The sequence below is a fragment of the Streptomyces sp. NPDC088197 genome, assembly GCF_044741185.1.
Classification (GTDB): domain Bacteria; phylum Actinomycetota; class Actinomycetes; order Streptomycetales; family Streptomycetaceae; genus Actinacidiphila.
In genome coordinates this window covers 230687-287108 of record NZ_JBIUSD010000010.1, presented here as the reverse complement: position 1 = coordinate 287108, position 56422 = coordinate 230687, and the positions used below count along the sequence as shown (strand labels likewise).

Genomic DNA, 56422 nt, shown 5'->3' with positions numbered 1-56422 from the left:
CAACCCCGAGCTGGAGCTCGACGGCATCCTCGCCACCATGTACGACTCGCGCACCGTGCACAGCCGCGAGGTGCTGGCCCGGGTCGTCGAGGCGTTCGACGAGCACGTCTTCCACACCGTCATCGGCCGCACCGTGCGGTTCCCCGAGACGACCGTGGCGGGCGAGCCGATCACCACCTACGCGTCCAACTCCGTCGGCGCGGCCGCCTATCGCCAGCTCGCCAGGGAGGTGCTCGCCCGGTGCCACGCCGAGTGAGTCTGCCGGGCGCCGACGAGCTGTTCCGGACGACCGGAGGAGCGGCGCTCCAGGCCCCGCAGCCACGGCAGCACCCCGGCGGCCCCGGCCCCGGCGGCTCCGGTGGTTCCGGGAGCTCCGGCGGCTCCGGTGGTCCGGGCGAAGGACAGAACGGTACGCAGGCGGACGGCCGGCTGCGGTCCGTACCGGTGGCCGACCCGGCCGCCGGGAACGACGCGGCCGATCCCGCGGACGGCGACGAAGGGACACGACCCTCCGGCACTGCGGGACAGGGCGAGGACAGCGCGGAACACGGCGGCCGGGACATCCCGACCTCACGCCGCCCGCTGACCGCCGAACGGGCCGGTATGCCGTCGCCCGCCGCCTCCTCCGGCACCATGACCGCGCCCGCGCCGCAGCCGCAGGCCGCACCGGTCCAGCCCCCGATCACCGCCCAGCCGCAGCCCCAGCAGGCGCGGCGCAAGGCCGCCCGGCAGAACCGCCGTCCCAGCGGGCGCGAGCGGCACGACGAGAAGATCACCGTCTATGTCTCCGCCGAGGAGCTGATGGATCTGGAACACGCCCGGCTGGTGCTGCGCGGTGAGCACGGGCTCGCCATCGACCGCGGCCGGATCGTCCGCGAGGCCGTCGCCGTGGTGCTGGCCGATCTGGAGTCGCGCGGCGACGCGAGCATCCTCGTACGCCGTCTGCGGGGCCGCTGACGCCCCGACGGCGCGCGGTCGGGGAACGGGGCATGGCCTGCTGCGGCGAGTAGCCTGCACAGACCACTTCGTACCCTGGACCCCGATGCCGACCTCACCCGCCACTCCCCGCCGCAGCCTCGGGCTCGGCGCCGCCGCCGAGGCGGAACCGACGCCTGCCGTGACAGCGGAGCCGCCTGCCGCGGTGGCGGAACAGGCCGTGGAAGAGGCGGTGGAAGAGACCGGGCCCGCGGCGGCGGTCGAAGCCGTGGAGGCCGTTGAGGCCGAGCCGGCTCCGGCTCCGGCCGGAGGGGACCGTTTCACCGTACGGCTGGCGAATTTCGAGGGGCCGTTCGACCTGCTGCTCGGGCTGATCTCCAAGCACAAGATGGACGTCACGGAGGTGGCGCTGTCGAAGGTCACCAACGAGTTCATGACGTACATCCACGCCATGGGCCCGGACTGGGACCTCGACCAGACCACCGAGTTCCTGGTGGTCGCGGCCACCCTGCTGGACCTGAAGGCGGCCCGGCTGCTGCCGTCCGCCGAGGTCGAGGACGAGGCGGACCTCGCGCTGCTGGAAGCACGGGACCTGCTCTTCGCCCGGCTGCTCCAGTACCGGGCGTACAAGCGGATCGCGGCGATCTTCGCCGAGCGGCTGGACCACGAGGCGCTCCGCTACCCCCGTACCGTCGGCCTCGAACCGCAGCACGCGGAGTTGCTGCCCGAGGTCGTCCTCAGCATCGGCCCCGAGCGCTTCGCGCAGCTCGCGGTGAAGGCGATGCTGCCCAAGCCCAAGCCGCAGGTGTACGTCGACCACATCCACGCCCCGCTGGTGAGCGTCCGGGAACAGGGCGAGCGGGTGATCGCGCTGCTGCGGGAGCTCGGCGTGGCCAGTTTCGGGCAGTTGACCGAGGACGCGCCGGACACGCTGACGGTCGTGGCGCGCTTCCTCGCGCTCCTTGAGCTGTACCGGGAGAAGGCGGTCGCGTTGGACCAGGAGGAGGCCCTGGGGCTGCTCCAGGTCCGCTGGACGGGCGGGGAACAGGACACGGCGGCGCCGCTGGTGACCGACGAGTTCGACCAGGAGGCGGCGGCTCCGGCGCGCAGGCCGGAACCGCGGCGGGAGCCGGAACCGGTGCCGGCGGCGGAGTCAGTGCCGGTGCGTGAGCCGCAGCACGAGCAGGGAGAGGCCGAGGAATGACGGACGTGTCGGATATCACCGGGGCCCTTGCCGCGGCCGGCGCGGCAGGCGATACGGCGGCGCCCGCGGGCCTGCTCGCCGCCGCGACCGCCGAGCTGGAGCTGAAGCCCGCCCTGGAGGCGGTGCTTATGGTCGTCGACGAACCGGCCACCGAGGAGCACCTGGCCAAGGTCCTGGAACGGCCGCGGCGGGCCGTCGGCAGGGCGCTGCGCGAGCTGTCCGACGACTACACCCGCGAGGGACGCGGCTTCGACCTGCGGCTGGTCGCCGGTGGCTGGCGCTTCTACACCCGGCCCGCCTTCGCGCCCGCCGTGGAGAAGTTCGTCCTCGACGGGCAGCACGCCCGGCTCACGCAGGCCGCGCTGGAGACGCTGGCGGTGGTCGCGTACCGGCAGCCGGTCAGCCGTTCGCGCGTCTCGGCGGTCCGCGGAGTCAACTGCGACGGCGTCATGCGCACCCTCCTCCAGCGGGGGCTGGTCGAGGAAGGTGGGACGGAACCCGAGACAGGTGCGATCCTGTACAGGACGACGAACTACTTCCTGGAACGTATGGGCCTGCGCAGCCTCGACGAGCTGCCCGAGCTAGCACCGTTCCTGCCGGAGGCGGAAGCGATCGAGGCGGAGTCCCAGGAGGGGCTTCCGTCGTTCGATCCGGACGCGCCGGACGACACCTCGACAACGGACACTTGATGCGAAGCAGCGACAGGAACAGCGGCGGCAACCGGAACCCGCGGGGCGGCGGAGGCGACAGGCCCCGTGACGCCGACCGGCGTGGCGGTGCCGACCGGCGCGGCGACGGCCGCTCGGGCGACGGGCGCTCGGGGGACGCGCGCCGCGGTGAGGGCCAGAGCCAGCGGCCCAAGGGCACGCCGCGTCCCGAGGAGCGCCGCTACGACGTGGGCAGCACCGGCCAGTCGGGTGCGAACAAGCCCGGCGGCATGCCGCGTACCAAGCCCGGCAGCAACAAGCCGACCGGCAACCGCGGCCGCAAGCCGGTGCCGGCCCGGCCGCGCGAGCTGGACGCGCAGATCGAGGAGCGCAACCGGGAGCGGCACAGCAAGCCGCAGATCAAGACGCCCAAGACCTTCCCCGGCGCCGAGCAGGAGGGCGAGCGCCTGCAGAAGGTGCTCGCGCGGGCCGGAATGGGTTCGCGCCGGGCGTGCGAGGAGCTGATCGAACAGCACCGCGTCGAGGTCAACGGGCGGATCGTCACCGAGCAGGGCCTGCGGGTCGACGTGGACCACGACGAGGTGAAGGTCGACGGGCTGACCGTCGCCACCCAGTCGTATCTCTTCTTCGCGCTCAACAAGCCGGCCGGTGTCGTCTCCACCATGGAGGACCCCGACGGCCGCCAGTGCCTCGGCGACTACGTCACCAACCGCGAGACCCGGCTCTTCCACGTCGGTCGGCTCGACACCGAGACCGAGGGCCTGATCCTGCTCACCAACCACGGCGAGCTGGCCCACCGGCTGACCCACCCGCGCTACGGCGTGCAGAAGACCTATCTCGCCGCGATCCAGGGGCCGCTCCCGCGCGACCTCGGCAAGCAGCTCAAGAGCGGTATCGAGCTGGAGGACGGCTGGGCTCGCGCGGACCATTTCCGCGTGGTCCAGAACACCGGCAAGAACTACCTCGTCGAGGTCACCCTCCACGAGGGCCGCAAGCACATCGTCCGCCGCATGCTCTCCGAAGCCGGCTTCCCCGTCGACAAACTGGTCCGCACCAGCTTCGGCCCCATCCCCCTCGGCGACCAGAAGTCCGGCTGGCTCCGCCGCCTGACCAACACCGAGGTCGGCATGCTGATGCACGAGGTCGAGCTCTAACCCCCACCGCCCCGCCCCCCGGCCCCGCCGGACCGCCGGGCCTGGAGGTGCGGACCCGCGCGGGCGTCCGTCCAGACGGACGGGCGCCTTCGCGCGGGTGAGCTACGCGGGCTTGGGGGGGAGTGGGAATGTGGCTGAGGTGCGGCGGACGCGGGTGAGGAAGGCTTCTATGCGGGGGCGGTCGGGGTCGGGGGGGAGGGGGGAGCGGGCGGCGGCGGTGTCGGTCTCTTCGTGGAGCGTGCGCATCCAGGCGCGGACCTCGTCCCAGCTCAGTTCGCCGCGCTTGACGGACAGCAGGCGCTCGCGCTGGTCGCCGACGTCGATGGTGAGGCGGCCGGTGCGCAGCAGGTCGCGGCAGGACATCAGGAGCCGCAGCAGGTGCATGGCGTGCTTCCAGCGCGGCTGGCCGTGGGTGCGGATGTCCGCTTCGAGGCGGCCGAGCTGCTGGGCGGCGTAGCCGCGGAAGGTGGCGTCGGCGCGGCGGGAGAGGAACGCCTCGCGCAGGTCGAGGAGTTCGAGCCCGGTCGGGTCGGCGTACTCCACCAGCGGTGAGTGCAGGCATTCGAGCAGATTGGGGTTGGCGCGCAGCGCGAGCGAGCAGAATCGCTCCAGCTCCCAGGAGAACTGTTCGTGCCGCGGTCCGGTGACATGCGTCGGCGGCTTGTCGAAACGCCAGAACAATTCGGTGGGCGCCACGTACACACCGCGCCGGTCGGTGTCACTGCCGTCGGTGGCCAGACCGAAGGCGCGCGAGCCCATGACGCAGGCATAGACCGTGTGGTCCCGGACAAGGTCGTGCCCCAGCGGATCGCGCATGAGGGCGATTATCGCCATGAAGTCCGACCAAGCGCCGGAGTTTCCACTGCTTCGTGCGGTGATCACGTTGCGGACGGTGAGGGCGGGGCCCACGGTACCGCTGCGGCGGGGGAGATCCCGAGGGGCGTAGCGGGACTACGACCAGGCCGTCAGCCCGAGCGGACGGCCGTACGAATCCCGTACGACCTCCAGCATGCCGGTCACCGCGGGCCGGTCGATGGGGCCGTAGACGTGCGGGAAGGCCGTGCCCTCCGGAACGCCGGGCGGCGGCGCCGGATCGGCCGCCTCCCAGCGGACCTCGGCGCGCAGCGCGGCCTCCTCGATCAGCAGCACCATCAGCGGCCCCGCCACCTCCCGGTAGAAGGCGTCGGCCACCGCGAGGGTCACGGCCTCGTCGGGCGAGCAGTGCACAAAACCCTCCTCGTCCAGGGAGGCGGGGGCGTACGGGCGCTCGGGCGCGTGCAGCCAGTCGTCCAGCGGCACCAAGTGGAAGAGCATGGGGAAGTTCTACCTGGTCCGGGCGGGTGAGGCGGTGGCAAGTGGCGGCGGAGACGGGTTTGCGGGACATTGTCCGTGTTCGGTGCCGGGCGACGTGACGCGCGCCGATGGCCCGACTCCTGAAAGGGACGAGACCATGGCGGGAAACGACCTCGGAAGCCTTCTCGGCACTCTGCTCAGCGGCGCGAAGGGCGGCTCCTCCTCCGGCGGCGCGGGCGGCCTCCTCGGTTCGCTGCTGGGCCAGCTCGGCGGCAAGGGCGCGGCCGGTGGCACCGGCGCCGCCGCGGCCAACGGCGCCTCGGGCAACCCCTTCGAAGGGCTGCTGGGCATGCTCAACAAGTCCGGCCTCGGCGAGCAGGCCAGGTCGTGGGTGGGCCAGGGCGACAACAAGCCCGTCACCGGCGACCAGATCGCCCAGGCGCTTCCCGACGACGCCCTCCGGAAGGCGGCGCAGGACGCGGGCGTCTCCCCGCGGGAGGCCGCCGACCACCTCGCGGGCAGCCTCCCCGAGGCGGTCGACAAGCTGACGCCCGAGGGCGAGGTCCCGCAGGGGGAGTCCCTCCAGGACGTCATCAGCAGGCAGCTCGGCAAGCTCGGCGGCCTCGGCAAGTAATGTCCCCGCCCCCGTGGCGGTCCGGCTCGCGTACCCGGCCGTCACGGGGGCCTCGCCTGTACGCCTGCGCCGCCTGTACGCCTGCGCCGCCTGTACGCCTGCGCCGCCTGTACGCCTGCGCCGCCTGTACGCCTGCGCCGCCTGTACGTCCTCGCCGCGCGTCTCGCAGTGCGGGCGTCCGTCTCGCGCCCCGCCCCCGGTGACTACCCTGGTCGGCAGGTACGTGAGCAGCCGAGGGAGCAGTGACGTGGCGGTACGAACGGTCCGCGGGAGCGGCCGACCCGAGCGGGACGCCTCCGGGAGCGTCGCCCAGTGAGGACCGCCCTGGTCGTCGGCAGCGGCCTGATGGGCACCTCCGCCGCCCTCGCGCTCACCGCGCGCGGTGTGGACGTCCACCTCACCGACCACGACCCGGGCACCGCGCGCACCGCGGCCTCGCTCGGCGCGGGCACCACGGGGGAGCCCGAGGGCCCGGTCGACCTCGTGATCGTCGCCGTGCCGCCCGCCCACGTCGCGGCCACCCTCGCCGACGCGCTGACCCGCGGCCTCGGCCGCGGCTACCTCGACATCGCCAGCGTCAAGGGCGGCCCGCGCCGCGACCTGGAGGCGCTGGGCTGCGACCTCACCCACTACATCGGCACCCACCCCATGGCGGGCCGCGAGCGCTCCGGGCCGCTGGCCGCGACCGCCGACCTCTTCGAGGGCCGCCCCTGGGTGCTCACCCCGACCCCGGCCACCGACACCGAGGTGCTCAACCTCGCCCTCGAACTGGTCGCGCTGTGCCGCGCCGTCCCCGTCGTCATGGACGCCGACGCCCACGACCGGGCCGTCGCCCTGGTCTCGCACACCCCGCAGCTCGTCTCCAGCATGGTCGCGGCCCGCCTGGAGCACGCCGAGGACACCGCCGTACGCCTGTGCGGCCAGGGCATCCTCGACGTCACGCGGATCGCGGGCTCCGAGCCCGGCATGTGGATGGACATCCTGGCCGCCAACCCCGGACCGGTCGCCGACGTCCTCGCCGACGTCGCCGTCGACCTGACCGAGACGGTCGCGGCGCTGCGCGCCCTCCAGTCCGCCGACGAGGACAAGCGGCGCGGCGGCGCGGCGGGCATCGAGGACATCCTGCGGCGCGGCAACGCGGGCCGCGCCAAGGTCCCCGGCAAGCACGGCACGGCGCCCAAGGCGTACGAGATCGTGGCCGTCCTCATCGGCGACCAGCCGGGCGAGCTGGCCCGCCTCTTCGCCGACGCGGGCGCGGCGGGCGTCAACATCGAGGACGTCCGCATCGAACACTCCACCGGACAGCAGGCCGGTCTGGTGCACCTCATGGTCGAGCCGCGCACCGCGCCCGCCCTGACCGTGGCACTGCGCGAACGCGGCTGGTCGATCCGGCAGTAGACGTACGGCGCGGGCCGGGCGGTGGCACGGTCGGGGCGCGGCCGGGCTCCGGCGGTACGGATCGGACGCGTGCCGGACGGGCCAGCCGCAGGACCGTACGCGGGCACAGGGCGCACATGGCGCACCCGGCACACCCGGGCGCGAGCGTGACGGGCACCCGGCCCGGCACCCCGGCCCCGTGCCCCGTCCCGGCAGGGAAAACCCGTGGCGTTCCGGCGCGCGGGCGGCCGGTAACCTTGGGGGAATGGCATCCGGCCCCTCGGCCGGCCCGCCCGCCCCCCGCTCCGCGCACGAGGAAGGCCACCCGCTGTGGAAAATCCGGTGATCGTCGCCATCGACGGCCCTTCCGGCACCGGCAAGTCCAGCACGTCCAGGGCGGTCGCGGCGAAGCTGGGGCTGAGCTACCTCGACACCGGGGCGCAGTACCGCGCGATCACCTGGTGGATGCTGAGCAACGGCATCGACGTCAACGACCCGGTGGCCGTCGCCGACTGCGCGGGCAAGCCCGCCATCGTCGCGGGCCACGACCCGGCGGCCCCCGGCATCACCGTGGACGGCGTGGACGCCTCGGGCCCGATCCGCACCCAGGAGGTCACCGCCGCGGTCAGCGCCGTCAGCGCGGTCCCCGAGGTACGGGCCAGGATGGTCGAGTTGCAGCGCGCCGCCGCCACCGCGTCCCCCGGCGGCATCGTGGTCGAGGGCCGGGACATCGGCACGACCGTCTTCCCGGACGCCACCGTCAAGATCTTCCTCACCGCGTCCGCCGAGGCCCGCGCCGCCCGCCGCAGCGGCGAGCTGAACGGCGCGCTGAGCGTCGCGGACACCCGGGCCGCGCTCATCAAGCGGGACGCGGCCGACTCGGGCCGCAAGACCTCCCCGCTGGCCAAGGCCGCCGACGCGGTCGAGGTCGATACCACCGACCTCACCCTCGACCAGGTCATCGAGTGCATCGTCACTCTGGTCGAGGAGAAGCGGGCGCCCAGGTGACCGCAGAGCAGGGCACGGCGCCGGGACCGCGCGGAGCGGCCGTCGGACGCCGGATCGGCATCGTCTTGATGAACGGCCTGTGGCGGCCCCGGGTGCTCGGCGCCTGGCGGGTACCGGCGCACGGCCCGGTCATCCTGGCGGGCAACCACTCGCACAACATCGACGGCCCGATGCTGATCGGCATCTCGCCGCGCCCGCTCCACTTCCTGGTGAAGAAGGAAGCCTTCGTCGGGCCGCTCGACCCGTTCCTGCGCTCCATCGGGCAGCTCAAGGTCGACCGCGAGACCGCCGACCGTACGGCGATAACCGCCGCGCTCGGCGTCCTGGAGCGCGGCGGGATGCTCGGCATCTTCCCCGAGGGCACCCGGGGCGACGGCGACTTCGCCGAGCTGCGCTCGGGTCTGGCGTACTTCGCGGTGCGCTCCGGCGCGCCCGTCGTGCCGGTCGCCGTCCTCGGCAGCACCGCCAAGGGCCGGGCGGTCCCGGCGCTGCCGCCGCTGCGCTCGCGGATCGACGTCGTCTTCGGGGAGCCCTTCGAGGCGGGCGACGGCAGCGGGCGCCGCACCCGCAGCGCGATGGACGCCGCCACGCTGCGCATCCAGGAGCGGCTCACCGCCCACCTGGCGCACGCCAAGCAAGCCACCGGCCGCTGACCGCGCAGACGGAAAACGCGCAGGCCGAACCGCACCGGCTGCACCACACTGGTTACCGCAGCCGCCACAGTTGATCGACGGAGATACCTCATGGACCACGCAGACGAGCAGACCGAGCACGGCGGGACCGGCGCGCTCGGCGACGCCGAATACGCCGAGTTCATGGAGCTTGCCGCCGAGGAGGGCTTCGACCTCGAAGAGGTGGCCGACGACCTGGCCGAGGCCGGGCACGGCCCGCTGCCGGTGCTCGCCGTGGTCGGCCGTCCCAACGTCGGCAAGTCGACACTGGTCAACCGGATCATCGGCCGCCGCGAGGCGGTCGTGGAGGACAAGCCGGGCGTCACCCGCGACCGCGTCACGTACGAGGCGAACTGGAACGGCCGCCGCTTCAAGATCGTGGACACCGGCGGCTGGGAGCAGGACGTCCTCGGCATCGACGCCTCCGTGGCGGCGCAGGCCGAGTTCGCCATCGAGGCGTCCGACGCGGTGGTCTTCGTCGTGGACTCCACCGTCGGCGCCACCGACACCGACGCGGCGGTCGTACGGCTGCTGCGCCGCGCGGGCAAGCCGGTCGTGCTGGCCGCCAACAAGGTCGACGGTCCGTCCGGCGAGGCCGACGCGGCCGCGCTGTGGAACCTCGGCCTCGGCGAGCCCTACCCGGTCTCCTCGTTGCACGGCCGGGGCACCGGCGATCTGCTCGACGCCATCATCGAGGTGCTGCCCGAGGCGCCCGCGCTGACCTTCGGCGACGTCGTCGGCGGCCCGCGCCGGATCGCGCTCATCGGCCGCCCGAACGTCGGCAAGTCGTCCCTGCTGAACAAGGTGGCCAACGAGGACCGGGTGGTCGTCAACGAGGTCGCGGGCACCACCCGCGACCCGGTGGACGAGCTGATCCAGCTCGGCGGTGTCACCTGGAAGTTCATCGACACCGCGGGCATCCGCCGCCGCGTCCACCTCACCGAGGGCGCGGACTACTACGCCTCGCTGCGTACGGCGGCGGCGCTGGAGAAGGCCGAGGTCGCGGTCATCCTGGTGGACGCCAGTGAGACGCTGGCCGAGCAGGACACCCGGATCATCACCATGGCCGTCGAGGCGGGCCGCGCGGTCGTGATCGCGTACAACAAGTGGGACCTGCTGGACGAGGAGCGGCGCTACTACCTGGAGCGCGAGATCGAGAAGGACCTCGTGCAGGTGCAGTGGGCGCCGCGGGTCAACGTCTCGGCGCGCACCGGGCGGCACATGGAGCGGCTGGTCCCGGCGATCGAGACGGCCATCGCGGGCTGGGAGACCCGGGTGCCGACCGGCCGCCTCAACGCGTTCCTGGGCGAGCTGGTCGCCGCGCACCCGCACCCGATCCGCGGCGGAAAGCAGCCCCGCATCCTGTTCGGGACGCAGGCGGGCATCAAGCCGCCGCGGTTCGTGCTGTTCGCCTCGGGCTTCCTGGAGGCGGGCTACCGGCGCTTCATCGAGCGTCGGTTGCGCGAGGAGTTCGGCTTCGCCGGTACGCCGATCCAGGTGTCGGTGCGGGTCCGCGAGAAGCGCGGGCGCAAGAAGTAGCGGCGCGCACGGGCCCCCGCGAGCCGGGGGCTCCCGGGGTCAGAGCCCGGGCATCCGATTGTCGGGACGGCCCGGCGGCAGCGCCGCCGGGCCGTTGCCGCGGTGCCTGCCGGGGGCGTACGCCGGCTGCTCCGCGTGCCAGGTGGTGAAGCCGTTGAACTGCAACGCCTCCTCGCCGGTCCGGTCGCCGGGCAGCGTGCGGAAGAGCCGCTGGTACTCCGAGTAGAGCGCGTCGTAGATGGGTGTTTCTGTGGCACCGCCCCCGGTCGCGTCCAGCGCGCTGCGCATGGACGGGATGTAGCGCTGGAAAGGGGCCCGGGAGGAGGTGTCAAAGGTGTGCACGTATGTGCCAACGAGCCGGTGTTGTCCGGGATGCGGGCCAGTCGGTTGAATTGCAGATCTTTGACCCGGGCGGCAGTGGGCGCGCGGAAGGGGCGCGCACGGTGTCCTGTACACGCCCCTCGTTTCCGGTGAGACGGGTGGCTCAGGTCCCCGACAGCGGCATCGTCGCGGCCACCAGCAGGCCCCGCGAGCACGCCCTGGCCAGGGCGTCCCGCATCAGGTCCTCGCGCGGCTGACGGCCGATGGAACCGGCCGGGGCGGCGTAGACGTACACCTCGTTGGTCCGGTTGACGGCGTTCCGCCAGCCGTCGCTGACCTGGAGCGGCTGGTGCGCCTGCCACCACGCGGTGCCGGGGGTGCCGCCCGCGCCGGGCTGGAGCACGGCGTGCAGCCGCCCGGTGGCCAGCAGCACCGACCAGCCCGACAGCGGCGACGGCGGCACCTCCAGGTCGAGCTGCGGCATGAAGCCCTGCTCGATCAGGAGCGGCAGGAAGTCGTCGCCCGCGCCGGTGGCGCCGACTCGTGCGACCGGCCCGGTGGGCTCGATCACGAGCGCCGGGCGCAGCGTCTCCTCGACGATGATCAGACCGCAGGTGATGCCGAGCACCGCCTGCCGGGGCGCGGTCTCCACGGGCGGCGCGTCGGCCTGGCCGCCGATCGAGGGCCCCGCCGCCGTCTCGGGGCCGCCGATGCTGCGGACGGCGCCCTGCAACTGCTCCTCGGTGACCGGGACGACCTGCGAGGGGATGCAGGCGGCGTGCGCGAAGGCGAGGACCGCCGTCTCGTCGCCCACGAAGAGCACGGTGCTGGTCCGCTCCTGCCCGGTGTCCCCGGGGGTGCGACAGGAGGTGCAGTCGTACGTGCCAGGAGCGTTGGCGCCGTTGAGGAGCCGCTGGGTCTCCTCGTCGCCGATCTCGGCTCGTACCTCGTCACTCACGTCGAGCATGGGCGGCACGGGAGTCTCCTTGAAGTGCGGTGGTGCGGTCACGAATCCGGCCGGAACGCCGGACCTGTCCCGGCGCATAGTGACAACGGATGATCTGTGGTGGGAGTCACGCTTTGCGGGGGGATGTATTCCGTTACCGGTCGCCGAGGGTGAGATTCCCGGCGAATCGCTCACGCAGCGTCGAACGGCCGTGTGGGTGACGAAAGTTGGGCCTGTGAGGCTACTCACGGAGCGCGCCGTTTAGATCCTCATTTACGACGATACGTACGCGCCAATCACCCGTAAACCTCGTCTTCTTACCGCCGGTAACCCTCAACTGGCCTGCGGCGGACGGCAATTGTTTGGTGCGAGGGGGTGCGGCTGCCTAGATTCGCCCGCCGTGTGCAAATCGCACCGCCCGGGTTCGGACGGGCGCCGCATCCGTGGGGGAGCGGCGCCCGTCGTGACGCAGCAGGGGGGACACCCGGGTCCGTGGAGAGGGAATCCATGGTCTTGAACTGCAAGTACCGGCACACCGCGCTCCTGACCGGCGTCGCCGCACTGGCGCCGCTGGGCGTGCTGGCCGCCGCGGGAGAGGCGTCGGCGGCCGACAACGGGGTGTGGGACCGTATCGCGCAGTGCGAGAGCGGCGGGAACTGGCACATCAACACCCACAACGGCTACTACGGCGGACTCCAGTTCGCCCCCGGCACCTGGCGGTCCTACGGCGGCACCGCGTACGCGCCGACCGCGGACCTCGCCAGCCGCGAGCAGCAGATCGCCATAGCGACAAAGCTCCAGCGCGCCAGCGGCTGGGGCGCCTGGCCCGTCTGCTCGCGCCGCGCGGGAGCCTACGGGGACGCGCCGTCCGCGGGCACGCCGTCCTCGAAGTCGACGGGCAAGTCCCTCGACAAGCCCGTCAGGAAGACCGTCAAGCCCGCCGCCGAGCCGAAGAAGCGGGAACCGGCGAAGGTCGTACGGCGGACCATGCCGCGCTACGAGTCGGCCGCCGAGGGCCGGGCCGACCGCAACGCGACACGCACCGCCCTGATCGCCGTCGTGCGCGGCCCGGCGGAGCGGGGTCAGGGCCCGGTCGTTCCGGCGTGGTGGCCGCACTGGTGACGGACCGTCCGCCGGAGGGGCGGTTCGGGCGCCCGCCCGGCCGGGGCGCCCCGGGACCGCGCTCGTTCGGTGCCGGAGCGTCGTAAGGCCGCCGTAAACCGGACCCGCCGCGTTCCCCCGTGTGCCCCATCCCGTTGTGGTCCGACCGGGTGGGGTACGCGCGACGTACGGACGCGATGCCCCCGATCCGGGGTGCGGCCGTGCTTAGCGTGGCCCGATGAGCGATCAGTCGTCTTATCGTCATATCGTCTCCCCGCGTGCCTCGGTGCGCGTCGCCGTGGCCGTCGCACGCGCCGCCGCCACGCTGGCCGCGCTCGGTGCGGCCGTGCTGCTGCCGGTGGCCGCCGCGCCACCCGCGACGGCCGCCCAGGGCGCGCCGGCCGTCCCACCGCCCGTGGAGCGGCCGGGACAGCCGCAGCAGCCCGAGCGGTCCGGCGGGTCCCCGCAGTCGGTGCCGTCGGTACAGGCGGCCATCGCCTTCCAGGCCGCGCGGGCCGCCGCCGGGTCACCGACCGTCTGGGACCGGATCGCCATGTGCGAGAGCAGCGGGAACTGGCACATCAACACCGGCAACAGCTACTACGGCGGACTCCAGTTCTGGCAGCCCACCTGGGAGCTGTTCGGCGGTCGCGCCTATGCCCGGCGCGCCGACCTCGCCACCCCCGCCGAGCAGATCTCGGTCGCGGAGGAAGTGCTGAAGGTGCAGGGCTGGAACGCCTGGCCGGTCTGCGCGCGGCGCAACGGCTTCACCGGCCACCGCCACATCGTGCACACCGTCAAGAGCGGCGAGACCTTGTCGGCCATTGCCCGTTCCTATGGAACCCAAGGGGGCTGGCAGTACCTCTACCAGCTCAACAAGGACCTCATCGGCCCCGACCCCGACCGGCTGATCGCGGGAACCGTCCTCACCGTCAACTGACGCGGCGGCCCACCCGAGTCAACCCCGTTCACCCGTTCGTGGCGCGTCCGGCAAAGGGACGCGCCACGGCCGCTACGGTCGGTCGCGCGGGCCGACCGACCCGCGTCCAGCGGGGGAACAGGAACACGGGCACGCCCATGCGCATCACCTTCCTGATACACACCACGTACGGCATCGGCGGCACCATTCGCACGGTGCGCAATCTGGCGGCGCGGCTGGCCGACGAGCACGAGGTCGAGATCGTCTCGGTCTTCCGCGACCGCGACCGGCCCGAGTTCACGTACGACCCCCGGATCCGGCTGAGATATCTGGTCGACATCCGCAAAGGCGCCCAGGACGGCGTCCTCGACGACCCGCGCCACCAGCGGCCGTCGGCGATCTTCCCGTCCACCGACCGGCGGCACGCCCTCTACAGCCCGATCACCGACGAACGCATCGGCGCGTGCCTGGCGGAGCTCGACACCGACGTGGTGGTCGGCACCCGGCCGGGCCTCAACGTGCACCTCGCCCGCCAGGCGCCGCGCGGCCTCGTCCGGGTCGCCCAGGAACACCTGACGCTCGACACGCACTCCACGCGGCTCGTGCTGACCCTGCGCCGCCACTACCCGGGCCTGGACGCCGTCACCACCACCACGGAGGCCGACGCGGCCGTCTACCGCCGCCGTATGCCGGGCGTCCGGGTCGCCGCCGTCCCCAACAGCGTGCCGCCCACCGGCGCCGCCCCCTCCGACTGCACCGCGCCCGTCGTGGTCGCCGCCGGACGGCTCGCCCCCGCCAAGCGCTACGACGACCTGATCCGCGCCTTCGCCCTCGTCCGCGACCGCCGCCCCGACTGGACGCTGCGGCTGTACGGCTCGGGCCGCGAGCGCGCGAAGCTCGACGCGCTCGTCACCGAACTGGGCGTGCGCGACAACGTGAAGCTGATGGGCGCGGTCTCGCCGATCGAACCGGAGCTGGCCAAGGCGTCGGTGCTCGCCGTCACCTCGACCCTGGAGTCCTTCGGCATGACGCTGGTGGAGGGCATGTGCGCGGGCCTTCCCGTGGTCTCCACCGACTGCCCGCTCGGGCCGCGGGAGATCGTCGACGACGGCGTGAACGGTCTGCTGGTGCCGCCGCGCGACATCGACGCGATCGCCGCCGCGCTGCTGTCGCTCATCGAGGACGACGAGCGCCGCCGGGAGATGGGCCGCGCGGCGCTGGCCTCCTCGGCGCACTACGACCCCTCGGTCATCGCCCGGCGCCATGTGGACCTCTTCCAGCGGCTGCTGGACGACCGGGCGCGCGGCGGCGCCCGTCCGCGCGCCGCGGTCCGCGCGTCGGTCGGGCGGACGATGGGCGCCCTGCTGTCCGCGGGGGACATGACGGGGGCCGCGGTCAGGAAGGCCGGACGCCGAAGGCAACACATCGTCAGTTAAAGGCGGCCGTCTACCCAATTCCCATCTCTTCATGCTCATGGACCCGCGAGTAACCGGAGGCATTGCGAAGATGCTGTGCGGGAGTTGTGTGGACAGGTAATTCAGTGACCTGCGGGTATTCACGGGGACGGAGCGAACCGTAGGGCACGATCTGTGACAGAAACGTGATGATCAAGGTCGTTCCGGCCCGGGGACGCCTACCGTGAAGGTATGCCTCACAACCCTCAGACCCCACAGGATCCGCGGCCCCCACGGAGCCCGGCCGACGACCCCGACGCCTACACCGGCCTCGACGCGCGGGAGGCCGAGCGCCTGGCCGAGCAGCGGGGCTGGCAGACGGTGCGCAGCCTGCCGCCCGGCGCGATCGTGACCATGGAGTACGTCGTCGGGCGGCTGAACTTCACCGTGGAAGGGGGCCGTGTCCAGCGCTGCTGGGTCGGCTGACGGGCCGAGCCGCCCGGCTCAGCCCGCGATGCCCCGGCCGCGCACCTGCTGGTGCGCGAGCGGGGTCGTGGGCCTGGCCGGACGCTCGACGGGCGGACGGCGGCTGCCGACCGGGGTGAGCGGTGTGCGTTCGTTGCGTCCGGTGGGCGGCCTGCCGGGCGCGTGCGGGGTGGCGGCGACCGGAGTGGTCGTGGTGGCCGTGACCGCCGCGGTGGCGCCCCGGGCGACCGCGCCGACCGTCGCGCGGCTCGGCGCGTGCTCCTCCTGCTCCGCGTCCGGGTCCTGGTCCTGGTCCTGGTCCTGCGCGGAGGCCGGGGAGCGCTGGGCGACCAGCACCGGGCTCACGGCCTCCGGGCGGAGGACCGCTTCGGCGGAACCGGTGCGCATCCGGGCCCAGGCGTAGGCCAGGAAGTCCTCGGCCCGTGCCATCGCGGGCTCGAACCACGGCAGCGCCAGCAGGATCAGCAGACCGGCCGCCCAGCCGAGCAGCACGTCGCTCACCCAGTGTGTACCGAGGTAGACCGTCGTGGCGCCCACGCCGAGCGCGAGCAGCGCGCTCACCACGGACCCCAGCCTGCGGGCGCGCGGAGTCGTGGCCAGATACGCCAGAACGCCCCAGGTCACGACCGCGTTGGCGGTGTGACCTGAGGGAAATATATCGCCGCCGGCGAACATCTCGGCGGAGCCGACGGTCGTCGCGTAGTGCGGACCGAGCCGCCCGAGACCGTATTTCACGGCTCCCACGGTGATGTTCAGCAACAGCAGTGAGGTGCCGAGGACCAGCAGCGGGTGCAGCGTGCGGTGGCGCCACGCGCGCCACCCCAGCCACGCGAGCACCATCACCGCGGTGGGACCTCGTTGGCCGAGGACGACGAAATAATCCAGGAACGCGTGGATTTGCGGCCATTGTTTGTAAGGACGCCAGAGCATGACCTGCCAGTCCAGCGTCACCAGTTTGGAAGTGGTGAGGACGCCCACGACGATCGCCACGTAGACCGCCAGCGTCGAACCGAACAGCCACACGCGTGTTCGGCTCATCCGCGGCAGGTCGCGGGTGGTCGGGCGCTCCGCCGTACGGAGGCGCTTCTCATCGGTTCGCACTCAATCGACGTTACAGCGTGTGACGGCATAGTTCGGCCGTACGAGCTGCTTTGTAATGACGATGTGATGTGGAGTGCGTCTCAGGGAGCCCTTTGGCGGCCGGTGATTCGGGCGGAATGCGGGAGTGGCTGGAGTTTATGTTCGGGTGTTGATACTCACAGGGTCGGCAAGGTGCGGCCTTCTTATTTATTGCTTATTTCCCTCACCTTTCTCCGCAGTTTCCCCGTCCATACCCGGGCCGACGTGATCGAACGGGGCCGCGCACGGGCGGCGCCGGGGCGCGCGACGGGTGTCCGAGGGGGTCCCGCGGGGGCGGTGACCGGGTGTTGTGAGCCCGTGACCAGCGAGTGGTCTCGCGTACGCTGACGACTCACTCGTTCGTGGAGGTATGCGTATGACGAGGCCGGTCAGCAGGTGGACCATTCTGTTCGTCCTCTGCGTCAGCCTGCTGATCGTCGCTCTCGACGCGACGGTGCTGCACGTGGCCGTCCCCGCCCTCACCGAGGATCTGCGGCCCGGCGCCCAGGACCTGCTGTGGATCGTGGACGCCTATCCGCTGATCGCCGCCTCTCTGCTGATCCTTTTCGGGACACTCGGCGACCGCATCGGCCGCCGCAAGGTCCTGCTGATCGGCTACGCCCTCTTCGGCGTGGCCTCCGCGCTCGCCGCCTTCGCGCCGACACCCCACGTACTGATCGCCGCCCGCGCGCTGCTCGGCGCCGGCGGCGCGATGATCATGCCTGCCACTTTGTCGATACTTCGACAGGTCTTCCCCGACCGCCGCGAGCGCGCGACGGCGATCGGCGTGTGGAGCGCGGTCGCCGCGGTGGGCGCCGCCGTCGGCCCGGTGCTCGGCGGCTTCCTCGTCGAGCACTTCTGGTGGGGCTCGGTCTTCCTGATCAACATCCCGCTGATGGCCGTGATGCTGCCGCTCGGCCGGATACTCCTGCCGGAGTCCCGGGGCAGCACCGACGGCCCGTGGGACGTGCTCGGCGCGGTCACCGCCGCCCTCGGCGTCCTCGGCGTGGTCCTCGGCATGAAGCGGCTCGGCGGCGGCGCGAGCCCGCTGGACGCCGCCGCCTTCGTCCCGCTGCTGGCCGGAGTGGGCCTGCTGGTCTGGTTCATACGCCGCCAGCGCCGCCGCGAGCACCCGCTGATCGACGTCCGGATGTTCTCCCAGCCCGCCTTCTCCACCTCGGTCGGCTGCATCGTGCTCGCCATGCTCGCCCTGGTCGGCCTGGAACTGATCGCGGTGCAGTACCTGCAACTGGTTCTCGGCCTCAGCCCGCTCCAGACCGGACTGCGCCTGCTGCCGCTCACCTTCGCCGCCATGGCCGCGGGACTCACCGGCTCCCGCATGCTGCGCGGCTTCGGTCCACGCCGCATGGTCTGCGGCGGCTTCGTGCTCACCGCCGTCGCCGTACTCGCGCTGACCGCCATGGGCCAGAGCGACCGGCCGGTCCTGCTCACCACCGCCTTCGTCCTGCTCGGCTTCGGCCTGGAGGCCACCCTCTTCGGGGCCTACGAGTCCATGCTCAGCGAATCCCCCGCGCACCAGGCGGGCGGCGCGGCGGCGATCGGCGAGACCTCGTACCAACTGGGCGCCGGGATGGGCATCGCGCTGCTCGGCAGTGTGATGAACGCCGCCTATGCGCCGGGCGTCGCCCGCACCCCGGGAGTGAGCGCCGCCGACAGCACCGCCGCGGGCCACTCGCTCGGTGAGGCGTACGACGTCGCCGACCGGCTCGGCGGCGGCTCGGGCGCGGCGCTGCGGCACGCGGCCCGGCACTCCTTCGTCACCGGGCTGCACATGACCCTGCTGGTGAGTGCGGGGCTGCTGCTCACCGGGGCGCTGGCCGCGCTGCGGCTGCCGCGCGTCATGGAATGCGGCGCGGACAAGGGGCAGGCCACCTGCGATCTGGTGCTCCCGGCCCGCCAGGAGCCCGCGGCGGCCGTACGGTCCGGCGCGCCGGGGGAGTGAGCCGCGTCCGGCCCCCGGCGGCCGGGCCACGGGGTGCGCGAAGGTCCCGGCGCGCGGCGGGCCGAGCGGTCTGGACGCGCGGCAGACTGAAACGTAACGTCGGCGCCGAGCCGTAGGTTACCGCCGCTAGTTTCCGTGTCCTTCTGTGCCGGAGGTCCCCCGTCATGCCCGGAGCCGCAACCCCGCCCTTCGACCCGTACGACCCGCTGGGCCTCGACGACCTGCTGACGCCCGAGGACCGCGCGGTCCGCGACACCGTACGGAAATGGGCCGCCGACCGCGTGCTGCCGCATGTCGCCGACTGGTACGAGCGCGGCGAACTGCCCGTCATCAGGGAACTCGCCCGTGAGCTGGGCGCGATCGGCGCCCTCGGCATGCCGCTGACCGGCTACGGCTGCGCGGGCGCGAGCGCCGTCCAGTACGGCCTGGCCTGTCTGGAACTGGAGGCCGCCGACTCCGGCATCCGGTCGCTGGTCTCGGTCCAGGGCTCGCTCGCGATGTACGCCGTCCACCGCTACGGCTCCGAGGAACAGAAGCGGCGCTGGCTCCCGTCGATGGCCGCGGGCGAGGTGATCGGCTGCTTCGGCCTCACCGAACCCGACCACGGCTCCGACCCGGCCGCCATGACCACCCACGCCAGGCGGGACGGCTCCGACTGGGTGCTCAGCGGCCGCAAGATGTGGATCACCAACGGCTCGGTGGCCGGTGTCGCCGTCGTCTGGGCCCAGACGACGGACGCGCCCGGCGGCATCCGCGGCTTCGTCGTCCCCACCGACACCCCCGGCTTCTCCGCGCCGGAGATCCACCACAAGTGGAGCCTGCGCGCCTCGGTCACCAGCGAACTCGTCATGGACGACGTCCGGTTGCCCGCCGACGCCGTACTCCCCGAGGTCACCGGCCTGCGCGGACCGCTGAGCTGCCTCAGCCACGCGCGCTACGGAATCGTCTGGGGCGCGATGGGTGCCGCGCGCAGCAGCTTCGAGGCCGCGCTGTCGTACGCGACGACGCGCGAGCAGTTCGGCAGGCCGATCGGCGGCTTCCAGCTCACCCAGGCCAAACTCGCCGACATGGCGGTCGAACTGCACAAGGGCATCCTGCTCGCCCACCACCTGGGACAGCGGATGGACGCCGGACGGCTGCGGCCGGAACAGGTGAGCTTCGGCAAGCTCAACAACGTCCGCGAGGCGATCGAGATCTGCCGCACCGCCCGGACGATCCTGGGCGCCAACGGGATCTCACTGGAGTACCCGGTGATGCGGCACGCCACCAACCTGGAGTCCGTGCTCACCTATGAGGGCACGGTCGAGATGCACCAGCTCGTCCTGGGCAAGGCGCTCACCGGACTCGACGCCTTCCGCGGATGACGCGGTGCGGCCGTACCCGCCCGGTGAGCGCCCTGCCCGGTCCTGATCGGGGGCTGTCCCCGGGGAGACAACCCCCGGCCCCCGGCAGGGGCGGGACCGGCGGGCGGGTGAGGGAGCGGCGGCCAGAGTGTCGGTTCTGGTCGAACCAGAGTGTCAGTTCTGGTTGAAGAAGCCGTCGCCGCCGCGCTTGGCGTCGGCGTTCATGACCATGTAGTCGGCGGGAGTCAGCAGGAAGACCCTGGTGGCGACGCGCTCGATGGAGCCGCGCAGCCCGAACGTGAGACCGGCGGCGAAGTCGACGACGCGCTTGGCGTCGCTCGGCTCCATGCCGGTGAGGTTGACGATGACCGGGACGCCCTCGCGGAACAGCTCCCCGATGCCGCGCGCGTCCCGGAAACCGTCCGGGGTCACGGTGGCGATCCTGCGGCCCTGCTCTTCGGCGGTCTCGGTGGCCACCCGCACCCGCGGGTCGGTCACCCACGTGTCAGCCCGCTCGGAGCCCTCGCCGTAGTCGGCGTACTCCTCGTCGTAGTAACCCTCGCCGCCGTTGTCGTCAACGAGGCCCAGCCAAGCACTCGCCCGTCGAACCGATCCCATGGACGCCTCCTCTCTCACACGGTCAGTACCGTCCGCAGTCCTATGGTCGTCCATGATGTGGATGATGTGCCAAGCGGATTGCCGCCAGTCAGGCGTCTTGTGACGGTACTGGTGCACACGATAGTGGCGGATCGTCAGGCAGGCCCAGGGATATGGCCCCTGACACTTCGTTGGGAGCGCTCCCCACTTCCGGGTGACACGCGGGGCCGTCCGGCCGTACGCGCGCTCGTAGGCACGGCCGTACGTGTCGTCGTAAGTCCGCTCGTATCCGGCGCCGACCGGCCGGCCCCGAACCGTCGTACGCGATCCGCGCGTCGTGTGAGCGGCCGACCGTGGGCCCGGACGGGCCCGTACGGCTGCCGCCGGCGACTGACCCCTGCCCCCGGCTGCGGATAATATGTCCGCCGGTCGCAGGGGTCGGCCCTGCGGGCGGGCGAGTTCAACGGGGGAGCACGCGATGTTCGGGATCATCAGGCCGTGTCGGCACCGCATGTCCGAGGGGCTCGCGGCCTCCTGGACGGCCCACTTGTGCGGCCTGTGTCTCGCGTTGCGGGACGGGCACGGCCAGTTCGCGAGAATCGCCACCAACTACGACGGACTCGTCGTGTCGGTGCTCGTCGAGGCGCAGACGGCCGTGTCCGGTGACGCCGACAGCCTGCGCCGCAAGGCCGGGCCGTGCCCGCTGCGCGGGATGCGGACGGCGCCGGTCGCCATGGGGGAGGGCGCGCGGCTGGCCGCGGCCGTCTCGCTGGTGCTCGCCTCGGCGAAGATGCGTGACCATGTGGAGGACGCCGACGGGGCGTTCGCCCGGCGGCCGGTCGCCGCGGCGGCCCGTACGGTCGCCCGCCGCTGGGACCGGGCCGGGGCGCGTACCGGTGACAGCCTGGGCTTCGACACCGCGGTGCTGCTCGACGCGGTCGGGCGGCAGGGCGGGATCGAGGCGGCGGCCGGACTCGGCACCTCGCTGCTGACCGTCACCGAGCCCACCGAGACGGCGACCGCCGCGGCCTTCGCGCACACCGCCGTACTCGCCGGGCGGCCCGCCAACCGGGAACCGCTGGCGGAGGCCGGACGGCTCTTCGGACGGCTCGCCCACCTCCTGGACGCGGTCGAGGACCTGGCCGAGGACACCTGCTCCGGCGCCTGGAACCCGCTCACCGCGACCGGCACCGACCTCGCCGAGGCGCGGCGGCTGTGCGACGACGCGCTGCACGGCATACGGCTCGCGCTCCGCGACACCGACTTCGCCGGGTCCGCCTCGGGCAAGCTCACCCATGTCCTGCTCGTCCACGAATTGGGACGGTCGGTGGACAGGGCCTTCGGCACCGGCGGTTGCGCGCACCAGGGCGCGGCGCCGTCCGCCGCCTCGCCCCCGCCGGGCAACCCCTACGCGCCGGGCGCGCCCGGCGGCACTCCGCACGGTCCGGGCCAGCGGCCGAACGCGCCCGGCGGCCCCGGTTTTCCCGGCGGCTTCCCGCCGCCCGAGCCGCCGCGCAGGCGCGGACTGATCATGGGCTGCCTGGTCTACGCCGGGATGTGCTGCACCTGTGAGCTGTGCTGCCGCGAGCACGACGACCCGTGGAGCGGGCAGCGCCGCGACTCCTGGTGCAGCAACTGCGACTGCGACTGCGACGGCTGCTCGGACTGCGGTGATTGTTGCGATTGCTGTGACTGCTGCGACTGCGGGTGCGACTGCTGAGGCTGTACGGCGGGGCGTGCGGATGAGCTGTACGGGTGAACTGTTCGGGTGAGGTGTTCGGGTGAGCTGTACGAATGAGCTCTACGAATGAGGTCGGGCCCGTAGCGGGAGCCCGGTGGGCGGGACGGCCTGCGGGGGTGACCTGCGAGGGGAGCGCCCGAGGGAGGGCGGCCAAACGGCGGGGCTGCGTGCGCGCGTGTGTGAGGACGGGACGATCCGTCGGAGAAAGGTCAGCTACAACAACACGACGCCGACCACACCCGACCGAAGTCGATGTGGCCGCGAGTGACGAGCCGACAGCTACGCATGCCCACAGTGCAGCAGCCCATCAGGGCATCCGTCAACCACGCTGAGACGCGTGGTCCAGCACCTGGACATGCTTGACAGCGGGTGACGGCGTCGGCATAGCCTCGTGTCAAGGCCCTTGACGGGCCCAGCCGCGTTGAGGGACGCGGCGGCCTGTGTGAAGACGACTCCCGTGCCCCTTCCGCGTGTCCACGGAGCCTTCGCATGCCTGCTGCCTTCTCCCCTTCTTCTCCCTCGCCTTCTTCCTCTTCTTCCCCGGCCTCCGCGTCCCGGGGTGCCTCCGTGACCGCCGCCGCTGCCGCCGCGCCGCCCGCACCCGCCGTCCGGCGCCGTACGCGCTCGCTGCATCTCGCCGCCGCGATCGACGTCCCCGACCGCTACGAGGTGGCCTCGTACGGGGAATTGGCCCGGCTCGCGGAGGGCGGCGCGCTGGACTTCGTCACCCTGGACGGCGCGGCCGACGCCGATCCGCTCGCCGTACTCACCGCGGTGGCCGCCGAGACCGGCCGGATCGGGCTCGTCCCCGCGGTGCCCGTCACCCGCGCCGGGCCGCGTGGTGTCGCGGCGGCGGTCGGCGCCCTGGATTCGGCCAGCCGGGGCCGGGCCGGCTGGACACCCCGGGCGGTGCCAGAGCCGGTGCCTGAGTCGGCGTCCGGTCCGGCGTCCGGTCGGAGGTCCGAGTCGAGGGCCGGGGGGACGGCCGGGGGGAAGGCCGGGGGGACGGCCGACCTGAGATCCGGTCCGAGATCCGCGCTCACGCCGAAAGCGAGAGCCGAGGCGATGTGGCGGGAGACGGCGGCCGTCGCCGAGGCGGTCGCGCGGGAGTGGGACGGCGGCGCGCCCGGCCCGCGGGTGCGGCAGGGGCGGCCGGTCACGGCGGTGGACGCGACCGAACCCGCCGCCCGCGCCGTCGCGGCCCGGTACGCCGACCTCGCCTTCGTCCGCGCCGCGGGTCCCGAGACCGCCGGGCTGGTACGGGACGAACTGCGGCGGCTGGCGGTCGGAGCGGGGCGGGACCCGGACCGGCTGCTGGTACTCGCCGAACTCTCCGTCGACCTCGGCGGCGGCGAGATCGGCCCGGAGCCGGGCGCCGAGATCACCCTGGTGCCGGACGGCGCGGGCGGCGTGCTGTTCTGCGGCGGCCCCGTCGACCTGGCCGAGCTGATCGCCGCGTGGCAGCAGGCGGGCGCGGTCGACGGCTTCCGCGTCCGGCCGGTGGAGCCCCGACGCGATCTGGAGCGCTTCGTGAACGGGACCACCGCGCTGCTCCAGCACCGGGGTCTGTTCCGCTCCTTCCACCCGGGCGCGACACTGCGCGAACACCTGGGCCTGCACCGCCCGTTACCGGACCTCCGGTGAACCGCCCGTCTCACCGGTCGGACGGCGGTGCGTCGCCGCGCGCCGCCTCCCGAGGCTCCGCGCGCCTCCTTCCGAGGCTTCGCACGTCCTGTCCCGAGACTCCGCGCGCCCTCTCCCGCGACACTCCCCGTACCCCCTCACGGCACACTCCCCGCAGGTCACCGCCGTGCGAGCGCATCCGCCTCGCGCGGCCCGTATGGAAGGCTTGGTCGGCATGAGCGCAGAAACGGTTCTTGCTTGGAAGCGGTGGCACGAGCGGCGGGCCGAGACCGTCGCGGCGCCGTACGGTCCGCTGGCCCTGATCGGTACGTACTGGCTCGACGACGTGGCCGGGGACGGGACGATCCCCGGACTGCCGGGCCGGTGGCGGCAGGACGGCGGGGCGGTGGTGCACGAGGCGGACGGCGTGTCGACCGTGCTGGAGGCCGAGGGCGAGCCGGTGTTCCTGCCGGACGGCAGGAAACTGCTGGCGATCGTCCGCGAGGGCCTGCTCGCCGTACGGGTCTGGGACCCGCGGTCGCCCGCCCGTCTGGCCTTCGCCGGGATCGCGGCCTTCGACCCCGACGAGCGCTGGGTGCTGCCCGCGGTCTTCCGCCCGTTCGAGGCCGACCGCACCGTCCGGGTACCGAACGCGGACGGCCGTGAGCGCGGTCTCGGCCTCGGCGGCGAGCTGGCGTTCACGGTGGACGGGACCGAGCACACGCTCGCCGTGACGGTCGAGGACGACGGCAGGCTGTGGGGCGTCATCGCGGACGCGACCAGCGGAACCAGCACCTTCCGGTTCCGTTTCCTGCACGCGCCCGCGCCGGACGCCGACGGTTCGCTGACGCTGGACCTGAACCGTACGACGCTGCCGCCGTGTGCTTTCGCGGACGCCTTCATCTGCCCGTTCCCGCCGCCGGGCAACACCCTGGCCTTCGCGCTGGAAGCGGGGGAGCGGGCAGTTCTCACCAACTGAGACGGCGTCACATCCGGTTGCCCCGGCGGTTTTTGGACCGCCGGGGCAGCGCTGTGTCAGGCGCCGTACGGACATTCGGCCGAACTACCCGGCCGAAAGGCCCCCTTGTGTGTTGCCTGTGGGATCTGAATACTCCTGTGAGTGCTTGTCAGGCGTATGAGGCGTTCGAATATCGGATCGAGTCTGACGGTACACCGACAAATCCCCCCGCAACCTCCCACCCCCACAGGAGGAAACGAGTGAAGACCACCCGGCGCATACAGCTTCTGGCCGTCACCTCCGGCCTGATCGCCGCCACCGCCATCGCACTCCCGTCGGCGAGCGCCACCCCCACCCCCAAGGCCACGCCCGACGCGGCCGCCACCCTCGCGACCCACCTCGGCGCGAACAGCACCGCGGGCACCTACTACGACGCGGCGAGCAAGACCACCGTCGTCAACGTCACCACCCAGGCCGCGGCCGACAGCGTCCGCGCCGCGGGCGCCACCCCGCGCCTGGTCAGCCACAGCGCCGCGCAGCTCGCCAAGGCGGGCGACGCGACCAAGGCGGCCGACGTCGCGGGCACCGCCTGGTCCGTCGACCCGCGCAGCAACACCCTGGAAGTCAGCATCGACAGCCGGGTCACCGCCTCCCAGCTCGACCAGCTCAAGAAGTCCACGGCCGGCTTCGGCGACGCCGTGCGCATCAACCGGGTCGAGGGCACCTTCAACACGCTGCTCTCCGGCGGCGACGCGGTGCAGACCACCCAGTGGCGCTGCTCGGTGGGCTTCAACGTCCGCAGCGGCAGCACGTACTACTTCCTGACCGCGGGTCACTGCACCGAGGGCAAGCCCGCGTACTACACCACCTCCGGCACCTACATCGGCCCGACGACGGGCACCAGCTTCCCGACCAACGACTACGGCATCGTCCGCTACGACTCGACGGTCGCCCATGACGGCACCGTCGGCAGCCAGGACATCACCAGCGCCGCCAACGCCTACGTCGGCGAGTCCGTCACGCGTCGCGGCTCGACCACCGGCATCCACAGCGGCACCGTCCAGGCCCTCAACGCCACCGTCAACTACGGCAACGGCGAGATCGTCTACGGTCTGATCAAGACCAACGTCTGCGCCGAGCCCGGCGACAGCGGCGGCTCCCTCTACGACGGCACCAAGGCCATCGGCCTGACCTCCGGCGGCAGCGGCAACTGCTCCTCCGGCGGGACCACGTACTTCCAGCCCGTCACGGAGGCGCTGAGCGCGTACGGGGTCAGCGTCTACTGAGCCGTCCGCCGAAACCCGCGCGAGTAAGCGAGGCCCGCGCGAGTCGGCGTGAATCGGCCGAGCGGGCGGAAGCCTTGCGGGCAAAGGCACTTCACCCGCTCAACAGCTCCACCGTCCGACGCCCCCACCGCACCCCGCGCGGTGGGGGCGCCGGTTCGTACAGACTGGACGGCATGCTGGAAACCTCGGCGCGGCTGTTGCGCCTGCTCTCGCTGCTCCAGTCACGCCGCGACTGGACAGGGCCCGACCTCGCCGAACGGCTGGACGTCACCGCGCGCACGGTCCGCCGTGACGTCGAGCGGCTGCGGGCGCTCGGCTATCCCGTGCACGCGGCGCCCGGCACCGCGGGCGGCTACCGGCTGGGCGCGGGCGCCGCGCTGCCGCCGCTGCTGCTCGACGACGAGGAGGCGGTGGCGGTCGCGCTCTGCCTGCGCACCGGGGCGGGCAGCAGCGTCGAGGGGATCCAGGAGACGTCGGTACGCGCGCTGACCAAGCTGGAGCAGGTGCTGCCGTCCCGGCTGCGGCACCGCGTCCAGGCGATGCAGGCGGTCACCGTACGGCCGCGCGCCGCCGGTCCGACGGTCGGCCAGGAGGTGCTGACCGTGATCGGCACCGCGTGCCGGGACCGGGAGCTGCTGCGCTTCGACTACCGCGACTACGCGGGCAAGGCCAGCCGCCGGGCCGTGGAACCGTACCGGCTCGTCCACCACGGATGGCGCTGGTACCTGCTCGCCTACGACGTCGACCGCGCGGACTGGCGGACCTTCCGCGTCGACCGGATGGAGCCCAAGCCGCCCACCGGCCCGCGCTTCACGCCCCGCGAACTGCCCGAGGAAGCGGCGGAGTACGTGGCCAAGGGCGTCACCTCGCACGCGTACCGCTTCCAGGCGCGCGTGGTGCTGCACGCGCCCGCCTCGACCGTCCGGCAGATCTGGGCGGGTTTCGGAGCGGTCGACCCGATCGACGCCGACACCTGCGAACTGACCACCGGCTTCGAGTCGTTGGACGCGCTGGCGATGTTCGTCGGCATGCTCGGGGTGGACTTCGAAGTGCGGGAGCCGCCCGAACTCGCCGAGTATCTGCGGGTGGTGGCGGGACGGCTGACGCGGGCGGCGGACCGCGGCGTGGCCGACGGGACGGAGGCGTCCTCGGGGCCGGGGTGAGCAAGGCTCAGTCGAAAGCGACCGCTTGACGGAGCGTCACAGTCCGTTCGCCCAGGTAGGTGGTGTGCGAGCTGACCACCGGCGGCACCCGCAGCGCCTCGTGCTCGCGCGGGAGACGGCGGATTCCGGTGAAGGGGCCGCCCGCGGCGCTGAGTTCGGCGACCGCGTCGAGCAGCGCCACGTCGTCGGCGCCGAGCGCGTCGAACGGCTGGTCCATCGGCGGGTCGGCCAGCCCCCAGCCGTCCCACACCAGCAGTTCGGTGCTGTTGAGCATCGCCAGGTCGAGCAGCAGATTGTGCTGCACGAACCACCACCCTTGCAGACCGAGGAGTTCGACCCCGTACGTCCGCGGGTCCGCCGTGCCCGACCGGCAGTCCTGCCACGCCCGGCCCGCCACCACGAACCGGTCGCGCGGCACGTCGAACGGGTCGAAGTCGATGCCGTGCGCGCTGATCAGCTCGGGCGCGGCCATCTGCGCGTCGACCAGCCGCCAGCTCGCGCGGTCCGCGTCCCAGTACTCGGTGATCCAGTGGTCGTCGTGGAAACCCGGTGTGAAGTACGTGGCGTAGCCGCCGCGGACCCTGGCGGGGACGCCCTTCTCGCGCAGCGCGGAGCACAGCAGCAGCGCGAAGTCCCGGCAGGTACCGGCGAATCGCTCCTCCGGGCGGCGCGGGCGGTCGAGTGGCGCGTCGCACAGGCCGCGCGCCACCGCGAGGATGTCCGCCGCGTAACGGGTCTCCGCCTCGGCGTCCTTGCGGTCGCGCGGCAGCTCGTACCCGAACAGGTGCGTCTCCTCCCGGTGGACGAGCAGACTGCGCACCGTCTCGGCGAGGACCCCCGGGTCGGCGGGCAGCCCGGCGAAGACGTCCGTGCCGCCCGGGTCGCTGGCCACGCTCTGCGTCCGGTAGAAATCGAACTCATTTTCGTCCATGAGGGAACTCTGCCGGGAATTCCCGCCGGAATTCAACCTGTTCGGCCGGCTGGCCGTATCAATCGGTGTCGTGGCGCCGGGCCTCAGGCCAACGGGCCGCTGGTGGCGCCCTCTTCGCGGCCCCAGCCATAGGCGCGGTCGGCACGCAGCTTGATCACCAGGCGGTGGTCGGCGACCATCGCGGCGCGGTACTCGTCCCAGTCCGGGTGCTCGCCCCGGAGCGCGCGGTACAGGTCGACCAGCTCCTCCACGGTCGCGTCGTGCGGATCGGCGGCCACCGGGGTGAGTTCGGCGTCGCCCTCGGCGACCAGGTACGCGCCGAGGTCGGGCGTGGAGACGTAGAAGCTGGCCCGCGGGTCGCGGCGCAGATTACGGGTCTTCGCGCGGTCGTCGGTCGCCGAGACGCGGATGGTGCGGGTCGAGTCGTCGTAGTGGAAGGTCACGTTGGACAACTGCGGCCGGCCGTCCCGCTTCAGCGTGACGAGGACGCCGTTGAGCTGCCGCTGGAGGAGGTCGAACAGCGGGTGGGCGGAGGTTTCCTGACGGCTCATCATCGCTCCGGTTCTGATCGTGGGGCTTCGGGGTGGTGGCCGGTGGCCGGTGCGGCCTCGGGCACGAGTGCGTGGTCGTGCTGGTGCTGGTGCTGGTGCTGGTGCTGGTGCTGGTGCTGGTGCTCGTCGTGGTCGTGCACGCGGGCTGGCTCGTGCTTGTGGTCGGGCTGTGCGGGTCCCGGTCCGGCGTCGGGTTCAGTGAGGGGAAACGCCATCACCGTCGCGCCGATTCCGACCGTGCCCGGCGAATGCGGCGCTCGCGCCGCGTCGTGCAGCTCGTCGAAGAGCGCGGCCAGTCGGACACGGAAGGTGTCCCAGACCTCGGGCGCCACCCATAGCTCCGCGTCCGAGGTCACCCCCGCGGCGCCCGGCGCGCGGCGGCCCGCCCGGTCGCGCAGATTGTGGGCCAGCGCCTCGGCGATCAGCAGCGCCCCCTCGTCCCGCTGATCGGAGAGCGGGGAGCCGTGCACCGCGCGGTAACGGCGTTCCCTGCCGCCGCGGTTGGCGCGCACCTCGGCGAGTTCCACCAGGCCGACCGCGTCCAGCCTGCGCAGATGCTGACTGGCCAGGGCGTGCGAGACGCCCAGTTCGCGGGCGAGTTCCGCGGCGGACAGCGGCGCGTTCCAGACCAGGGACACGATGCGCAGCCGCACCGGGTGGGCGAGTGCTCTGAGGAGGGGATCGGTCGCCGTCATGTGCCCATTAGACCGTCCACGGCCGCGGGAAGCGGGCAGGCGGTTGCCGCCGCTGACTCCCAAGCAATATGTTGGGAGTCATGACGGTGCGCAAGGTCCTGGGGGACCGTGACGCGGCGACGTATCTGGGCGGTGTCCTGGTCTCCGGTTTCGGCGACTCGGCGATGCTGCTCGTCGCCGGTATCTGGGTGAAGACGCTGACCGGCTCCAGCAGCCTCGCGGCGGCCGTGACCTTCTGCGTGTGGGCGCCCGCCCTGGCCGGACCCGTGCTCGGCACCCTCGCCGACCGGGTGCGCCGCCGCTCGCTGCTGATCTGGACCAACGCGGCCCTGGCCGTCCTGCTCCCGGTCCTTCTCGCGGTACGGTCCGGCCGCGAGGCATGGCTGCTGTTCGTGGTCCTCGCGGTGGTCGGCGCCGCCTCCGTGCTGTCGGACGCCGCCGAGGCCGGTCTCGTCACCGCCGCCGTCCCCGTCGACCTGCGCGGCGACTTCAACGGCCTGCGGATGACCGTCAACGAGGCCATGAAGCTGCTCGCCCCGCTCGTCGGCGCGGGCCTCTTCCTGCGCTACGGCGGCGGGGCCGTCGCCGTCCTCGACGCCGTCACCTTCGTCCTCGCGGCGGCGGCCTTCGCGATGCTGCGCACCCGTGAACTCCCGCCGGTCCCACCGGCCGAGGGCTGGCGCGAGCAGACCGCGGAGGGCATCCGCTGCCTGCGCGACCACCCCCTGCTGCGCCCGCTGGTGACCGTCGGAGCGGTCGCGATGGTGCTGTCCGGGCTCAGCAGCTCCGCGATCTACGAGATGACCGAGGCCGGGCTGCACCGTCCGCCCGCCTTCGTGGCGGTGCTCTACGTGGTGCAGGGCGCCGGGTCGATCGTCGCCGGAGTGGTCGCGGGCGCGGTCATGCGCCGCCTGCCGGAACGGGTCTTCGCCGCCGTCGGCCTGCTGCTCTTCACCACCGGCGCCGCCCTGCGCGCCGTCCCCTCACTGCCCGTCGTGCTCGTCGCGACCCTCGCCATCGGGGTCGGGCTGCCCTGGGTCATCGTCGCGGCCTTCACCGCCGTCCAGCAGCGCACCGCTCCCGAACTGGTCGGCCGGGTCGCGGCCACCGCGAGCACGGTGATCTTCGGCCCCACGGCGCTGGCCGCCGCCCTCGGCGCGGGGCTGGTCGCCCTGGTCGACTTCCGGCTCCAACTCGCCGCCGTCGGCGTCCTCGGGCTGATGGCCGCGTGGCTTCTGCTGCTGCGTGGCGGGAGCGCGGGTTCGGCGGACGCGGGTTCGGTGAGGGCCGCGGGTTTGGCGGACGCCGGTTCAGCGCAGTGCGTTCCGGCGGACGCCGTTCCGGCAGGCTCTGTTTCAGCGAGCCCCGCCGAGGGGGGCTCCGCCCAGGGGGAACACGGCGTCCTGCGTCCAGCGGACGCCGTCGAAGACCACCAGCCGGACCTCCGCGATCCGCGTCCGCAGCAGCGCTAGCGCCGGGACGCACTCCGCCTCCACCGCGGCGTACACCTCGTCCGACTGCCCCTGCGCGACAGTCAGATGGGGGGCCGGATCACCGAACGCGCCTCCGTACGGCGGGGCTTCCGGCCACCGGGCCGCCACCGCCGCGGTCAGCGCCCGCACGGGTGCTTCGGGCTCCGGCGCCAGCCACAACAGATCCGGGAACCGCCCGAAGCGGGGGAAGCGCACCTCGAACGGCGCGTGGCCCGCGAAGAGTTCACCCAGCGCAGCCCGCACCCCCGCGTCGATCCGCTCGGCCGGAAGGAACGGATACAGCACCGTGAGGTGCGCGGGCACCCCCTCCGCCGCGGCCGGGTCGTACCGCTCCCGCGCCGCGCCCACCACCTTCTCCGCCTCCGGCACCACAGCCACCAACGCGGTCGTACCCGCCGCGCGCCCCGACGTTCCCTTCTGACCCATACCTGGCATCGTCCCCCGCCCGCCCCTCGCACCGCCACCCGACACCCACCGTCACCCGACACCCACCGTCCCCCAACACCCGTCGCGGTCCTACGCCTTCGGCTCGCCCTCGCCGAGGGGGCGGGCGGTGTGGACGACGAGGTTGGTGACGTCGTGTTCGCGTTCGATGTGGCCGTCGAGCAGGACGGCGGGGGCGTCGAGGATGGTGCGGCGGATGAGGGCCCAGACCGGTGGGGTGATGACGAGGTTGGCCATGGCTGTCTCGTCCTCGACGACGGCGAAGGCCATGCCGTTGGCGGTCGGGGGGCGTTGGAGGTATTTGACGATGCCGCCGACGCGGATGCGGCGCTGTGCGGGCCAGGTGCGGATGGCCTTGGTGGGCTGTGCGCCGAGGTGGTCGAGGTAGGGGCGCAGGTGGTGGACGGGGTGCGGTCCCGCGGTGGCGCCGGTGGCGGTGAGGTCGGCCAGGGTGGTCTCGCCCGCGGTCATGGCGGGGAGTTCGGGGGCGTCGGGCAGGGCGTCGAAGCCGGGCAGGACCGGCTGCTGGTGCGCGGTGTGGGCGCCGGAGCGCCAGATCGCGGTGCGGCGGCCGGTGCCCAGGGACGCGAAGGCGCCGGCGGTGGCGAGCTGTTCCAGGAGCCGGGCGCCCAGGCCGCCGCGTCGGGCGACATCGTCCAGGTCCAGGAACGGCCGCTCGGCGCGGGCCGTGAGGAGGGTCGTGGCGGCGTCCTGCGACAGTCCGCGGACGCTGGTGAGCCCGCGGCGGATCGCCGGGTGTCCGTCGGGGCGCGCGGAGTCGGGTTCGAGGGTGGCGTGCGCGCCGGAGGCGTTGATGTCGACGCCCCGGACGGCGATGCCGTGGTGGCGGGCGTCCTGGATGAGGGTCTGGGAGTCGTAGAAGCCCATCGGCAGGTGGGCCATGATCCCGGCGATCAGGGCCGCGGGGTAGTAGTGCTTGATCCAGGCGGACGCGTAGATGATGCCCGCCATGGACTGCGCGTGGGACTCGGGGAAGCCGTAACTGCTCAGCGACGAGATCATGGTGATGATCCGCTCCGCGGCGTCCGGGCCGATCCCGCGCCGCGCCATGCCGGTCAGCAGCCGGTCGCGCAGCTGGGCGACCTTCTCGGTGGCGTGTTTGGCGGCGAGGTCCTTGCGGAGCCGGTCGGCCTCGCCGGGGGTGAACCCGGCGCAGTCGGTGGCGAGCCGGATCGCCTGCTCCTGCCACAACACCACCCCCAGGGACTTCTTCAGCGCCGCTTCGGCCAGCGGGTGGGGGTAGGTGACGGGTTCCTCGCCCGCCCTGCGCCGCAGATACGGGTGCTTGCTCCCGGCCTGGATCGGCCCGGGGCGGATGATCGAGGCGGCGACGGTGAGGTCCTCGAAGCAGGCCGGTTTCAGCTGCGGCAGGGTGCTGATCTGGGCGCGGCTCTCGGCCTGGTAGACCCCTATGGTGTCGGCGCGGGCGATCATCGCGTACACCCGCGGGTCGTCCTGCGGGATCGTCGCCATGTCGAGGTGTACGCCGTGGTGTCCGGCGATCAGGTCACAGGCGGTGTGCAGAGCCGCGAGCATGCCGAGACCCAGCAGATCGATCTTGACCAGATGGGCGGCGGCGACGTCGTCCTTGTCGCCCTGGAGGACGGACCGGCCGGGCATGGTGGCCCATTCGACCGGCATGACCTCGCCGATCGGCTGCGCGGTCAGCACCATGCCGCCGGAGTGCACCCCCAGGTGCCGTGGCAGACCTTTGAGCTGAGCGGCCAGCTCGGTGACGTCGGCGGGGATGTCCGGATCGGCTGTCGTGCCCGTGCTCGTGTTTGTGGCCGTGCTCGTGGCCGTGTTTGTGTCGCTGCTCGCGCCGTCGGGGGTGTGGGGGCGGCCGGGCCGGTGGTGCAGGGACCGGGTCATGGCGTTGACGGCGGCGGCCGGGTAACCGAGCACTCGGGCCGCGTCCCTGACCGCCAGCTTCGGCTGGTAGCTGATGAGGTTGGCGACCTGCGCGGCGTGGTCACGGCCGTAGCGGGTGTAGACGTACTGGATGACCTCTTCGCGGCGGTGGTTCTCGAAGTCGATGTCGATGTCCGGCGGCCCCGACTTCTCCATCGACAGGAACCGTTCGAAGAGCAACCCGTGCTTGAGCGCGTCCACCGCCGTGATGCCCAGGACGTAGCAGACCACGCTGCTGGCGGCGCTGCCCCGGCCCTGACACCAGATGCCCTGCTCCTGCGAGAAGCGCACGATGTCGTGGACGATCAGGAAGTACCCGGCCATGCCCAGATCGCCGATCACCCCCAGTTCGTGGTCGAGCTGCCGCCACGCGGTCGCCGCCGCCGGATCGTCACGGGCCCCGTAGCGGGCGGCGCAGCCCCGCTCGGCCAGTCGCCGCAGCCAGGAGCTGTCGTCGTGGCCGGGCGGTACGGGGAAGCGCGGCAGTTCGGGCCGCAGCTCGGCGAGGTCGAGGACGCACGACTGGCCCAGGGCGATGGTCGATTCGTACGCTCCGGGGTAGCGGGCCAGCCGCTCCTCCATCTCCGCTCCGGTCCGCAGGTGCGCGGTCGGCGCGGCCATCAGATGCCCGGTGGCCTGGTCGAGGGTCTCGATCCGTCGCAGTGCGGTGAGGGCCTGGGCGAGCCGGGCCTGCGCGGGCGCGGCGTAGTGGACGGCGTTGGTGGCGACCACGGGGGTGCCGGTGCGGTGAGCGGCCACCACCAGGGCGTCGGCGCGCACGCTGTCGACGGGAAGATTCCAGTCGATGAGTTCCGCGTGCACGCTGCCGCTGCCGAACACCTCGCCGAGCCGGTCGAGGTGGAAGGCGAGCTGTCCGATCTCCGTACCGTCCTCGCCCGCGTCGGCGGGCGGGCAGCCGGTCAGGACCGCCCAGTCGCCGCCGGCGGCGGCTCGGGCGAGCACGTCGAGGTCGTACACCGGACGGCCTTTGGACCCGGCGAGCTGGGCCGCGGTGATCGCCGCGGACAGGCGGTGGAACCCGTCGAGGTTCCGGGCGAGGACGACGGGGTGCCCGAGCCCGTGAGTGGTGAGGGTGAGTTCGGCGCCGAACACGGTCCGCAGCCCGGTACCGCGGGCGGCCTCGGCAACCCGCCGGGCCCCGTACAGCCCGTCCCGGTCGGTGAGCGCCAGCACCTCGATGCCCAGCCGCACGGCCTCCGTGACCAGCGCCCCCGGATCACTGGCCCCCTGGAGGAACGACAGCGAGCTGTGCACATGCAGCTCCGCCCACGGCAACCGGCTCCGCTCTTCCCGGTATTCGGTGTGTGCCGGGTCCGCCGGGTCCGCCGCGTGCGCCGGATCCGCTGGGCGCGCCGTGCGCGGAGCGGCGGCGGGCAGGCGCAGCAGACGACCGGTGCGGCGGTCAGCCATAGTGGGCCTCGGCCCACCACCGGCCCGCGGAGATCTGCAACAGCCATGCCCCGCCCGCGGCGGTGGTGATCTGCATCCGGGCGATCCGCCGCGCACGGTCACGGTCCCACCACTGTTCCAGCGCGGGCCACGGCGCACTCCACGCGGTCACTTCCAGCACGCCGGGGAGCCCGTCCACGGTCAGCCGGACCGGAGGCGCGGAGACCGCCAGCCGTCCCGAGACGCCCACCACCTGCCCGGCGCCGTCCAGCAACCGGGCGGGCAGCAGCGGCTGGTACACCGTGGCCGGGTGCGGGGCGGGCAGCCTGCCGGGCCACGGCCCGCCACCGGCCGGGGGCGTGGCGATGTCGCCGACCGGGACCTTGCGGACCCGGTCGGCCGGGCCGCGGCCCCCGGTCAACTCCACCCGCGTGACCGCCCGGTGCCCGAGCAGCGCCTGCACCTGACCGGCCGCACGCTCCAGATCGTCCAGCGTGGCGCCCCCGCCGAACAGCACCGTCTGACGGCCGGTGGCCGCGCTGAGCTGCCGGGGCCGCAGCACCAGCTCCACCACTCCGACCGCGCCCCCGGCCCCGTCGGCGGCCGGGGCGAGATCCCCGGCATCGGTCCACGCCTGCACCTGCCAGCGCACCCGCTCCGCGACCGCCAACGACGACAGCCGTCCCTCGTGCCGCCACGCCCGCCGCAACTTGCGGCCGTCGGCCAGGCCCACCTCCACCTCCACTCGTGCTCCGACGACGCCCGCCGACGTCAGCCGCTCCTGCAACCGTTCGGCCAGTGCCTTCCCCGCGAACGCCAACGGCTCGGTGCGTTCCTCGGCAGGGTCGAAGCCCCACCGCACCGCGTGGTCGGGCTCCGCGCCCGAGGCGTTCAGAAGCCGCGGCTCACGCCCGGACGCGGTGCGGTGCGCCGCCGCCCCGTCGGCGCCGAAGCGGGCCGACACCTGGTCCGAGGGCAGCGCCGCGAAACCGCCCAGCGTGCCGATCCCGAGCCTGACCAGCAGTTCGGCCAGCCGCGGCCGACCGAGCACGCCCACCGGATAGGGGGCGAGTAAACCGGCCGTCTCCCCGGCCGGAACCAGGACCCCGGACCGGGCGCGGGCCGCCAGCGCCGCGGCGAACGTCGTATCCGCGGCCCCGCTCTGCACGGGGTGGCCGAGCCGGGAGAGCGCCGCGGCGACCCGCGCGGCCAGCTCCGCCTCGCCGCCCCAGTACCGCGCGGGACCGCGGGCCGGGGCGGCCACCATGCCCGGACGGATCACCTCCAGCCGCGGCATCACCTCCGCCTCCAACCGGCGTACCACCGGTTCGAACCCGCGCGTCTCGGCCGCCTGATCCCGTTCGACGACCCGCAGCCCGGGGCAGCGGGACTGCGCCTGCCGCACCCGCATCCCCCGGCGTACCCCGGCCGCCCGCGCCGCGGCCGAACACGCCACCACCCGTCCGTCCCCCGACACGACCGCCACCGGCTCGCCGTCCGGCAGCCCCGTGGTGATCAGCGGCCAGTCCGGGACCCACGACACCAGCACTCGCACGCCCGCTCACCCCACCACGCGCAGCGCCCGGCCCCGGCCCGGCGCGGCCCCGGCCCGCACCTGATCCGCGGGCGGAGAGACCGGTTCCGGCCCCGCCACGGGCATCGCCATCCCGGTCGGGCCGGGCAGCAACAGCTCCGCCCGGCGCGGGGCACCGCCCGCGGCGCCGCGCCCGGACACCTCCACCACCACGCGGCGATGACGCAGCACACCGTGGCCCGCACCGAGCCCGTCCCACCGCGCCTCGGTCACCCGCAGCCGCAGATCGGCGCCGTCCCACGGACCGGCCACGAGCAACACGGCGCCGTGGGCCCGTACCTGTCCTGCCACCCGTCGCACCACTCGCCCCGGCGCCGACCCCGGCGCGCCGAGCAGGATCACCGGCACCGTCGACACCAGCAACGACACCACCTGAGCCCACCGGCCCCCCGGCGCGTCCACCCACAGGCCCGCCCCGGCGTCCAGCCCCGCGTCCCGCGCGGCCAGCGCCCCCAAGGACGGCAGCCCCACCACGGCCCAGCCGGCCCCGGGACGCCGTCCCACCGCCTGCGCCGCCAACGCCAGCAGCAGCCCCTTGTCCCCGCCGACAGCGGTCACCGTGCCCGCCCGCAGCCGCCCTTCGGGCAGCAGCGGACCCCACACGGACCCCGGTCCGGCGACCGTCCCGTGTCCCGCTCGACCGTCTGCCGCCAGCACTGCACCCATGCCCCCGACATTCGCACGCGCGTTCGAACAAGGCAAGTCGGCACACCCCCATCACTGCACGTGAGGGGTGTCGTACGGTCGATACGCATGTCCTCTGCATCCGCTCGACCGCGGCCGCTCGGCCCGCCCTTGGCCGCCCCGGCGGGAGTGGTCGCGACGCCGTTCTCGGCCCGCTCGGCCGTCGTCACTCCGGTGGCCGACGTCCGCCCGCCGCCTGCCGTACTCGCGGACGCCGGTGGAGGCCGTCACTTCCGCCGCGATGCCGTGGAGGGTCGTGGGTTTTGTGACCGGCGGATAACGACGCGCCGACTTTTTACTCACGCGTAACTAGCCGCCCGTACTTACTCGCGCGTAATTTAACGGGTGTTCAGCAACCTCGTGATCCGGATCACAGGGCCTGCGTGTGTCCATTTTCCCGAACTGCGAGGAGATCACATGAGGCTGCCCTGGCGACGGCTCTTGGCCGCGCTTTCGCTGGCTGCCGCGATGGTTGTGGCGCCCGCTGCCACCGCCTCCGCATCTGCCAACTCGGCACCGTCAAGCGGGTGGAACAACTTCTCCTGCCGCCCCTCGGCCCAACACCCCCGTCCTGTTGTCCTGGTCCACGGCACCTTCGGCAACGGCACCGACAACTGGCTCGCCTTCGCCCCCTACCTGGTGCAGCGCGGCTACTGCGTCTACTCGTTCGACTACGGGATGCTGCCCGGCGTGCCGTTGATCGGCGGCCTCGGTCCGATCGCGGACTCCGCGCAGCAGCTCTCCGACTTCACCGACCGGGTGCTCGCCGCTTCCGGCACCTCCAAGGTCGACATCGTCGGGCACTCGCAGGGCGGCATGATGCCGCGTTACTACCTGCGCTTCCTCGGCGGCGCGGCGAAGGTGAACGCCCTGGTCGCACTGGCCCCCGACAACCACGGGACCACGCTCGACGGACTCACCAAGCTGCTTCCGTACTTCCCCGGCGCGGCCGACGCGCTCCACGGGATCACCCCCGGACTCGCCGACCAGGTGGCCGGATCGCCCTTCCAGCAGCACCTGAACGCGGGCGGCGACACCGTGCCCGGCGTGCACTACACGGTGATCTCGACCATCTACGACGAGGTCGTCACGCCGTATACGACCCAGGCGCTGTCCGGGCCCGACGTGCACAACGTCGTGCTCCAGAACCTGTGCCCGGTCGACGTGTCCGAGCATGTGGCCATCGGCCTGACCGACCGCATCGCCTTCCACGAGGCGGCGAACGCGCTCGATCCGGCGCACGCGACCCCGACCACCTGTCTGTCGGCGTTCAGTTAGCCCATGGCGGTGATATGCGCGAGCCGTCGGCCAGCGTGGCTTGCAGGCCGATGCTCGTGGTGACCCACAAGGTGGCCGGCTCCTCCGTGCGGTTGGACAGACCTATGGAGGAGCCGGGCCGTGCGATGGCGGCATCTCCCGGTGTCAGGGAGCGCGTCTCCCCGTCGACGGACAGCTCCACCGACCCGGACAGGACCAGGAACACCTCCTCGCGAGTGATGGTGTGCGGAGGTCCCGACGTCCCGGCCGGGACCTCGCTGCGCCAGGCGCACAGTTCCTCGCTGCCGAGTGCGGGCGCCGCGTAGGACACGAAGCGCACCCCGTGGATCTCATGTGCGACGGCGTCGGCCGCGGTGATGAAAGGCATGACAACCTCCGGTGTTAGGCAAGTAGCTTGCGTAAGTTCCTTGCCTATATGTTCAAGCAGCTTGCGCACTGTGTCAAGGTGTTCCTGTGAAGAATTCCGATGCCATGAGCCTGAGCGCGGCGCTCCTCGCCGCCACCGGCTCGCTCGTCGAGGACATCCACAACGGCGTCGTGGCCCTCGGCTACACCGACCTGCGCCCCACGCACGGCTTTGTCTTCTCCCGGCTGGCCCCGTCCGGCGCGACCGTCACCGAGATCGCCGAACACCTCGGCGTCACCCGCCAGGCGGCCAGTCAGATCGTGGACGAGCTGGAGCGCAAGGGGTACGTCGAACGCCGCCCGCACCCCGACGACGCGCGGGCCCGGCTGGTCGTGCTCACCCCGCAGGGGTGGCGGTGCACCCGCGCCGCCGAGGAGTCCGCCGCGGAAGCCGTCCAGCCCTGGATCGAACTCCTCGGCGAGGATCGGCTGCTCGCGCTGCGCGACGAACTCGTCCGCCTCGCGCCCACCGGCCCCATCCGTCCGAGCTGGTAGCGCGGCACGCGGCCGACCGCCGGAGGAGAACGCGGCCCGGCCGCACCGGCCGTGGCAGGGTGGCACCATGAGCGACCCAGACCGCCGGCCCACCGCCCTCCGGATCATCGGGACCGTCCTCGACCCCGGCACCTGGCGCCGCTGGGACGAACCGGTGGCCGAGGCCGACCTGCCCGAAGCGGGCGACTACCGGGCGGATCTGCTCACCGCCCGCGCGCGTACCGGCCTGGACGAGTCGGTGGTGACGGGGGAGGGGCGGATCCGGGGGCGCCGAGTGGCGCTGATGGCAGGGGAGTTTGGCTTCCTCGGCGGGTCCATCGGAGTCGCCGCGGGCACCCGGCTGGTCACGGCGGTCGAACGCGCCACCCGCGAACGGCTCCCGCTGCTGGCCACGCCCGCCTCCGGCGGCACCCGCATGCAGGAAGGGACCATCGCCTTCCTCCAGATGGTCAAGGTCACCGCCGCCATCGCCGACCACAAAGCCGCCGGACTCCCTTACCTGGTCCACCTGCGGCACCCCACGACCGGCGGGGTGCTCGCGTCCTGGGGATCGCTCGGCCATGTCACCTCGGCGGAACCCGGCGCGCTCATCGGCTTCCTGGGACCACGGGTGCACCTGGCGCTCTACGGCGAGGAGTTCCCCGCCGGAGTGCAGACCTCCGAGAATCTGCTCGCCCACGGTCTGATCGACGCGGTGCTGCCCGCGGGCGCGCTCGCCGCGGCGGCGGCCACGGCGCTCGACGTGCTCTGCGGCGAGCAGGGCCCGCTCTCGCACCGGCCCCTGACCACGCCCCGGCCCCTGACCGCGTCTCCGTCCGTGTCCACGCCCGCACTCCTATCTCCGCCCGCGCCCGCAGGGCAGGAAGAGAGAGGACAAGGAGAGGACACGCCGCTACCCGTGGACGCGTCGCTTCCCACGAGCGCGTCACTTCCCGCCGACACCGCCGACACCGCCGACACCGCCGACTCGCTGCGCCGCAGCCGCCGACCCGAACGCCCCGGACTGCACGACCTGTTGGCCCGTGCCACCGATGTGACACCGCTGAGCGGCACCGGCGCGGGAGAGCGCGACCCCGGACTGCTGCTGGCACTCGCCCGCTTCGGACCCTCGCCGTGCGTGGTGCTCGGCCACGACCGCCGCCCCGCGGAAGCCGGACCCGCGCCGCTGGGACCCGCCGGGCTGCGCGAGGCACGGCGCGGGATGCGGATCGCCGCCGAACTCGGCCTGCCCCTCCTCACCGTTGTCGACACGGCGGGCGCCGCGCTCTCCCGCGAGGCGGAGGAAGGCGGTCTCGCCGCCGAGATCGCCCGCAGCCTCGCCGACCTCGTCACGCTCCCCGCGCCCACGCTGTGCCTGCTCCTCGGCCAAGGGGCGGGCGGCGGCGCGCTCGCTCTGCTGCCCGCCGATCAGGTGCTCGTCGCCCGGCACGCCTGGCTGTCCCCGCTCCCGCCCGAAGGCGCCTCCGCGATCCTCCACCGCACGACGGACCGCGCCGTCGAACTCGCCGAACAGCAGGGCATCGGCTCGGCCGCGCTGCTCGCCCACGGCATCGCGGACGCCGTCGTCCCGGAGGACCCGGACGCCGCCGACGACCCGGACGCCTTCCTCACTCGTCTCGCCCACGTCCTCGGCGCGCGTCTCGCGGACCTCCGCGCGATGGACCCCGAGCGGCGAACTGCCGCCCGCAGAGCGCGTTATCGCAGGCTGGGCGGGGTCTGAGGGGCCATTGTCAGTGGTGGGTGGCAGGCTTTTCCCATGAGCACCGAGACGGACAACCGCGACTTCTGGGACGGCGAAGCCGACCGCTTCGACGACGAGCCCGACCACGGCCTGCGCGACCCGAGAGTCAGGGACGCCTGGGCCATACGGCTGCGCTCGTGGCTGCCCGGGACGCCGTCCGACGTGCTCGACCTCGGCTGCGGCACGGGAAGCCTCGCGTTGCTCGCGGCCGAGGCGGGACACCGGATCACCGCTGTCGACTCATCGACAAAGATGGTCGCGCGGGCCGAGGAGAAGCTGGCGGGTACGGGGGCGCGGGTGCTGGTCGGCGACGCCGCCCGGCCGCCGGTCGGCCCCGCCGGATTCGATGTCGTCCTCGTCCGGCACGTGCTGTGGACCCTGCCGGATCCGGCGGCCGTACTGCGGCACTGGGTGGGGTTGTTGCGGCCGGGGGGCAGACTCGTACTGGTCGAAGGACGCTGGGGCGCGATCAGCCCGGTCGGCATCGGGGCCGCGGAACTCGTCGAGCTGACCGCACCGCTCGGCGGCCGACTGGTGATCGAACAGCTCGGGCACGACGCCGCGTTGTGGGGCCGTGAGGTCGAGGACGAGCGGTACGCGGCGGTGCTCCGGCCGCCCGCGCCCCAACGGCACAAGGAGATCGTCGACGTCCATCTGCTGCTGCTCCGCGGCGACGAGGTGCTGCTCGCCCGCCGCTCGGGCACCGGCTACGCGGACGGTCTGCTGAACGCGCCGTCCGGACACCTGGAGGACGGCGAGGACGTCAGAAGCGGCATGATCCGCGAGGCCCGCGAGGAGATCGGCATCGAGTTGGCGTCGGAGGAGCTGGCGGTCGCCCTGGTCATGCAGCACCGCGCACCGGACGGCGCGGCCAGGATCGGCTGGTTCTTCACGGCCGAATACGGCAGCGGCGGCGAGCCCGTCAACCGCGAGCCCGACAAGTGCTCCGAGCTGGGCTGGTACCCGCTGGACGCCCTGCCCGACGACATGGTCGCGTACTGCCGAGCGGGGATCGACGCCTACCGGGGCGGGCAGCCGTTCCTGCTCCACCTGCACGAGAGCGGGGACCCGATCGCCTACGACCCGGCCGGCAGCGGCCGAGCGGTGCCGCTGCCGCCGTCCGCTGTGCCAGGATCCCGGATATGAGCCTGAAGATCACCGTAGACGCGGACGCGGCCACCGCCCCGTACGAGCAACTGCGCGGGCAGATCGCGGAAGAGGCCCGCGAGGGACGCCTTCCGGTCGGCTACAAGCTGCCCACCGTACGGGGACTCGCCGAGCAGTTGGGGCTTGCGGCCAACACGGTCGCCAAGGCGTACCGCGCGCTGGAGGCCGACGGGGTGATCGAGACCCGCGGCAGGCACGGCACCTATATCGCCGCAGCCGACGCCCGCGCACGGGAAGTGGCCGCCGCGGCGGCGGAGTACGTGGCACGCACGCGCCGCCTCGGGCTCGACCGGGACGCCGCGCGGGCCGCGGTGGACGAGGCGCTGCGCGCCGTCGACGAGACCTAGAGCCCCGGACCCCGGAGGTTCTCGCTCTCGGAGGGGCGCCAGCGTGGCAGGTCGGCGGCCGGGGGGCCGGGCGGGGCGTGACCAGGTGGTGGGGGAGCCGTCGTAGTGGATCGGCGGGAGTGCGTAACGGAGTCGGCCCATGGGCGAGTCGGCTTCGGCGAGACGGGGGGAGTGATCGCGATGGTCCGCGGGTGGTGGAGGATCGGTCGCCGGGATGCCGGTACGGACGGCCACGGCGAGACCGCCCGCCGCGTACACCGTCTGCTCGGAGCGTTCGCCGGGCGATGCCGCGAGTTCCTCCGCCACTCGGGCCACGAGGGCGTCGGTGTCGTCGGAGTCATGACAACAGCGGACGTCTCCAAGGCGGCGTCCGGCACTCGCGCGTCTCCTCGTGCGTCTTCTCACCCGCGGGCGGCGCGGTTCCCGGACGCCTCATCGGCCTTGGCGGCGTCCGGGGCGGGGAAACCGCCGGAGCTGCTAGAGGTAGAGGCCGTCCGACGCCTGGGCGGGGACGGGCAGGGCGGCCGTGCTGCCGCGGCGGAGCGCGTACAGCTCGGCGAGGGTGGCGCCTTCGCGGCCGATGCCCTCGGGAGTGCCCAGCCAGTTGACGGCCTCGTCACGGGTCAGCGGGCCGACCTCGATCCTGGCCAGGCAGCGGCCCGGCCGGACCACCGCGGGGTGCAGGCGTTCCAGATCCTCGTTGGTGGTGATGCCGACCAGCACATTGCGGCCCTGGCCGAGCAGCCCGTCCGTGAGATTGAGCAGCCGGGACAGCGCCTGGCCGGTCTGGTGCTTGGCCTGGCCCCGGATCAGCTCGTCGCAGTCCTCCAGCAGCAGGAGCCGCCAGCGACCGCCCGCCGTGCCGTCGTCCTCGCCGATGGCGATGTCCATCAGATAGCCGACGTCGTTGAAGAGCCGCTCGGGGTCGAGCACGCAGTCGACCTGGCACCAGTCGCGCCAGGACCGGGCCAGGGTGCGCAGCGCCGAGGTCTTGCCGGTGCCGGGCGGGCCGTGGAGCAGCAGCAGGCGGCCGGTGATGTCGTCGGCCGTGAGCTTCATCAGGCCGTCCATCGAGTCGGCGACCGGCGCGGTGTAGTTCCCGCGCAGCTCCTCCCACGTGGCGGCGGAGATCTGCCGGGTGGTGCGGTGCGGTCCGCGGCGCGGCGAGACGTACCAGAAGCCCATGGTGACGTTCTCGGGCTGCGGCTCCGGCTCGTCCTCGGCGTCGTCGACGGAGGACTTCAGCACCTGCTCGGCCAGTTCGTCCGTGACGGCGGCCACGGTGACGTCGGCGCCCCGGTTCCAGCGGGAGATGAGGACGGTCCAGCCGTCGCCCTCGGCGAGGGTGGCGCTGCGGTCCTTGTCGCGGGCCTGGCGCAGTACCACCGCGTCCGGCGGCAGCAGTGTGAGGCCGGACTTCACATTCTCCAGCGAGGCGCCGCGCGAGAACGGCTGCTCGCCCGAGGTGAACCGGCCCAGGAAGAGGGCGTCCACGACATCGGACGGGGAGTCGCTGTCGTCCAGTCGCAGATGGACGGGGAGCGCCTGGTGCGGGGCGGTGGCGGCGGTCGGCTTGGCGGCCGGTCCCTTGCCGGTTCCGGTGGTGGGCGGCACTTGCCTCCTCGGTTCACTGGGTGTCGCGGACATGCGGCCCATGATCCGGCACGCGGGCCCGATTCGCCCAGTCTTTTTCCATGCCGGGCCTCCCACCACGCCGTTGGTGGATTCATACCGTCTTGTCAGTATTTGGCGAGCGAGGTGCCGGTCGGCTTGAACTTCTCGTACAAGCGTACGTCCACGCTCGCGGGTGTCCCCGGCGGGGCGGCGGGGGAGACCCACGGGAACGGCACTGTTGCCAGGTCACAGCGGTCGCCGCCGATCGGGCGGCCGAGCTGGGCACATGCCCTTGGAATGTCAACGCCCTTGAGGAGAAGGTGAATACGGCGTCGCGAATGAGTCCAGGATGCGCACGTGACGTGGCGGGGCGATAGGGTTAGCCTGCCCGAGCCGGGTGCCCTCGTAAGGGTGGGGAGAGTAATGGAACAGATAGCGATGCACAGCAGGCCACGAGTGCCTGCCATCAACTGCGGTACAGGCGCGTCCAGTGCGCGCCTCGACCGGCACCTCGCGATACTGGCCGGGCCTGCCCTGCCCCAGCGCGACACAGAGGAAGCGACTGTGCTGATGCAGGAGCTGACCTCGCGCAACACCGTGCACACCACGGCCAACCGCGGTGCGAGGGTGTCGCTCTTCGCGCCGCTGCGACGGCTGCGGAGATCGCTGTTCGGCAACCGAGGCTGAGTCCGCTCCGCCCTCTCCCAGGACTCGGACTCCCAGGTCCCGCCGTCCCCTGACCTCGGTCGGGGCCGCGGACCGGCCAGGTGCTCGGATCGTCCGGCGGCCACACCGTCCCGGCTCGGCGCTGCTTCGCGCGGCGCTTCGGTGTGTGCCCGCCGCGGCCGTCCCTCCCCACCGGACGGTCCGCCGCGACACCAGGTCGCGCGGACACCCTCCCCCCGGCCGCAGCAGGACCGTTTACGGCAGTGTCGTTCACGGCACGGCTGGTCACCACGGCTGGTCACAGCAGGGAGAACTGCCCGTCCGGCCCTTCCTCGTGGTGTTCCAGCACGGAGGCGGGCCTGCGCCTGGCGGCGGGCACCGGCAGTACGCCGCCGGCCCGCAGTTCGGCCGTCGTGACCGTCTCGCCGCGCACCGCCAGGCGGCGCGCCAGACCCTCGCGGTCCGCACGCAGACCGGCCAGCAGCGTCAGCACACTGATCAGTTCCAGCAGTTCCGACGTGGTGGCCCGTGTCCACGCGGCGGGTCGCAGCGCCTCCAGGGTCCCCGGCGCACCCGGCGCCGTACGCCGCTCGAACCACGCCTCGATCACCCGCACCCCACCCGCGGTGACCTCCCAGGCGGCCGGTGAGACCGGCGAGATCCGGCCGTCACCGATCAGCAGCGCCCGCTCGTCCGGGTCGTACGACAACTCCCCGGCGGCCGGGGTGTCCGGCAGCGGCGAGCGGACGTAAGGGCGGCTTCCTCCGGGCAGCCGGAGCCGACCGGCGTCGCGTCCCTCGGCGGGATCGGCGAACCGCGCCCCGTGGGTCTGGAGCCACAGCGTCCGGCGCCCGAGCGCCAGCCCCTCCTGCCAGAGCGCGGGATCACGGGGCAGCGGTACGAGGGCGCCGCCGGGGCCCGGCCGCGCCGCCGCGCCGATCCAGGCCAGCACGTCCGCGGCGGCGACCTCGGTGCCCAGCCGCGCGGAGAGCAGGGCGGTCAGCCCCGGCGCGATGTTGGGGTCCCGGCCGCCCGGCTGCCGGAACAGCGGCCGTATCCAGCCCGGCCGCCCGGCAGGGGAGCGCCCGTCGGGCAGCAGCGCGCAGAACACCACGGCGGGCTCCGGCGCCCCGGACTCCGCCACCGACGCGGCCCGCGCCTGATACGCCTGTTCCAGCGCGAAGACCTGCCGGTCGTCGGCCGTCCGCCATATCTCGGCCCGCGCCACGTCGATCAGCCGGTGGTCGGGTATCAGCCACTGCCGGTCGTACGGGCCGTGCTGCACCCGCACCGGCTCGGGGCAGCGACCGGTCTCGCCGGCCAGCGCGGTGGTCGGGGTGCGGTGGCCCGGCAACTGCGCGACGGGCGTGTGCAGATTCCTGGCCCGCGTCGGATGCAGCAGCGCCGACCGGGCGTCCTGGTCCGCGGTGCCGGTGAACAGCGCCCACCGGGCACGCAGACAGGAAGGCTCCGCGGCCATCGGCCAGCCGCGGCCGATCCGCAACGGGCGTACGGACCACGGCATCACGTCGTGCAGCAAAGGCGCGTCATTGCTCACCGCACGCATGCTACTGACGACCCTCAGGGCGCCTCCATCGTCACCGTGAACGAGAAGCGGTCACCCCGGTAATGGATGCGCACCACGTCCACCGCCCGGCCCGACTCGTCGTAGGTCACCCCGGTGTAGTGCAATATCGGGCTCAGCAGCGGCACTTGCAGCAGCCGCGCCGTCTCGGGGTCGGCCAGCCGCGCCTCCACGGTGTCGGTGATCCGGCTGATCCGCACGCCGAGCACGTCCCGCAGCACCTTCGTCATCGGCCACCGCTCCAGGTCGGCGAGGTCGATCCGGGCGCCGAGTTCCGGACGTACGAAATTCTCCGCCCAGTTGGTGGGCTCACCGCTCTCGTCGCAGCGCAGCCTGCGGTAGGCCATGGCCCGGTCGAGGTCGGGGAAGTGCTCGGCGGCCCCCGGCGGGAGCGGCTCGGAACCGTAGCGCAGCACCGCTGTACGGCCGCCGGACTGCTGCGCCACGATCGCGTCCACCGAGCCGAGCAGCTTCACCGGCGCCCCGCGCAGCGCCGTCGGCTCGATGAAGGTGCCACGCCTGCGGTGCCGGCTGATCAGGCCCTCGTCCTCCAGCTCCTTGAGCGCCTGCCGCATGGTGAGGACGCTCACCCCGTAGTGCCCGGCCAACTCGTCCTCGGTGGGCAGCCGCAGCGGGGCCTGCGCGTGGCGGCCCAGTATCGAGGCGCGCAACGACTGCGAGACCTGGTACCACAGCGGCAGCTTGCGGTTCAGGACGAGGGAGTCGGGGGCGAAGGACGTCACGGCCGGAAGTTTCTCGCAAGCCCCTCCCACACCCGGTCGTAGCCCCCCTGCCGGTGCTCCCCGTTCAGTGCGAACTCGGTGGGCACGACCGGCCAACGGGTCTCGAACATGAACGCCAGCCCGTCGTCCACGCGCTGCGGCGCCAGTTCGGCGGCGCTCGCCTTGTCGAAGGTGGCCCGGTCAGGTCCGTGCGCCGACATCATGTTGTGCAGCGAGGCGCCGCCGGGCACGAAGCCCTCGGCCTTGGCGTCGTACGCCCCCTCGATCAGGCCCATGAACTCGGTCATCACATTGCGGTGGAAGTACGGCGGCCTGAAGGTGTCCTCGCCGACCAGCCAGCGGGGGGCGAAGACCACGAAGTCCGCGCCCGCGAGCCCCGGCGTGTCCGAGGGCGAGGTGAGCACCGTGAAGATCGACGGGTCGGGGTGGTCGTAGCTGAGCGACCCCAGCACGTTGAAGCGGTGCAGGTCGTACACGTACGGCACATGGCTGCCGTGCCAGGCGACCACGTCGAGCGGCGAGTGGTCGTAGACCGCGGCCCAGAGATTGCCGCCGAATTTGTTGACCACCTCCGTCTGCTCGTCCCGGTCCTCGTAGGCGGCGACCGGGGCGCGGAAGTCCCGCGCGTTGGCGAGTCCGTTCGCACCGATCGGCCCCAACTCGGGGAGCTGGAAGGGCTGGCCGTAGTTCTCGCAGACGTAGCCGCTCGCCGTGCCGTCCGGCAGTTCGACGCGGAAGCGGACGCCGCGCGGGATCAGCGCGACCTCGCCCGGATCGGCGCGGATCAGCCCCAACTCGGTCCGCAGCAGCAGGGCGCCCCGCTGCGGCACGATCAGGAACTCGCCGTCCGAGGAGGAGAACACCCGGTCGTGCATCGAGAGGTTGGCCGCGTACCAGTGGATGCCGATGCCCTCACGGCGCAGCACATCGCCGTTGCCACCGACCGTGACCAGGCCGGTCACGAAATCCGTCGGCTCCTGCGGCATCGGCAGCGGGCCCCAGCGCAGCCGGTTGGGGTCGGGCTCCACGTCGAGGAACGGGGCGCTGCGCACCTGGCCGTTGGGGACGCGGCGGAAGGGCGGATGGGCGGCCGAGGGCCGGATCCGGTAGAGCCAGCTCCGTCGGTTGCGGGCGCGCGGCTCGGTGAACGCGGTGCCGCTGAGCTGTTCCGCGTAGAGCCCGAAGGGGGCGCGCTGCGGTGAGTTGCGCCCCTCCGGGAGCGCGCCCGCCACGGCTTCGCTGCTGTGCTCGTTGCCGAAGCCCGAGGAGTACGGCAGGTCCTTGCCGTCCTCGGCGTCGGCGCCGCCCGGCCCGTTCACGGCGTTCGTGGCGTTCATGGTCTGCTCCCGGTGGGGTCTCGTCCGTGATTCCTATGCTGACCCATAGGAATCACGGCGGCAACCCTCAGCCCGAGCCTGTGGAAAACTCCGCTGCCAGGGCCCGGACGGTGGCCGCGGCCGAGACCGCGTGGCCGCGCGCCGAGGCGTGCACCAGGTCGGCGCTGTACAGGTCGCGGTCGGCGACGGCGGGATGGTCGTACATCTCGACGACCACCGCGCCGTAGCGCTCCGCGACCGTCCGGGTCACCTGATTGAGGACGACGACGCCGCTCTCCAGCGGGCCGCCGCGCAGTTCCGGCACGGCCGCCGCGACATTCATCAGCGCGTACGCGAACAGGGTCCTGCCGGGCGCGGCCAGCCGGGAGAAGAGCAGGTCGAGCTCCTTCTCCAGCACCTCGGGGGAGAAGCCGGGCAGCAGCAGGTCGTTGCCGCCGCAGACGATCGCGACCAGGTCGGGCGCGAAGCGCGCGGCGCGCTCGGCCTGGTCGGCGCGTACCTGGCCCGCGGTGAGACCGCGCATGCCGAGGTTGAGATACGTCAGCTCCGGCACGACCCGGCGCAGGGCCTCCGCGGTGCGGTCGGCCCAGGGCACGGTGCGGTATCCGGGCACGGGGTCGCCCAGGCCCTCGGCGATGCTGTCGCCGACGACCGCGAAGCGCTTCCAGGGCGCGCCGCGCAACAGCCGGTCGCTCTCCTCGGGCGACAGGCAGTGGGGGTCGGCGGCCTCCGCCGGGTGGTCGGCCGCATAGGTGGCGGAGAAGGCGCTGACCGCGCTGCGGACGGGATCGGGACCGGGAGCGGGGACGGGACTCTGAGCGGGATCGGGATCGGGATCGGGATCGGGATCGGGGAGGGGAACGGGAACGGCGTCGCCGTGCTGCGTCATCTCAGGACTCCTTGGCAAGGGTGCGGGTCAGGCCGAGGCCGACCACGGCGGCGACGGCGGCAAGCGCGGCGCAGACGAGGAACACCTCGCGGAACGCCCGCGTCCCGTCCAGGCCGTGGGCGGCGATGACCGAGGCGGTCGCGGCGACGCCGAGCGCGCCGCCCAACTGCCGCGCGGTGGTGGTCATGCCGACGCCCGAGGCGAACTGCCTGGGCGGCAGCGATGTCGCGGCGGCGGTGGACAGGGCGGTGAGCGTGGCCCCGAAGGCGGCGCCGCCGATCAGGCCCATGGGCAGCCACAGCGCCAGGAAACGGGTGTCGGCGCCGAGTTGGAACCAGGTCCAGACGCTCACCGCGGCGAAGGCGGCCATGGACACGGCGACAACGGCGGGCAGATGGTGCGGCCGGGCGCGCTTGCCGACCACCAGCGCGGCCACCGCGGAGGTGAGCGCGCCGGGTGTGAGGGCGAAGCCCGCCTTGAGGACCGAGTAGTGCCACACGGTGGTGAGGAACAGCGGTCCGCAGAGCATCCAGGCGAAGAGCGCGGCCCCGGCGAAAGCGGCTGCGGCGGAGGCGACGGCGAAGGCGCTGTCGCGGAACAGGCCGGTCTCGACGGCGGGCGTCACCTGGTGCGTGGAACGGACGAGCGCCACGACGAGCAGTGCCGCGCCGCACAATGTGCTGCCCACAGTGGCCGCGGACGCCCAGCCCCAGTCGCTGCCCTTGCTGAGGCCGAGCACCAGCAGGCCGATGCCCAGGGTGACGGCGAGCGTGCCCAGCGGGTCGGGCAACCGCCGTTCCGCGCCGACGCGTTCCGGCAGGCCGCGCAGTCCCGCGGCCACCAGGAGGATGCCCACCGGCACATTGATGAGGAAAACGGAGCGCCAGCCGAAGGCGTCGACCAGCAGACCGCCCAGGCTCGGCCCGGCGGCGCTGGCCATCGAGCCCGCGGCGCCCCAGACGCCGATCGCCGCCGCGAGCCCGGCGGGGGGCGTGGTGGCGAGCAGCAGCCCGAGCGCGGCCGGGATCATCCCGGCCGCGGCGGCGCCCTGGAGGGCGCGGGCAGCGATCAGCCAGGGCAGGCCGGGCGCGGCGGCGCACAAGGCGGAGGCGACCGTGAAGCCGGTGAGCGACAGCAGGAAGACGCGCTTGCGGCCGAAGGCGTCGGCTATCCGTCCCGCCGGGGTGAGCAGCGCGGCGAAGAGCACCGCGTAGCTGCTCACGACCCACGACAGGTCGGACACGCGGTCGGCGGGGAAGCTCTCGGCCAGGTCGGGGAAAGCGACGTTGACGACGGTGGCGTCGAGGAACGCGATGAAGGTGGCGCCCGCGCTGAGCAGCAGGACGAGCCCCGGTCTGACGTCCGGGGTCCGTCCTGAGCCGGGCGGTGCGGGGAGGGTGGAAGCGGGGGAGGACATGGGCCGTCCTTGCCTTGGCAGCGAGAAACATACTGAGAGTACATACTGACGGTATGAAAATACATACCGAAGGTATGTGCGTGTCAAGAGTGGGCAGGCCCTAGGGTGGGAAGGGCATCGCGAACGACAGGAGGGCGCCGCCGTGGCAGCACCGCGCACAGGCACCGGAAGCGGGACGGGCACCGTCCCGGCCCGCAGGACGGCGGCACGCCCCACGCAGCGCGAGCGGTCGGACGCCACCGTCGAGGACCTGCTCACCGCGGCCCGCGCACTGTTCGCCGCCGAGGGCTACGCGGCCACCTCGCTGGACGCGGTCTGCGAGCGGGCGGGCGTCACCAAAGGCGCCCTTTACCACCACTTCTCCGGCAAGAGGCAGCTCTTCAGTGCCGTCTACACCCGCGAGCAGGAACGTCTCGCCCACCGGATCTCGACCGCGTATCTCCAGGTCGCCGACCCGTGGGAGGCGGTCTACGAGGGCAGCCGCGCCTATCTGGAGGCGTCCTTGGACCCCGAGGTGCAGCGCATCACGCTCTTCGACGCTCCGGGCGCGCTCGGCTGGGAGGCGATGCGCGACCTCGGCGTCAACTGCCGCCAACTCACCCTGCGCGGCGTGAAGTACGCCATCAAGGCGGGCGCGATCTCGCAGCGCCCCGCCGACCCGCTGACGTCGATGCTCTACGGCGGACTCAGCGAGAGCGCGATGGCGATCGTCAGGGCCGACGACCCGCCGGCCGCCCTGGCGGAAGCCCTCGCCGACCTGCGCAAGCTCTTCGACGCGCTCGCCGCGAAGGGCTGAGGGAGCCGTGCCACGGGCCGTGGGCGCCGACAGCGGACTGCGCCGCGCACCGGTGCAGCAGCGCAGCACCGAACGCCTGGAACGCATCCTCGACGCCTGCGCCCGGCTGTTGGACGAGGGCGGTTACGAGCGTCTCAGCACCCGCGCCGTCGCGGCCCGCGCGGGCGTCCCCATCGGGTCGGTCTACCGTTTCTTCTCCGACAAGCGCGCCCTCGCGGACGCCCTCGCCCACCGCAACCTCGACGAATTCCTCGACCGTACGGCCGCGCGTCTCGCGGAGCCCGGCACCGACCCCGACTGGCGCACGGCGGTGAACATCCTGGTCGACGAGTACACCGCCATGAAGCGCACCGCGCCCGGTTTCGCGCTGGTCGACTTCGGCGTGCCGGGCGAGACCAACCACGACCTCGCCGACCGGCTGCCCGCGCTGCTCGGCGAACGGCTCTCGGTCGATCCCTCGGAACCCCGGCTGCGGCTGGCCCTGGTGATCGCCGTCGAGACGGCGGACGCCGCGCTGCAACTCGCCTTCCGCACCGACCCGTCGGGCGACCCCGGGGTGATCTCCGAGACGAAGGAGCTGATCCGGGCCTATCTCGCGACCGTCCTGGACTGATCTCCCAGGCCCCCAGGCCCCCAGGCCCCCAGGCCCCCAGGCCCCCTGGCCTCCCCGCCCCTTCCCGGATCTCCCGCACCCGCCTCGCGAGGCCCGATGCCCGCTCCAGGGGTCGTTGTCAGTACCGCCGGGTAATGTCGAAGACGACCGCGCGCCAACGTCGCCGCCCGTCCAGGGGAGTCCCCGATGACCCGAACCGCCCTGCGCATCTGTCCGCTCTGCGAGGCCACCTGCGGCCTCACGCTGTCCGTCGACGACGGACGGGTGACGCACGCCCGCGGCGACCGGGACGACGTGTTCAGCGCGGGCTTCATCTGCCCCAAGGGCGCCGCTTTCGGCGCGCTCGACGCCGACCCCGACCGGCTGCGGCGCCCCCTGGTGCGCCGCGAGGGCCGGCTGACCGAGGCGACGTGGGACGAGGCGTACGCGGCCGTCGCCGCCGGGATCGGCGCGGTCACCGGCGCGCACGGCGGTGACGCGGTCGGCGTCGTCCTCGGCAACCCCAATGTGCACACGATGGCGGGCGGCCTCTACCCCGCGCAGCTCATCGCCGCGCTGCGCACCCGCCGCGTCTTCACCGCGAGCACGCTCGATCAGATGCCCAAGCACGTGTCCTGCGGCTACCTCTTCGGCGACCCGAACGCGATCCCGGTGCCCGACCTGGACCGCACCGACCATCTGCTGCTCATCGGCGCGAACCCGCTGGTGTCCAACGGCAGTCTGGCCACCGCCGCCGACTTCCCCGGCAAGCTCAAGGCGCTGCGGCGGCGCGGCGGCAGACTCGTCGTCATCGACCCGCACCGCACCAGGACCGCCCGCGCCGCCGACCGCCATGTGGCGCCCAGGCCCGGCACCGACGCGGCCCTGCTGCTCGCCATGGTCAGGACACTGTTCGCCGAAGGGCTCGCGGACCCCGGCGAACTGACCCCGTGGCTCAGCGGTGTGGCCGAAGTACGCGACCTGGTGACGGATTTCGCGCCGGAGGCGGTCGCCGCGTATTGCGACGTCCCGGCCGACGACATCCGGGCCCTGGCACGCGAGTTGGCGGCGGCCGAGCGCGCCGCGGTCTACGGGCGGCTCGGCAGCACCGCCGTGGAATTCGGCACCCTGGCGAGCTGGGCGGTCGACGTGCTCAACGCGCTGACCGGCAATCTGGACCGGCCGGGCGGCGCCATGTTCCCGCTCGCGGCCACCGCGCGGGCGCCCCGACCGCCCGGCCCCGGCAAGGGATTCCGCGTCGGCCGCTGGCACAGCCGGGTCTCGGGACACCCCGAGGTCAAGGGCGAACTGCCCGCCGCCGCCCTCGCCGAGGAGATCGACACCCCCGGGGACGGCCACCTGCGCGCCCTCGTCGTGGTCGCGGCCAACCCGGTGCTGTCCGCCCCCGACGGCCTGCGGCTCGACCGCGCCCTGGACGGCCTGGACTTCATGGTCAGCGTCGATCCGTATCTCAACGAGACCTCGCGCCACGCCGATGTGGTGCTGCCGCCGCCCCCGCCCGCGCAGAGCGCGCACTACGACTTCGCCTTCAGCACGCTCGCGGTCCGCAACACCGTCCGCTACAGCCCGCCCGCGGTGCCGCTGGAGGACGGACTGCTGGACGAACCGGAGATCCACGCCCGGCTGATCCTCGCCGTCCTGGGACAGACCCGGGGCCAGGGAGCCGACCCCGCGCTCGTGGACGAACAGGCGGTGGTCCGCAAGCTCACCGCCGAGACCGGCGACCCGCACTCGCCGGTCCACGGCCGGGACGTCGCGGAGCTGTCCGCCGCGCTCGGCGGGAGCACCGGATACGAGCGGCGGCTCGACATGATGCTGCGCCTCGGCCCGTACGGCGACGGCTTCGGCGCCGACCCCGACGGCCTCACCCTGGCGAGGGTCCTGGACCGGCCGCACGGCATCGACCTCGGCCCGCTGCGCCCGCGCGTGCCCGAGGTGCTGCGGACACCGTCCGGCACGGTCGAGCTGGCGCCCGAGGCCGTTGCCGCCGATCTGCCGCGGCTGCGGGCCGCGGTGACGCGCGGCGCGGACGGCGAAGGGCTGGTCCTCATCGGGCGCCGCCATCTGCGGTCCAACAACTCCTGGATGCACAATGTGCCCGCGCTCACCGGCGGCACCAACCGCTGCACGGCGCAGATACACCCCGTCGACGCGGCCCGGCTCGGGCTGGCCGACGGGGCGCTCGCCCTGATCAAGGGCGACGGCGGGGAGATCACCGCGGCCGTCGAGATCACCGACGCGCTGCGCCCCGGAGTGGTCAGCGTGCCGCACGGCTGGGGTCACGACCGCGAGGGCACCCGGCTGACCGAGGCGGCCCGCGAGCCGGGCGTCAACGTCAATCAGTTGCTCGACGGCACGCGGCTCGACCCGCTCTCCGGCACGGCCGTGCTCAACGGATTCCCGATACGGATGGAGGCCGTCCGCTGACCCGCGCCGCGCCCGTGACACGGCCGGGTGACACGGCGCCGCCGAGTGGTGTGACACCCGGACAGCGGGGCACGGGACCCCTGGGCGCGGGTCGCCCGGGGAGGGCGGCCGGACGTCACGGGCCCGGCCCGGCCCCGCGCGGAGCCCGGGTCGTCGGGTGTTCCCGGCGCGACGTGACTGACGGCACGCGACACACCCTGGCCACAAAAAACTAACGGCGCTAGTTTGGGCGTCGGACGCAGAGCGGTGACCCCGGAGGGCAGCAACGGTGGACGGTACGGCAGAGGGCGCACAGGACCTGGTGACATCGCGCGACGCCCTGTACATCGGCGGGAAGTGGCGCCCCGCCGCGGGCGGCGGCCGGATCGACGTCGTCAACCCGGTGACCGAGAAGGTCATCGGACAGGTGCCCGCGGGCACCGCGGAGGACGTGGACGAGGCCGTACGCGCCGCGCGCGCCGCCCTGCCCGGCTGGGCGGCCACCCCGCCCGCGGAACGCGGCGCGATACTCGGCGCGGTACGCGACCTGATGGCGGCGCGCCGCGAGGAGATCGCCGCGACCGTCGCCGCCGAGTTGGGTGCCCCGCCCGCCTTCGCCGCCGCCGTCCACACCGACATGCCCACCGCCGTCATGGGCAGCTTCGCCGCGCTCGCCGCCGGGTACGGCTTCGAGGAACAGGTCGGCAACTCACGGGTGTTCCAGGAGCCGGTCGGCGTCGTCGGCGCGATCACGCCGTGGAACTACCCGCTGCACCAGGTCGTCGCCAAGGCCGCCCCCGCGCTGGCCGCGGGCTGCACCGTGGTGCTCAAGCCCGCGGAGGACACCCCGCTGGTCGCCCAGCTCTTCGCCGCGATCCTCGACGAGGCCGGGCTCCCCGCCGGAGTCTTCAACCTGGTCACCGGCCTCGGCCCGGTCGCCGGACAGGCGCTCGCCGAGCACCCAGGCGTGGACATGGTCTCCTTCACCGGTTCCACCGCGGTCGGACGGCAGATCGGCGCCACCGCGGGCGCCGCCGTCAAGCGCGTCGCGCTCGAACTGGGCGGAAAGTCCGCGAACGTCATCCTCCCCGGCGCCGACCTCGCCCGCGCCGTCAACGTCGGCATCGCCAACGTCTTCGCCAACTCCGGCCAGACATGCAGCGCCTGGACCCGGATCCTCGTCGACTCCGCGCGCTACGACGAAGCCGTCGAGGCGGCCACCGCGGCAGCCGCCAAGTACGTACCCGGCGAACGGCTCGGCCCGGTCGTCAACGCCAAGCAGCGCGAGCGGGTGCGCGGCTATATCCGGCGCGGCGCCGCGGAAGGCGCGCGGATCGTCGTCGGCGGCCCCGACGCGCCGGACGGACTGGAGACCGGCTACTACGTACGCCCCACTGTCTTCGCCGACGTCGACCCCGGTATGACGATCGCCCAGGAGGAGATCTTCGGCCCGGTCGTCGCCCTGATCAGGTACGAGGACGAGGACGACGCCCTGCGCATCGCCAACGGCACGGTCTACGGGCTCGCGGGCGCGGTCTGGGGCGCCGACGACGCGGAGGCCGTCGCCTTCGCCCGCCGGATGGACACCGGACAGGTCGACATCAACGGCGGCCGGTTCAACCCGCTGGCGCCCTTCGGCGGTTACAAGCAGTCCGGAGTCGGCCGCGAGCTGGGCGCGCACGGGCTGGCGGAGTACCTCCAGACCAAGTCCCTCCAGTTCTGACCGCAGGACCGCACGAACCGCT

Annotated in this window: 52 protein-coding genes (1 of these 52 only partly in view); 32 read left to right on the top strand and 20 right to left on the bottom strand. The window is 73.0% G+C overall.

Features of this window, described 5'->3' with window-relative positions; translation table 11 throughout:
- The 5 genes from ACIOC1_RS24490 to ACIOC1_RS24470 form a co-directional block, all read left to right on the top strand.
- Positions 1-256: the final stretch of a ParA family protein gene (locus tag ACIOC1_RS24490; RefSeq protein ID WP_355333513.1), read on the top strand. The gene continues 707 nt to the left of window position 1, outside the view; the window shows 256 of its 963 coding nt (coding positions 708-963); the start codon falls outside the window, past its left edge; its stop codon occupies positions 254-256.
- Positions 241-957 carry a hypothetical protein gene (locus ACIOC1_RS24485; RefSeq protein ID WP_391048607.1) on the top strand — a complete coding sequence of 239 codons (717 nt, stop codon included), beginning with the start codon at positions 241-243 and terminating at the stop codon, positions 955-957. The genes ACIOC1_RS24490 and ACIOC1_RS24485 overlap by 16 nt, the downstream gene beginning before the upstream one ends.
- A gap of 85 nt (positions 958-1042) precedes the next feature.
- Positions 1043-2140: a segregation and condensation protein A gene (locus ACIOC1_RS24480; protein WP_401856347.1), complete on the top strand. Its 1098-nt coding sequence runs from the start codon at positions 1043-1045 to the stop codon at positions 2138-2140.
- Positions 2137-2829, top strand: coding sequence for an SMC-Scp complex subunit ScpB (gene scpB, locus ACIOC1_RS24475; protein WP_355333506.1), 693 nt, complete (start codon positions 2137-2139; stop codon positions 2827-2829). The genes ACIOC1_RS24480 and scpB overlap by 4 nt, the downstream gene beginning before the upstream one ends.
- Positions 2829-3962 (top strand): pseudouridine synthase, encoded by a 1134-nt coding sequence (locus ACIOC1_RS24470; RefSeq protein ID WP_188285806.1) that lies wholly within the window; start codon positions 2829-2831, stop codon positions 3960-3962. The genes scpB and ACIOC1_RS24470 overlap by 1 nt, the downstream gene beginning before the upstream one ends.
- A 102-nt stretch (positions 3963-4064) precedes the next feature.
- Here the strand turns inward: ACIOC1_RS24470 and ACIOC1_RS24465 are convergent, their stop codons facing one another.
- The gene (locus ACIOC1_RS24465; RefSeq protein ID WP_355333503.1) at positions 4065-4778 is read right to left on the bottom strand and encodes a DNA polymerase beta superfamily protein; all 714 of its coding nucleotides are present in this window, start codon (positions 4776-4778) and stop codon (positions 4065-4067) included.
- Between the two features lie 135 nt (positions 4779-4913).
- Complete coding sequence (locus ACIOC1_RS24460; RefSeq protein WP_391048597.1) at positions 4914-5276, bottom strand: DUF952 domain-containing protein; 363 nt, start codon at positions 5274-5276, stop codon at positions 4914-4916.
- 136 nt (positions 5277-5412) lie between these two features.
- On the opposite strand from ACIOC1_RS24460, the gene ACIOC1_RS24455 reads away from it, so the two are divergent.
- The 5 genes from ACIOC1_RS24455 (at position 5413) to der (ending at position 10484) form a co-directional block, all read left to right on the top strand.
- Positions 5413-5889, top strand: a complete 477-nt coding sequence (locus tag ACIOC1_RS24455; protein WP_401856346.1) for a YidB family protein — start codon at positions 5413-5415, stop codon at positions 5887-5889.
- Positions 5890-6201: 312 nt separating this feature from the next.
- Positions 6202-7287 carry a prephenate dehydrogenase gene (locus tag ACIOC1_RS24450; RefSeq protein WP_355333494.1) on the top strand — a complete coding sequence of 362 codons (1086 nt, stop codon included), beginning with the start codon at positions 6202-6204 and terminating at the stop codon, positions 7285-7287.
- Between the two features lie 309 nt (positions 7288-7596).
- On the top strand, positions 7597-8274 hold the full coding sequence (cmk, locus tag ACIOC1_RS24445) for a (d)CMP kinase (protein WP_355333492.1): 678 nt from the start codon (positions 7597-7599) through the stop codon (positions 8272-8274).
- Positions 8232-8927, top strand: coding sequence for a 1-acyl-sn-glycerol-3-phosphate acyltransferase (locus ACIOC1_RS24440; protein WP_391048590.1), 696 nt, complete (start codon positions 8232-8234; stop codon positions 8925-8927). Before cmk ends, ACIOC1_RS24440 begins: the two co-directional genes overlap by 43 nt.
- 90 nt (positions 8928-9017) lie before the next feature.
- Entirely contained in the window at positions 9018-10484 is a 1467-nt protein-coding gene (gene der / locus ACIOC1_RS24435) for a ribosome biogenesis GTPase Der (RefSeq protein ID WP_401725229.1), read from the top strand.
- A gap of 39 nt (positions 10485-10523) precedes the next feature.
- Here the strand turns inward: der and ACIOC1_RS24430 are convergent, their stop codons facing one another.
- On the bottom strand, positions 10524-10772 hold the full coding sequence (locus ACIOC1_RS24430) for a hypothetical protein (protein WP_355333486.1): 249 nt from the start codon (positions 10770-10772) through the stop codon (positions 10524-10526).
- A gap of 196 nt (positions 10773-10968) precedes the next feature.
- On the bottom strand, positions 10969-11781 hold the full coding sequence (locus ACIOC1_RS24425) for a hypothetical protein (protein WP_355333484.1): 813 nt from the start codon (positions 11779-11781) through the stop codon (positions 10969-10971).
- Positions 11782-12258: 477 nt separating this feature from the next.
- On the opposite strand from ACIOC1_RS24425, the gene ACIOC1_RS24420 reads away from it, so the two are divergent.
- The 4 genes from ACIOC1_RS24420 (at position 12259) to ACIOC1_RS24405 (ending at position 15651) form a co-directional block, all read left to right on the top strand.
- Entirely contained in the window at positions 12259-12873 is a 615-nt protein-coding gene (locus tag ACIOC1_RS24420) for a transglycosylase family protein (RefSeq protein WP_401856345.1), read from the top strand.
- Positions 12874-13090: 217 nt separating this feature from the next.
- Positions 13091-13792: a transglycosylase family protein gene (locus ACIOC1_RS24415; protein ID WP_355333479.1), complete on the top strand. Its 702-nt coding sequence runs from the start codon at positions 13091-13093 to the stop codon at positions 13790-13792.
- Positions 13793-13929: 137 nt separating this feature from the next.
- A complete protein-coding gene (locus ACIOC1_RS24410) occupies positions 13930-15207 on the top strand; it encodes a glycosyltransferase family 4 protein (RefSeq protein ID WP_401313497.1) in 1278 nt (425 codons plus the stop codon).
- A 210-nt stretch (positions 15208-15417) separates the two neighbouring features.
- The gene (locus ACIOC1_RS24405) at positions 15418-15651 is read left to right on the top strand and encodes an I78 family peptidase inhibitor (RefSeq protein ID WP_188285797.1); all 234 of its coding nucleotides are present in this window, start codon (positions 15418-15420) and stop codon (positions 15649-15651) included.
- A gap of 18 nt (positions 15652-15669) precedes the next feature.
- On the opposite strand, the gene ACIOC1_RS24400 is transcribed toward ACIOC1_RS24405, so the two are convergent.
- Positions 15670-16752 carry a phosphatase PAP2 family protein gene (locus ACIOC1_RS24400; protein WP_401856344.1) on the bottom strand — a complete coding sequence of 361 codons (1083 nt, stop codon included), beginning with the start codon at positions 16750-16752 and terminating at the stop codon, positions 15670-15672.
- 388 nt (positions 16753-17140) lie between these two features.
- Here ACIOC1_RS24400 and ACIOC1_RS24395 point away from each other — a divergent pair, with 388 nt between their 5' ends.
- Positions 17141-18733, top strand: coding sequence for an MFS transporter (locus ACIOC1_RS24395; protein WP_391048579.1), 1593 nt, complete (start codon positions 17141-17143; stop codon positions 18731-18733).
- 164 nt (positions 18734-18897) lie between these two features.
- On the top strand, positions 18898-20097 hold the full coding sequence (locus ACIOC1_RS24390) for an acyl-CoA dehydrogenase family protein (RefSeq protein WP_401856343.1): 1200 nt from the start codon (positions 18898-18900) through the stop codon (positions 20095-20097).
- A gap of 153 nt (positions 20098-20250) precedes the next feature.
- On the opposite strand, the gene ACIOC1_RS24385 is transcribed toward ACIOC1_RS24390, so the two are convergent.
- The gene (locus ACIOC1_RS24385; protein WP_188283772.1) at positions 20251-20694 is read right to left on the bottom strand and encodes a cell division protein SepF; all 444 of its coding nucleotides are present in this window, start codon (positions 20692-20694) and stop codon (positions 20251-20253) included.
- A gap of 457 nt (positions 20695-21151) precedes the next feature.
- Here ACIOC1_RS24385 and ACIOC1_RS24380 point away from each other — a divergent pair, with 457 nt between their 5' ends.
- The 5 genes from ACIOC1_RS24380 (at position 21152) to ACIOC1_RS24360 (ending at position 27444) form a co-directional block, all read left to right on the top strand.
- Complete coding sequence (locus ACIOC1_RS24380) at positions 21152-22393, top strand: DUF5685 family protein (protein WP_401856342.1); 1242 nt, start codon at positions 21152-21154, stop codon at positions 22391-22393.
- Between the two features lie 588 nt (positions 22394-22981).
- Positions 22982-24058 (top strand): FMNH2-dependent monooxygenase, encoded by a 1077-nt coding sequence (locus ACIOC1_RS24375; protein WP_391048574.1) that lies wholly within the window; start codon positions 22982-22984, stop codon positions 24056-24058.
- Between the two features lie 214 nt (positions 24059-24272).
- Entirely contained in the window at positions 24273-25016 is a 744-nt protein-coding gene (locus tag ACIOC1_RS24370) for a DUF1684 domain-containing protein (RefSeq protein WP_391048572.1), read from the top strand.
- A gap of 239 nt (positions 25017-25255) precedes the next feature.
- The gene (locus tag ACIOC1_RS24365) at positions 25256-26281 is read left to right on the top strand and encodes an alpha-lytic protease prodomain-containing protein (protein ID WP_391161321.1); all 1026 of its coding nucleotides are present in this window, start codon (positions 25256-25258) and stop codon (positions 26279-26281) included.
- 173 nt (positions 26282-26454) lie between these two features.
- A complete protein-coding gene (locus tag ACIOC1_RS24360; RefSeq protein WP_401856341.1) occupies positions 26455-27444 on the top strand; it encodes a helix-turn-helix transcriptional regulator in 990 nt (329 codons plus the stop codon).
- A 7-nt stretch (positions 27445-27451) separates the two neighbouring features.
- On the opposite strand, the gene ACIOC1_RS24355 is transcribed toward ACIOC1_RS24360, so the two are convergent.
- The 3 genes from ACIOC1_RS24355 to ACIOC1_RS24345 all read right to left on the bottom strand — a co-directional run bounded on the left by ACIOC1_RS24355 (position 27452) and on the right by ACIOC1_RS24345 (position 29621).
- Positions 27452-28375, bottom strand: coding sequence for a transglutaminase family protein (locus ACIOC1_RS24355; protein WP_401856340.1), 924 nt, complete (start codon positions 28373-28375; stop codon positions 27452-27454).
- 83 nt (positions 28376-28458) lie between these two features.
- Positions 28459-28926 (bottom strand): TIGR03618 family F420-dependent PPOX class oxidoreductase, encoded by a 468-nt coding sequence (locus tag ACIOC1_RS24350; protein ID WP_391048563.1) that lies wholly within the window; start codon positions 28924-28926, stop codon positions 28459-28461.
- The gene (locus tag ACIOC1_RS24345) at positions 28926-29621 is read right to left on the bottom strand and encodes an ArsR/SmtB family transcription factor (RefSeq protein ID WP_401856339.1); all 696 of its coding nucleotides are present in this window, start codon (positions 29619-29621) and stop codon (positions 28926-28928) included. The genes ACIOC1_RS24350 and ACIOC1_RS24345 overlap by 1 nt, the downstream gene beginning before the upstream one ends.
- Before the next feature lie 80 nt (positions 29622-29701).
- Here ACIOC1_RS24345 and ACIOC1_RS24340 point away from each other — a divergent pair, with 80 nt between their 5' ends.
- Positions 29702-31093, top strand: a complete 1392-nt coding sequence (locus ACIOC1_RS24340; RefSeq protein ID WP_401856338.1) for an MFS transporter — start codon at positions 29702-29704, stop codon at positions 31091-31093.
- On the opposite strand, the gene ACIOC1_RS24335 is transcribed toward ACIOC1_RS24340, so the two are convergent.
- From ACIOC1_RS24335 to ACIOC1_RS24320, 4 genes are all read right to left on the bottom strand, one after another.
- On the bottom strand, positions 30977-31540 hold the full coding sequence (locus tag ACIOC1_RS24335; RefSeq protein ID WP_401856337.1) for a 2'-5' RNA ligase family protein: 564 nt from the start codon (positions 31538-31540) through the stop codon (positions 30977-30979). The two genes, ACIOC1_RS24340 and ACIOC1_RS24335, sit on opposite strands and share 117 nt — an antisense overlap.
- 90 nt (positions 31541-31630) lie before the next feature.
- Positions 31631-34921: an error-prone DNA polymerase gene (locus ACIOC1_RS24330; RefSeq protein WP_401856336.1), complete on the bottom strand. Its 3291-nt coding sequence runs from the start codon at positions 34919-34921 to the stop codon at positions 31631-31633.
- Positions 34914-36455, bottom strand: coding sequence for a DNA polymerase Y family protein (locus ACIOC1_RS24325; RefSeq protein ID WP_355333437.1), 1542 nt, complete (start codon positions 36453-36455; stop codon positions 34914-34916). The genes ACIOC1_RS24330 and ACIOC1_RS24325 overlap by 8 nt, the downstream gene beginning before the upstream one ends.
- A 6-nt stretch (positions 36456-36461) precedes the next feature.
- A complete protein-coding gene (locus tag ACIOC1_RS24320; RefSeq protein WP_401856335.1) occupies positions 36462-37160 on the bottom strand; it encodes a hypothetical protein in 699 nt (232 codons plus the stop codon).
- Between the two features lie 435 nt (positions 37161-37595).
- On the opposite strand from ACIOC1_RS24320, the gene ACIOC1_RS24315 reads away from it, so the two are divergent.
- Positions 37596-38456, top strand: a complete 861-nt coding sequence (locus ACIOC1_RS24315) for an alpha/beta fold hydrolase (RefSeq protein WP_355333432.1) — start codon at positions 37596-37598, stop codon at positions 38454-38456.
- Here the strand turns inward: ACIOC1_RS24315 and ACIOC1_RS24310 are convergent.
- Positions 38449-38823: a cupin domain-containing protein gene (locus ACIOC1_RS24310; RefSeq protein WP_391048546.1), complete on the bottom strand. Its 375-nt coding sequence runs from the start codon at positions 38821-38823 to the stop codon at positions 38449-38451. The two genes, ACIOC1_RS24315 and ACIOC1_RS24310, sit on opposite strands and share 8 nt — an antisense overlap.
- 86 nt (positions 38824-38909) lie before the next feature.
- Between ACIOC1_RS24310 and ACIOC1_RS24305 the strand changes: the two genes are divergently transcribed.
- The 4 genes from ACIOC1_RS24305 to ACIOC1_RS24290 all read left to right on the top strand — a co-directional run bounded on the left by ACIOC1_RS24305 (position 38910) and on the right by ACIOC1_RS24290 (position 42611).
- Entirely contained in the window at positions 38910-39356 is a 447-nt protein-coding gene (locus ACIOC1_RS24305; RefSeq protein WP_401856334.1) for a MarR family winged helix-turn-helix transcriptional regulator, read from the top strand.
- A gap of 67 nt (positions 39357-39423) precedes the next feature.
- Entirely contained in the window at positions 39424-41076 is a 1653-nt protein-coding gene (locus tag ACIOC1_RS24300) for a carboxyl transferase domain-containing protein (RefSeq protein ID WP_401856333.1), read from the top strand.
- Positions 41077-41112: 36 nt separating this feature from the next.
- The gene (locus tag ACIOC1_RS24295; protein ID WP_401856332.1) at positions 41113-42243 is read left to right on the top strand and encodes a methyltransferase domain-containing protein; all 1131 of its coding nucleotides are present in this window, start codon (positions 41113-41115) and stop codon (positions 42241-42243) included.
- Entirely contained in the window at positions 42240-42611 is a 372-nt protein-coding gene (locus tag ACIOC1_RS24290; protein ID WP_188283791.1) for a GntR family transcriptional regulator, read from the top strand. The genes ACIOC1_RS24295 and ACIOC1_RS24290 overlap by 4 nt, the downstream gene beginning before the upstream one ends.
- A 477-nt stretch (positions 42612-43088) precedes the next feature.
- Here the strand turns inward: ACIOC1_RS24290 and ACIOC1_RS24285 are convergent, their stop codons facing one another.
- Complete coding sequence (locus tag ACIOC1_RS24285; RefSeq protein WP_355333418.1) at positions 43089-44258, bottom strand: DUF5925 domain-containing protein; 1170 nt, start codon at positions 44256-44258, stop codon at positions 43089-43091.
- Positions 44259-44648: 390 nt separating this feature from the next.
- On the opposite strand from ACIOC1_RS24285, the gene ACIOC1_RS24280 reads away from it, so the two are divergent.
- Positions 44649-44912, top strand: coding sequence for a hypothetical protein (locus tag ACIOC1_RS24280; protein WP_401856331.1), 264 nt, complete (start codon positions 44649-44651; stop codon positions 44910-44912).
- A gap of 277 nt (positions 44913-45189) precedes the next feature.
- Here ACIOC1_RS24280 and ACIOC1_RS24275 read toward each other — a convergent pair whose 3' ends face one another.
- The 5 genes from ACIOC1_RS24275 to ACIOC1_RS24255 form a co-directional block, all read right to left on the bottom strand.
- Positions 45190-46458: a type ISP restriction/modification enzyme gene (locus ACIOC1_RS24275; RefSeq protein ID WP_401856330.1), complete on the bottom strand. Its 1269-nt coding sequence runs from the start codon at positions 46456-46458 to the stop codon at positions 45190-45192.
- Between the two features lie 14 nt (positions 46459-46472).
- Positions 46473-47219, bottom strand: a complete 747-nt coding sequence (locus tag ACIOC1_RS24270; RefSeq protein ID WP_355333412.1) for a GntR family transcriptional regulator — start codon at positions 47217-47219, stop codon at positions 46473-46475.
- Complete coding sequence (gene hmgA / locus ACIOC1_RS24265; RefSeq protein ID WP_401856329.1) at positions 47216-48556, bottom strand: homogentisate 1,2-dioxygenase; 1341 nt, start codon at positions 48554-48556, stop codon at positions 47216-47218. Before hmgA ends, ACIOC1_RS24270 begins: the two co-directional genes overlap by 4 nt.
- Before the next feature lie 67 nt (positions 48557-48623).
- Complete coding sequence (locus ACIOC1_RS24260; RefSeq protein WP_401856328.1) at positions 48624-49445, bottom strand: SGNH/GDSL hydrolase family protein; 822 nt, start codon at positions 49443-49445, stop codon at positions 48624-48626.
- A gap of 1 nt (position 49446) precedes the next feature.
- A complete protein-coding gene (locus ACIOC1_RS24255) occupies positions 49447-50862 on the bottom strand; it encodes a DHA2 family efflux MFS transporter permease subunit (RefSeq protein WP_401856327.1) in 1416 nt (471 codons plus the stop codon).
- A gap of 142 nt (positions 50863-51004) precedes the next feature.
- Here ACIOC1_RS24255 and ACIOC1_RS24250 point away from each other — a divergent pair, with 142 nt between their 5' ends.
- The 4 genes from ACIOC1_RS24250 to ACIOC1_RS24235 all read left to right on the top strand — a co-directional run bounded on the left by ACIOC1_RS24250 (position 51005) and on the right by ACIOC1_RS24235 (position 56400).
- Entirely contained in the window at positions 51005-51658 is a 654-nt protein-coding gene (locus ACIOC1_RS24250; RefSeq protein WP_355333404.1) for a helix-turn-helix domain-containing protein, read from the top strand.
- Positions 51659-51665: 7 nt separating this feature from the next.
- Entirely contained in the window at positions 51666-52271 is a 606-nt protein-coding gene (locus ACIOC1_RS24245; protein ID WP_355333401.1) for a TetR/AcrR family transcriptional regulator, read from the top strand.
- 186 nt (positions 52272-52457) lie between these two features.
- Positions 52458-54698: a molybdopterin-dependent oxidoreductase gene (locus ACIOC1_RS24240; protein ID WP_401856326.1), complete on the top strand. Its 2241-nt coding sequence runs from the start codon at positions 52458-52460 to the stop codon at positions 54696-54698.
- 301 nt (positions 54699-54999) lie between these two features.
- Positions 55000-56400, top strand: coding sequence for an aldehyde dehydrogenase family protein (locus ACIOC1_RS24235; protein ID WP_401856358.1), 1401 nt, complete (start codon positions 55000-55002; stop codon positions 56398-56400).
- Positions 56401-56422 lie beyond the last annotated feature (22 nt).

Bases quoted from the DNA above. Each gene is read 5' to 3' on its own strand.
- ACIOC1_RS24480 (WP_401856347.1), top strand. From the start codon at position 1,043: ATGCCGACCTCACCCGCCACTCCCCGCCGCAGCCTCGGGCTCGGCGCC.
- scpB (WP_355333506.1), top strand. From the start codon at position 2,137: ATGACGGACGTGTCGGATATCACCGGGGCCCTTGCCGCGGCCGGCGCG.
- ACIOC1_RS24470 (WP_188285806.1), top strand. From the start codon at position 2,829: ATGCGAAGCAGCGACAGGAACAGCGGCGGCAACCGGAACCCGCGGGGC.
- ACIOC1_RS24465 (WP_355333503.1), bottom strand. From the start codon at position 4,778: ATGCGCGATCCGCTGGGGCACGACCTTGTCCGGGACCACACGGTCTAT.
- ACIOC1_RS24460 (WP_391048597.1), bottom strand. From the start codon at position 5,276: ATGCTCTTCCACTTGGTGCCGCTGGACGACTGGCTGCACGCGCCCGAG.
- ACIOC1_RS24455 (WP_401856346.1), top strand. From the start codon at position 5,413: ATGGCGGGAAACGACCTCGGAAGCCTTCTCGGCACTCTGCTCAGCGGC.
- der (WP_401725229.1), top strand. From the start codon at position 9,018: ATGGACCACGCAGACGAGCAGACCGAGCACGGCGGGACCGGCGCGCTC.
- ACIOC1_RS24430 (WP_355333486.1), bottom strand. From the start codon at position 10,772: ATGCGCAGCGCGCTGGACGCGACCGGGGGCGGTGCCACAGAAACACCC.
- ACIOC1_RS24420 (WP_401856345.1), top strand. From the start codon at position 12,259: ATGGTCTTGAACTGCAAGTACCGGCACACCGCGCTCCTGACCGGCGTC.
- ACIOC1_RS24415 (WP_355333479.1), top strand. From the start codon at position 13,091: ATGAGCGATCAGTCGTCTTATCGTCATATCGTCTCCCCGCGTGCCTCG.
- ACIOC1_RS24410 (WP_401313497.1), top strand. From the start codon at position 13,930: ATGCGCATCACCTTCCTGATACACACCACGTACGGCATCGGCGGCACC.
- ACIOC1_RS24405 (WP_188285797.1), top strand. From the start codon at position 15,418: ATGCCTCACAACCCTCAGACCCCACAGGATCCGCGGCCCCCACGGAGC.
- ACIOC1_RS24395 (WP_391048579.1), top strand. From the start codon at position 17,141: ATGCGTATGACGAGGCCGGTCAGCAGGTGGACCATTCTGTTCGTCCTC.
- ACIOC1_RS24390 (WP_401856343.1), top strand. From the start codon at position 18,898: ATGCCCGGAGCCGCAACCCCGCCCTTCGACCCGTACGACCCGCTGGGC.
- ACIOC1_RS24385 (WP_188283772.1), bottom strand. From the start codon at position 20,694: ATGGGATCGGTTCGACGGGCGAGTGCTTGGCTGGGCCTCGTTGACGAC.
- ACIOC1_RS24380 (WP_401856342.1), top strand. From the start codon at position 21,152: ATGTTCGGGATCATCAGGCCGTGTCGGCACCGCATGTCCGAGGGGCTC.
- ACIOC1_RS24370 (WP_391048572.1), top strand. From the start codon at position 24,273: ATGAGCGCAGAAACGGTTCTTGCTTGGAAGCGGTGGCACGAGCGGCGG.
- ACIOC1_RS24360 (WP_401856341.1), top strand. From the start codon at position 26,455: ATGCTGGAAACCTCGGCGCGGCTGTTGCGCCTGCTCTCGCTGCTCCAG.
- ACIOC1_RS24355 (WP_401856340.1), bottom strand. From the start codon at position 28,375: ATGGACGAAAATGAGTTCGATTTCTACCGGACGCAGAGCGTGGCCAGC.
- ACIOC1_RS24350 (WP_391048563.1), bottom strand. From the start codon at position 28,926: ATGAGCCGTCAGGAAACCTCCGCCCACCCGCTGTTCGACCTCCTCCAG.
- ACIOC1_RS24345 (WP_401856339.1), bottom strand. From the start codon at position 29,621: ATGACGGCGACCGATCCCCTCCTCAGAGCACTCGCCCACCCGGTGCGG.
- ACIOC1_RS24340 (WP_401856338.1), top strand. From the start codon at position 29,702: ATGACGGTGCGCAAGGTCCTGGGGGACCGTGACGCGGCGACGTATCTG.
- ACIOC1_RS24335 (WP_401856337.1), bottom strand. From the start codon at position 31,540: ATGGGTCAGAAGGGAACGTCGGGGCGCGCGGCGGGTACGACCGCGTTG.
- ACIOC1_RS24330 (WP_401856336.1), bottom strand. From the start codon at position 34,921: ATGGCTGACCGCCGCACCGGTCGTCTGCTGCGCCTGCCCGCCGCCGCT.
- ACIOC1_RS24320 (WP_401856335.1), bottom strand. From the start codon at position 37,160: ATGGGTGCAGTGCTGGCGGCAGACGGTCGAGCGGGACACGGGACGGTC.
- ACIOC1_RS24315 (WP_355333432.1), top strand. From the start codon at position 37,596: ATGAGGCTGCCCTGGCGACGGCTCTTGGCCGCGCTTTCGCTGGCTGCC.
- ACIOC1_RS24310 (WP_391048546.1), bottom strand. From the start codon at position 38,823: ATGCCTTTCATCACCGCGGCCGACGCCGTCGCACATGAGATCCACGGG.
- ACIOC1_RS24300 (WP_401856333.1), top strand. From the start codon at position 39,424: ATGAGCGACCCAGACCGCCGGCCCACCGCCCTCCGGATCATCGGGACC.
- ACIOC1_RS24295 (WP_401856332.1), top strand. From the start codon at position 41,113: ATGAGCACCGAGACGGACAACCGCGACTTCTGGGACGGCGAAGCCGAC.
- ACIOC1_RS24290 (WP_188283791.1), top strand. From the start codon at position 42,240: ATGAGCCTGAAGATCACCGTAGACGCGGACGCGGCCACCGCCCCGTAC.
- ACIOC1_RS24285 (WP_355333418.1), bottom strand. From the start codon at position 44,258: ATGTCCGCGACACCCAGTGAACCGAGGAGGCAAGTGCCGCCCACCACC.
- ACIOC1_RS24280 (WP_401856331.1), top strand. From the start codon at position 44,649: ATGGAACAGATAGCGATGCACAGCAGGCCACGAGTGCCTGCCATCAAC.
- ACIOC1_RS24275 (WP_401856330.1), bottom strand. From the start codon at position 46,458: ATGCGTGCGGTGAGCAATGACGCGCCTTTGCTGCACGACGTGATGCCG.
- hmgA (WP_401856329.1), bottom strand. From the start codon at position 48,556: ATGAACGCCACGAACGCCGTGAACGGGCCGGGCGGCGCCGACGCCGAG.
- ACIOC1_RS24260 (WP_401856328.1), bottom strand. From the start codon at position 49,445: ATGACGCAGCACGGCGACGCCGTTCCCGTTCCCCTCCCCGATCCCGAT.
- ACIOC1_RS24255 (WP_401856327.1), bottom strand. From the start codon at position 50,862: ATGTCCTCCCCCGCTTCCACCCTCCCCGCACCGCCCGGCTCAGGACGG.
- ACIOC1_RS24240 (WP_401856326.1), top strand. From the start codon at position 52,458: ATGACCCGAACCGCCCTGCGCATCTGTCCGCTCTGCGAGGCCACCTGC.